The organism is Rhizobium sp. Leaf371, assembly GCF_001424045.1.
Lineage (GTDB): Bacteria > Pseudomonadota > Alphaproteobacteria > Rhizobiales > Rhizobiaceae > Ferranicluibacter.
Genome location: NZ_LMQB01000012.1, coordinates 340,307 through 397,977, shown reverse-complemented (window position 1 = coordinate 397,977; position 57,671 = coordinate 340,307). Strand labels below are relative to the sequence as shown.

General features: G+C 60.8%; 43 protein-coding genes and 1 pseudogene (1 of these 44 cut by a window edge). 20 read left to right on the top strand and 24 right to left on the bottom strand.

Annotated features, from left to right (window positions below):
• The 5 genes from ASG39_RS09805 to ASG39_RS09785 form a co-directional block, all read left to right on the top strand.
• Positions 1-907, top strand: partial view of a glycosyltransferase gene (locus tag ASG39_RS09805; protein WP_082477112.1) — the 3' portion only. 323 nt of this gene lie to the left of the window's left edge; the window shows 907 of its 1,230 coding nt (coding positions 324-1,230); the start codon falls outside the window, past its left edge; the stop codon is at positions 905-907.
• Positions 908-1,152: 245 nt separating this feature from the next.
• Complete coding sequence (locus ASG39_RS09800; RefSeq protein WP_062594788.1) at positions 1,153-2,433, top strand: hypothetical protein; 1,281 nt, start codon at positions 1,153-1,155, stop codon at positions 2,431-2,433.
• An 84-nt stretch (positions 2,434-2,517) separates the two neighbouring features.
• Positions 2,518-3,636 (top strand): glycosyltransferase family 4 protein, encoded by a 1,119-nt coding sequence (locus tag ASG39_RS09795; protein WP_162242423.1) that lies wholly within the window; start codon positions 2,518-2,520, stop codon positions 3,634-3,636.
• A gap of 7 nt (positions 3,637-3,643) precedes the next feature.
• Complete coding sequence (locus ASG39_RS09790; RefSeq protein WP_082477111.1) at positions 3,644-4,579, top strand: glycosyltransferase family 2 protein; 936 nt, start codon at positions 3,644-3,646, stop codon at positions 4,577-4,579.
• A gap of 97 nt (positions 4,580-4,676) precedes the next feature.
• Positions 4,677-5,774, top strand: a complete 1,098-nt coding sequence (locus ASG39_RS09785) for a glycosyltransferase family 4 protein (RefSeq protein ID WP_082477110.1) — start codon at positions 4,677-4,679, stop codon at positions 5,772-5,774.
• Between the two features lie 71 nt (positions 5,775-5,845).
• Here ASG39_RS09785 and ASG39_RS09780 read toward each other — a convergent pair whose 3' ends face one another.
• Entirely contained in the window at positions 5,846-7,273 is a 1,428-nt protein-coding gene (locus ASG39_RS09780; RefSeq protein ID WP_062594785.1) for an SGNH/GDSL hydrolase family protein, read from the bottom strand.
• 440 nt (positions 7,274-7,713) lie between these two features.
• Between ASG39_RS09780 and ASG39_RS09770 the strand changes: the two genes are divergently transcribed.
• A complete protein-coding gene (locus ASG39_RS09770; protein WP_062594783.1) occupies positions 7,714-8,778 on the top strand; it encodes an acyltransferase in 1,065 nt (354 codons plus the stop codon).
• 148 nt (positions 8,779-8,926) lie between these two features.
• Positions 8,927-10,084 (top strand): acyltransferase, encoded by a 1,158-nt coding sequence (locus ASG39_RS09765; RefSeq protein ID WP_062594782.1) that lies wholly within the window; start codon positions 8,927-8,929, stop codon positions 10,082-10,084.
• Here ASG39_RS09765 and ASG39_RS09760 read toward each other — a convergent pair.
• A complete protein-coding gene (locus ASG39_RS09760) occupies positions 10,077-11,315 on the bottom strand; it encodes a glycosyltransferase family 4 protein (RefSeq protein WP_062594781.1) in 1,239 nt (412 codons plus the stop codon). The genes ASG39_RS09765 and ASG39_RS09760 overlap by 8 nt on opposite strands.
• Before the next feature lie 299 nt (positions 11,316-11,614).
• On the opposite strand from ASG39_RS09760, the gene ASG39_RS09755 reads away from it, so the two are divergent.
• On the top strand, positions 11,615-12,721 hold the full coding sequence (locus tag ASG39_RS09755) for a glycosyltransferase family 1 protein (RefSeq protein WP_062594780.1): 1,107 nt from the start codon (positions 11,615-11,617) through the stop codon (positions 12,719-12,721).
• Positions 12,722-12,734: 13 nt separating this feature from the next.
• On the top strand, positions 12,735-13,994 hold the full coding sequence (locus ASG39_RS09750; protein WP_082477108.1) for an oligosaccharide flippase family protein: 1,260 nt from the start codon (positions 12,735-12,737) through the stop codon (positions 13,992-13,994).
• A 201-nt stretch (positions 13,995-14,195) separates the two neighbouring features.
• On the opposite strand, the gene ASG39_RS09745 is transcribed toward ASG39_RS09750, so the two are convergent.
• The 3 genes from ASG39_RS09745 to ASG39_RS09735 all read right to left on the bottom strand — a co-directional run bounded on the left by ASG39_RS09745 (position 14,196) and on the right by ASG39_RS09735 (position 17,300).
• Positions 14,196-14,741 (bottom strand): serine acetyltransferase, encoded by a 546-nt coding sequence (locus tag ASG39_RS09745; protein ID WP_062594778.1) that lies wholly within the window; start codon positions 14,739-14,741, stop codon positions 14,196-14,198.
• 88 nt (positions 14,742-14,829) lie between these two features.
• Positions 14,830-16,143, bottom strand: coding sequence for a hypothetical protein (locus ASG39_RS09740; RefSeq protein WP_062594777.1), 1,314 nt, complete (start codon positions 16,141-16,143; stop codon positions 14,830-14,832).
• A gap of 110 nt (positions 16,144-16,253) precedes the next feature.
• Entirely contained in the window at positions 16,254-17,300 is a 1,047-nt protein-coding gene (locus ASG39_RS09735; RefSeq protein WP_062594776.1) for an acyltransferase, read from the bottom strand.
• A gap of 397 nt (positions 17,301-17,697) precedes the next feature.
• On the opposite strand from ASG39_RS09735, the gene ASG39_RS09730 reads away from it, so the two are divergent.
• Together ASG39_RS09730 and ASG39_RS09725 are read left to right on the top strand one after the other, a co-directional pair.
• Positions 17,698-20,184 (top strand): hypothetical protein, encoded by a 2,487-nt coding sequence (locus ASG39_RS09730; protein WP_062594775.1) that lies wholly within the window; start codon positions 17,698-17,700, stop codon positions 20,182-20,184.
• Between the two features lie 249 nt (positions 20,185-20,433).
• Complete coding sequence (locus tag ASG39_RS09725) at positions 20,434-24,486, top strand: hypothetical protein (protein WP_062594774.1); 4,053 nt, start codon at positions 20,434-20,436, stop codon at positions 24,484-24,486.
• Positions 24,487-24,622: 136 nt separating this feature from the next.
• Here the strand turns inward: ASG39_RS09725 and ASG39_RS09720 are convergent, their stop codons facing one another.
• Positions 24,623-25,237, bottom strand: a complete 615-nt coding sequence (locus ASG39_RS09720) for a serine acetyltransferase (protein ID WP_062594773.1) — start codon at positions 25,235-25,237, stop codon at positions 24,623-24,625.
• A gap of 497 nt (positions 25,238-25,734) precedes the next feature.
• Between ASG39_RS09720 and ASG39_RS09715 the strand changes: the two genes are divergently transcribed.
• Positions 25,735-27,954, top strand: coding sequence for a polysaccharide biosynthesis tyrosine autokinase (locus tag ASG39_RS09715; protein WP_277995962.1), 2,220 nt, complete (start codon positions 25,735-25,737; stop codon positions 27,952-27,954).
• A gap of 231 nt (positions 27,955-28,185) precedes the next feature.
• On the opposite strand, the gene ASG39_RS09710 is transcribed toward ASG39_RS09715, so the two are convergent.
• Together ASG39_RS09710 and ASG39_RS23265 are read right to left on the bottom strand one after the other, a co-directional pair.
• The gene (locus ASG39_RS09710) at positions 28,186-29,694 is read right to left on the bottom strand and encodes an O-antigen ligase family protein (protein WP_062594772.1); all 1,509 of its coding nucleotides are present in this window, start codon (positions 29,692-29,694) and stop codon (positions 28,186-28,188) included.
• Positions 29,695-29,740: 46 nt separating this feature from the next.
• Positions 29,741-30,526, bottom strand: coding sequence for a metallophosphoesterase (locus ASG39_RS23265; RefSeq protein ID WP_082477105.1), 786 nt, complete (start codon positions 30,524-30,526; stop codon positions 29,741-29,743).
• Between the two features lie 329 nt (positions 30,527-30,855).
• Here ASG39_RS23265 and ASG39_RS09695 point away from each other — a divergent pair, with 329 nt between their 5' ends.
• The 3 genes from ASG39_RS09695 to ASG39_RS09685 all read left to right on the top strand — a co-directional run bounded on the left by ASG39_RS09695 (position 30,856) and on the right by ASG39_RS09685 (position 33,794).
• The gene (locus tag ASG39_RS09695; RefSeq protein ID WP_244481199.1) at positions 30,856-32,037 is read left to right on the top strand and encodes a polysaccharide biosynthesis/export family protein; all 1,182 of its coding nucleotides are present in this window, start codon (positions 30,856-30,858) and stop codon (positions 32,035-32,037) included.
• 362 nt (positions 32,038-32,399) lie between these two features.
• The gene (locus ASG39_RS09690; RefSeq protein WP_062594768.1) at positions 32,400-32,987 is read left to right on the top strand and encodes a hypothetical protein; all 588 of its coding nucleotides are present in this window, start codon (positions 32,400-32,402) and stop codon (positions 32,985-32,987) included.
• Between the two features lie 177 nt (positions 32,988-33,164).
• Positions 33,165-33,794 carry a hypothetical protein gene (locus ASG39_RS09685; RefSeq protein ID WP_156468093.1) on the top strand — a complete coding sequence of 210 codons (630 nt, stop codon included), beginning with the start codon at positions 33,165-33,167 and terminating at the stop codon, positions 33,792-33,794.
• A 237-nt stretch (positions 33,795-34,031) separates the two neighbouring features.
• Here ASG39_RS09685 and ASG39_RS09680 read toward each other — a convergent pair whose 3' ends face one another.
• Entirely contained in the window at positions 34,032-34,733 is a 702-nt protein-coding gene (locus ASG39_RS09680; RefSeq protein WP_082477104.1) for a sugar transferase, read from the bottom strand.
• Positions 34,734-35,100: 367 nt separating this feature from the next.
• Between ASG39_RS09680 and ASG39_RS23805 the strand changes: the two genes are divergently transcribed.
• Positions 35,101-35,283 (top strand): hypothetical protein, encoded by a 183-nt coding sequence (locus tag ASG39_RS23805; protein WP_156468092.1) that lies wholly within the window; start codon positions 35,101-35,103, stop codon positions 35,281-35,283.
• A gap of 101 nt (positions 35,284-35,384) precedes the next feature.
• Here the strand turns inward: ASG39_RS23805 and ASG39_RS09675 are convergent, their stop codons facing one another.
• The 12 genes from ASG39_RS09675 to rpoZ all read right to left on the bottom strand — a co-directional run bounded on the left by ASG39_RS09675 (position 35,385) and on the right by rpoZ (position 48,792).
• Positions 35,385-36,548 carry a nucleotide sugar dehydrogenase gene (locus ASG39_RS09675; protein WP_062594766.1) on the bottom strand — a complete coding sequence of 388 codons (1,164 nt, stop codon included), beginning with the start codon at positions 36,546-36,548 and terminating at the stop codon, positions 35,385-35,387.
• 125 nt (positions 36,549-36,673) lie between these two features.
• A complete protein-coding gene (gene galE / locus ASG39_RS09670; RefSeq protein ID WP_062594765.1) occupies positions 36,674-37,669 on the bottom strand; it encodes a UDP-glucose 4-epimerase GalE in 996 nt (331 codons plus the stop codon).
• Between the two features lie 106 nt (positions 37,670-37,775).
• On the bottom strand, positions 37,776-40,094 hold the full coding sequence (locus tag ASG39_RS09665) for a Tex family protein (protein ID WP_062594764.1): 2,319 nt from the start codon (positions 40,092-40,094) through the stop codon (positions 37,776-37,778).
• A 114-nt stretch (positions 40,095-40,208) separates the two neighbouring features.
• Positions 40,209-41,210 carry a glutathione S-transferase family protein gene (locus ASG39_RS09660; RefSeq protein ID WP_062594763.1) on the bottom strand — a complete coding sequence of 334 codons (1,002 nt, stop codon included), beginning with the start codon at positions 41,208-41,210 and terminating at the stop codon, positions 40,209-40,211.
• Positions 41,211-41,327: 117 nt separating this feature from the next.
• Positions 41,328-42,305 carry a GTPase Era gene (era, locus tag ASG39_RS09655; protein ID WP_062594953.1) on the bottom strand — a complete coding sequence of 326 codons (978 nt, stop codon included), beginning with the start codon at positions 42,303-42,305 and terminating at the stop codon, positions 41,328-41,330.
• A gap of 131 nt (positions 42,306-42,436) precedes the next feature.
• Positions 42,437-43,147, bottom strand: a complete 711-nt coding sequence (gene rnc / locus ASG39_RS09650; RefSeq protein ID WP_062594762.1) for a ribonuclease III — start codon at positions 43,145-43,147, stop codon at positions 42,437-42,439.
• Positions 43,147-43,890: a signal peptidase I gene (gene lepB, locus ASG39_RS09645; protein WP_062594761.1), complete on the bottom strand. Its 744-nt coding sequence runs from the start codon at positions 43,888-43,890 to the stop codon at positions 43,147-43,149. Before lepB ends, rnc begins: the two co-directional genes overlap by 1 nt.
• Positions 43,891-44,056: 166 nt before the next feature.
• The gene (gene acpS / locus ASG39_RS09640) at positions 44,057-44,476 is read right to left on the bottom strand and encodes a holo-ACP synthase (RefSeq protein ID WP_062594760.1); all 420 of its coding nucleotides are present in this window, start codon (positions 44,474-44,476) and stop codon (positions 44,057-44,059) included.
• Between the two features lie 30 nt (positions 44,477-44,506).
• The gene (locus tag ASG39_RS09635; protein ID WP_062594952.1) at positions 44,507-45,067 is read right to left on the bottom strand and encodes a DUF2062 domain-containing protein; all 561 of its coding nucleotides are present in this window, start codon (positions 45,065-45,067) and stop codon (positions 44,507-44,509) included.
• A 535-nt stretch (positions 45,068-45,602) separates the two neighbouring features.
• A complete protein-coding gene (locus ASG39_RS23260; protein WP_082477103.1) occupies positions 45,603-45,755 on the bottom strand; it encodes a DUF3563 domain-containing protein in 153 nt (50 codons plus the stop codon).
• Positions 45,756-45,895: 140 nt separating this feature from the next.
• Positions 45,896-48,121: a bifunctional (p)ppGpp synthetase/guanosine-3',5'-bis(diphosphate) 3'-pyrophosphohydrolase gene (locus tag ASG39_RS09630; RefSeq protein WP_062594759.1), complete on the bottom strand. Its 2,226-nt coding sequence runs from the start codon at positions 48,119-48,121 to the stop codon at positions 45,896-45,898.
• A gap of 266 nt (positions 48,122-48,387) precedes the next feature.
• Positions 48,388-48,792, bottom strand: a complete 405-nt coding sequence (gene rpoZ / locus ASG39_RS09625) for a DNA-directed RNA polymerase subunit omega (RefSeq protein WP_062594758.1) — start codon at positions 48,790-48,792, stop codon at positions 48,388-48,390.
• A 500-nt stretch (positions 48,793-49,292) separates the two neighbouring features.
• Here rpoZ and ASG39_RS09620 point away from each other — a divergent pair, with 500 nt between their 5' ends.
• Complete coding sequence (locus tag ASG39_RS09620; protein WP_062594757.1) at positions 49,293-49,871, top strand: NYN domain-containing protein; 579 nt, start codon at positions 49,293-49,295, stop codon at positions 49,869-49,871.
• Positions 49,872-49,973: 102 nt separating this feature from the next.
• On the opposite strand, the gene smpB is transcribed toward ASG39_RS09620, so the two are convergent.
• Together smpB and dapA are read right to left on the bottom strand one after the other, a co-directional pair.
• Entirely contained in the window at positions 49,974-50,450 is a 477-nt protein-coding gene (gene smpB / locus ASG39_RS09615) for an SsrA-binding protein SmpB (RefSeq protein ID WP_062469127.1), read from the bottom strand.
• Entirely contained in the window at positions 50,450-51,334 is an 885-nt protein-coding gene (gene dapA / locus ASG39_RS09610; protein ID WP_062594756.1) for a 4-hydroxy-tetrahydrodipicolinate synthase, read from the bottom strand. Before dapA ends, smpB begins: the two co-directional genes overlap by 1 nt.
• A gap of 311 nt (positions 51,335-51,645) precedes the next feature.
• Here dapA and ASG39_RS09605 point away from each other — a divergent pair, with 311 nt between their 5' ends.
• Together ASG39_RS09605 and ASG39_RS09600 are read left to right on the top strand one after the other, a co-directional pair.
• Positions 51,646-53,778, top strand: a complete 2,133-nt coding sequence (locus ASG39_RS09605) for a lytic transglycosylase domain-containing protein (RefSeq protein WP_062594755.1) — start codon at positions 51,646-51,648, stop codon at positions 53,776-53,778.
• A gap of 143 nt (positions 53,779-53,921) precedes the next feature.
• Positions 53,922-54,815 carry an alpha/beta hydrolase gene (locus tag ASG39_RS09600; RefSeq protein WP_062594754.1) on the top strand — a complete coding sequence of 298 codons (894 nt, stop codon included), beginning with the start codon at positions 53,922-53,924 and terminating at the stop codon, positions 54,813-54,815.
• Positions 54,816-54,948: 133 nt separating this feature from the next.
• Here the strand turns inward: ASG39_RS09600 and ASG39_RS23255 are convergent, their stop codons facing one another.
• Complete coding sequence (locus tag ASG39_RS23255; protein WP_347360160.1) at positions 54,949-55,794, bottom strand: porin; 846 nt, start codon at positions 55,792-55,794, stop codon at positions 54,949-54,951.
• 692 nt (positions 55,795-56,486) lie between these two features.
• Between ASG39_RS23255 and ASG39_RS09590 the strand changes: the two are divergent.
• Positions 56,487-57,482, top strand: a pseudogene (locus ASG39_RS09590) (porin); the annotation flags it as partial.
• Between the last annotated feature and the right edge of the window lie 189 nt (positions 57,483-57,671).

The window sequence follows — 57,671 nt, the reverse complement described above, 5'->3', positions numbered from 1 at the left end:
GGATTTCTGCAACGTCCACTACATGACGGGGATCGGGCACAATGCCCTTGCCGAAATCGGCAAGCGGGATATCCCGATGATGTATGTCATGCACGACATGGGCCTGTCGTGCGTCCGTATGACGATGTTCTCCAAGGGGAAAACCTGCGAAACCCAGTGCACCGTCTGCAAGGTCTCGGCCTGGTCGAAGCGCAAGGGCATCACGGCGGCGCGGCGTATCGGCTTTGCCTCTCCATCGCGCGCCAATCTGGAACTGAACGCACGGCACCAGCCGCTCAACGACTATCCGACGGCGGCCATTCCGAACGCCAATAAATATCCGCCCCCAACGATCGCACGTCAGCCATCCGATGTTGTCCGCTTCGTCTATGCCGGACGCCTGGAAGAGAGCAAAGGCGTCGATGTCCTTCTGACGGCAGCTGAAGCCGCAAGGAAGGACTGGAATTTCACGTTCAAGGTGGTCGGCAAGGGATCCGCCGAAGCGGACCTCAAGGCGCGCTATGGGCATCATGACTGGATCGAGTTTACCGGCCACGTCCCGATGCAAGAGGCCATCGACCATATCGCCGGCAGCGATGTCCTGTGCATCCCATCCCTATGGTTCGAGGTTCTGGGCGGTGTCGTGGTGCAGGCGCTGCAGAACAGCGTGCCTGTCATCGCGAGCAAGATCGGCGGCATCCCCGAGTTCGTGGAGCATGACTACAACGGATTGCTGGTACAACCGGGTGATGTTGACGCATGGCGTCGGGCGCTGGAGACCCTTCTGTCCCAGCCTGAAAAGCTGGCACATCTCCGCTCCAATGCCGCAGCACGCGCCAGCGAATACGATCCGGATTATCTGGGTTCGAGATTTCTGGCGTTCATGGAGAAAATTCGCGATTCCGGGCCTGTCGGAAAGCGGGCGTAATGTCTATACAGACCGCCAGAAGGATCGCGCCCCTCTGACGAAGCATGGGCGTAAGGCAAGTGTGGGAAGGTTCGTGCGTCGCCATCGTCGCACAAATGTCGCTCTGGGGGGCCATCATCTCGTCTGAAAAGACGGAAGGAGTTACAGCCCTGTTTTCAAGATTGTCGTCTCTGCTTCGATGGGCAGCGTCCATCACTGCCGCCACGATCGCTTTGAGCGCATCCGCACTGGCAGAAACACGCTCCGTGACGTTCGATCCGATCGCGTCACACGCGCCCAGTTTCGAGCCGCCCATCATCGGCGTCAACGTCTATTACGGTCCGTCTCGCGTGCTCGGCTATATCAATCCCGATACGGGATTGCGCCAGTTGCACGACCTCGGAGCCACATCCACCCGTGACTATCTGATCTGGCAGTCCTTCAAGTTTCCGCCGGCGGGCGGCGTCGTGCTTGCCGGTGCAGGGCGCATGATGCGCTTCCTGCCGAAGTCCGATCTCCAGCCGCTGATCAACCTTGGGCACACCAATACGCTGACCGTGCCCGGCGGCGTACCGCCGCTCACCGACGAGGGGCTGCGTTACTTCGGAGCCTATCTCAGGAAAGCCGTCGAGATCACCGCCCCGTTCAATCCAATCTATGAGATCTGGAACGAGTGGAACATGACGATCGGCTTTGGCGCACGGGAAAAGACGCTTGACGGCGCAGGACCGCCGGACGATCCGCGGGCCGCAGTCCACTATGTCCGCGTGGCCAAGTTCGCCGTCCAGACGATCAAGGCGAAAATGCCGAGCGCGCGCATTCTCGTCGGCACTGTCGGTGACGACGCGAATTGGGAGTGGGCTCAGGCGGTGGTTCGGGGCGGCGTGCTCGACAATGCCCTCGGCCTGTCCGTTCACCTCTACAACCAGTGCCGCGCGGAACCGTCGAAACGCACGGCAGCGGAAATGATCGAACGTGTCGAGGATCTTCAGACCAAGCTGAAGACCATTCGCGGCGGCGTCGAGACGCCGATCTACATCACGGAGTACGGCTGGCCGACATCGAACGGCAATTGCGGGATGCCTTATGACCTCACGGCCTATAATTTTGCACAGTTTATCCTGCAGAGTACAACGATCCCGTGGATCAAGGGCATCTGGATACACGCGCTGAAGAACATCAGCCCGGATCCGGTCGATCGCGAAAGCAATTACGGTCTTTTCACCTATGACGACAAGCCGAAGATGGCCGTTTGTTTCGTCCGCACGGCAACCGATCTCGTCAAGTCGGCTGACGCCATCGAGGTCCAGCAGCCCCTCAAGGATATCTTCGTTGCCCGCATAACATCCGGAACGAGCCAGAAAATCGTCCTCTGGACGTCCTACGAACAGAGAAAAGCGACCTTCACGCTGCCCTTCGGGACCCCGACCGGGACGATGATGTGCGGCGATAATAATGTTGCAACGCAAAATGTTGCTCTCGGTCCGGCGCCCATCATGTATGATGTGGATGCAGCCAAGCCGTTCTCGATCGATATCACCGACTGATTCGCTCCACACACCTGACCGTCGGCCGTCCTGAAACCGATTGTTCTGAAACGGGTACCCATGCTGAAGTTCCTGATATTGCTGATGAACAGGGCCCGCGCGGCGCGAGCCGAGACGCATCCGCGCCCGCGCATCTGGATGATCGGCCCGATGCCGCAGCCATTGAATGGCCAGTCCAACTACAATGCCACCATCACCCGATTCTTCGAATCACAGGCCCCCACGACCATTCTGCCGACGGGCGGCACCGGGGCGGAGAAGATCGCAGCGGGCCTTCTGCTGCCCTTCATCATCCTGTTCTTCCTTCGTCGGGACGATCACGTCTACACGTCTCCTCCCGGCCAGAACGGCGTCTGGCTGTTTCTTCCCACCATCGCCGCGCTGCGTCTGCGCAAACTCGACCACATCGTCCATCACCATTCCTTCCGACCGATCAATCTCGGTCCGACGCGCGCAAGTCGTGTCCTGTGCCGTTTGGGCGGTCCGTTCCAGCGTCACGTCTTCCTGTCCGCCAGGATGCGCGACGGGTACGCGGCGCTCTACCTCACCGATCAACAGAAGAGCCGGAGCTTCGTGCTGCCGAATGCCTTTTTCTTCTACGACGAGAAGGGGCGCACGGCGGAGCGTCATGGCCCGGTCACGATCGGCCATCTGAGCGTGATCACGCGGGAGAAGGGCGTCGATTACCTTCTGCAGATGATCGAGAAACTCGCCGCGATCCGGAGCGATTTCCGTTTCTGCCTTGCCGGCCCCGTGGCCGACGCCGCGCTCAAGCAGGAGATCGTTGCGTTCTGCGAGCGGCACCCGACGATTTCGACCTATCTCGGCTCCGTGCAAGGCGACGCAAAGGCGCGTTTCTACGAAGACGTCGACATTTTCATTCTTCCCACACGGCTGGTAGACGAAGCGGACCCGCTGGTGATACTGGAAGCTTACAGCTATGGAAGCGAGATTCTCGCTTCTTCAACCGGATGCATCCCCGAGCGGATGCGTCTTCCGAGCATGCTCATCACCTTTGACCTTGAACAGGACGTACGGCTTCTCGACCGCGTAATCACGGAGGTTGCCGAGCAGCGGACCGTTATTTCGCAAGCTTGCGTCCTGCACGTCAAATCCATGCATGAAACATCCCGGTCGGATGCAAGGACATTCTTTGCAGCTTTGGGACTTTCCGTTCCCGACCCAAGAGAAACATCGTTGTGAGGTTCTCATGTCACACCGCCCCAGTCTGAATGTCATCATCGTCAACTACAGGACGGTCGATCTGACGCTGCGATGCATCGCATCCATCGTCGAGCAGAAGATCTGCGACCCGGAAGACATCATCGTCGTCGACAATCTCTCTCCCGATGATTCCGCAGAGCGCCTGAAGCGCGAGCTTCCGCCGTCGATCAAGCTCGTCCTCTCGCCGACGAACGAGGGATTCGGATCCGGTGTGAATATCGGCGCCACCAATGCCACGGCCGACTTTCTGCTCGTGCTCAATCCGGACACCTACTTCGAATTCGACAGCGTATCGCGCGTGCTCGACTACATGGCGGAGAACCAGGATGTGGGGCTGGTCGGCCTCGATCTGATCAACCCCGATGGGAGCCGGCAGTTTTCCGCACGGCGCTTCTATTCCGCGCTCGACGTGGTCGCACGCCGGGTGGCGCAACTGAAGCCGCTTCTGCAAAAGCATCTCGACCGGCACCTGATGCTGGATGCCTGGCCGCGTGAGGAGCCCTTCGATGCGGAATGGGTCATGGGAACGGGCTTCCTGATCCCCCGGGCGCTTTACAAGAAGCTCAACGGAATGGACACGCGATACTTCCTCTACATGGAAGACGTGGATCTTTGCGCGCGTGTCTGGTGCTACGGATACAAGGTCAAGTGCTTCCCCGGGGCAGAACTCGTGCACGACCACCAGCGCTCCAGCGCCAGCGGCCCGATGACGTTTGCAGGACGCGCACATCTGAAAAGCATGATGCTGTTTCGAAAGCGCTTCGTCCTTCCGCTCCTCAAGCCACCCGGCGTCCCCAGGATCATCAAATCCTGCACCGGAGTCCCAGGGCTTCCCCGCGCCAACGCGCAGGCCTTGGCAGAGTCTCTGGCGAATAGCCGGCGGGAGGCCAGCTCTACTCCTATCGGACAACAAGGCAGTTAGCCAACCCAAACGTTAGCGATTGACGACAAGACGGCTTGATTATAACAGTAAAACCGAAAGAGCCGGTCCATTTTGGAGTTGAAAGAAACGTTTTTTTATGAAGATTTTGCACGTTTGTGAAACAATCATTGGAGGGACGGGATCATATCTTGCCGAACTCGTCCCTCATCAGGTCAAAAAATACGGCGTAGAGAATGTTTCTCTCCTAGTCCCTGAATCCCACTTAAAGTATATCGATCCAAAAATACTCTCGACCGGCATTGCGATTACGACATTCCGCCGGCCCAAGAGACTTTATGGCGCATTTTTGCTTGCGAGACGGTATCTTGAAGTATTGAAATCCGTGAAACCGGATATTGTTCATGCGCATTCATCGATCGCGGGTGCGGTGGTGCGCGTCGCACGGGCTTTTACCAAAGCCCGTCTTATTTTCTGTGCGCATGGCTGGTCTATGGACATGACCGGCAACCCGAGAACCCGTAAGCTTGCCGAACTTGTGGAGCGCGGCCTCGCCGTGTTTCCGGATCAGATCATCGTCATTTCCAGCCATGAACTCGGCCGGGCGCTCAAACTGGGCATCCCGTTCAATCGTCTCAGTCTCGTTCCGAACGGCATCGCCACGACCGCACCCGCCGTTGAACCGGCCGTCTGGAACGACGATCGGATCAAGGTTCTGTACGCGGGACGCTTCGATTATCAAAAAGGCGTAGATGTTCTGATCAAGGCCGTGAAGGGTCTCGAGGACAAGCTGAGCGTGCGCCTCGTGGGCGATGTCGCCGTCAGCCGGAATGTCCTGCCCGAGGCACTGCCCGACTGTATCGTCAAGCTGGGCTGGCTCAGCAGAGAAGACGTGACGGCCCAGATGAAGAGCTGCGACGTTCTCGTCGTCCCCTCGCGCTGGGAAGGCTTCGGCCTCGTGGCCATCGAAGCGATGCGGCTGTCGAAGCCGGTGATCGTTTCCGCCGTCGGCGGATTGCAGGAAATCGTCGATCACGGAAAATACGGCTATATCGTCGAAGCCGAGAATATCGAGCAGTTGCACGAGACGCTTCGGACCCTCGACAAGGCAAGTTTGAAAGAGATGGGCGCGATCGGATATCAGCGGTTCGCCTCGACCTACACGGCCGATCGCATGGTCCGGCAAATCGATGCCGTCTATGCCGGGAAGTCCTTGCCCGACACGGATGTCACGTAACGACGATCGGCGGTCGCCAAATGAGAAACAGGCCCCGATCCCATACGGTGGGATCGGGGCCTGTTCTATCGTCAGGCAACCAATGTCGAGATCACATTCAGCTGCGGCATATTGAGCCGCACCGTGCCGGTGCCCGGCGCGCCGCAGAGCAGGTTGAGCGCCCGGAAGCTGAGATAGGCGCGCGCGCTATAGGCGGGAACCTGGATCTGCTCCGTAGCATGCTCGAACGCGTAGCCTTCCGTCGAGGGCAGAAGTCCGCTGGCCAGATCGCCCAGCAGCGCGTGCGTGGTCAGGGTCGTATTGTTGCCGTTCAGCGTACCGTTCATGTCGAGGCTCGTCTGCACGGACGCAATGCCCGTCGATCCCGCTGCGACCGAGATCTTGGAAAACCCCTGCAGAACCGTGTCCGGCACCCAATAGTCGCCATTCGGACTGGTGCCCGCCAGATCCTGAGCGACCCGAACACCGCCGCCGGCCGTGGTCACATTGTAGGTGATGACGACGTCGTTGCCATTGCCGTCCGCATTCGGCTCGACACCCACCGTAAACGTCGTGGTCGTGTCGCCGCTCGCCCGGTTGAACAGCCATTCGCGCGGAACTGCCGACGTTCCCGCCGCGAGCGACCCGCCTGCCCCGAGGGTGCCGGCATTGCCGGTCGTCGCGTTGAAGAACGGGTTGTTCATCAGCTGCTGGCCGTTGACGCGCTGGTTCGAGCCATCGACGGAATTCCGGGGAAGAAGCCGCATGACCTCGCTCAGGATCCTCGCGAAGGCCTTGCCCACGAAGTAGGCGCCGGTCGTCGCCTCATGAACGATCGTCGCCTCGCCGAGCCGCATATAGCCCGTGCGGAAGACGAGGCTCGTCGGAGACGTGGCGGGATCGTGGAGAATGGCTGGAGCATCCAGGAGCCAGACGTTCTGACGCAGTTCCGCCAGGCGCCGCAGAGCCGCATTGTAAATGACGAGCTGCTTGATCTGCGCGGCCGTGCAGTTCGTCGCGCCGTGGCAAAGCACGACGATGACGCGCAAGCCCAGGGCCAGCGCCGCATCGACCTTCGTTTGCGTATCGGCAAAGGCCGATGCTCCGACGGTTGCCGCCGAAACGGTCAGGCCGCTGACGGCATGGGTGTAGGGTGCCTGGGCGATCGAGTTGACGCCTTCGCTGATGTAGAGGACCCCGGCATCGGTTGCGAGCGCCGCCGGGAGACGCGCCAGCGTCTGGTCGGTGCGCTCGCCCGAAACACCGAAATTGTAGGCGCGGGCGATGCGGTTGCCGGACAGTGCATTGCCGATGAAGAAGTGATTGTAGGTCGCACGGTTCCGGACCGTCGAGTCCAGGTGCATCTGCTGCACCGTGCTGTCGCCAAGGGCTGCGACGATATTGAAGGATCGCGGCGCAGCGATCTTGCCGATCGGCGCCCGGCCGAAAAGGCCTTGCGCGTCATGACCGAGGACATGCGTCAGGGTACGGATGTCGGAGAGTTCGATTTCACCAGCCATTATGATTTCTTTCCAATGAGAGCCATTCTGGACCCGCCAGGCAAAAGGCCCGACAGGTCCACGTCGCCACCCGACGTCACTTTCCCCTTCAGCTGGACGTATGCGGCGGCGGTGACAGCCAAGGCGGTCGAGGGCGCTGAGAGCGATATGCCGATACCTGTCCAGATCATGGGAACCTCGTTTCAGATGACGGGCCGACTATCCCACCGCAGAGGCATGCGGGGACAAAGCGGGAACGATTTTTCGACGAAGGACAATTATCCCCGGAAAAAAACGGCCATCGCCGCGCCCGTGACAAGCGCGTTCGTCAAGGGGAAACAACGATCTAAGCTGTGGGACGGATTGTAACCCGGTTCAGACCGCGTTAAAGTTGGCCAACCCGTATTCCCCGGCATGATGCTTCATGCCTGTGCCGCCTCCAAACCATGACAGGATTCGACATGGCTGCCCGATATGTCGTGAACGTGCAGATCCTGCGGTTCTGCGCGGCCATCCTGGTGGTTTTTGCGCATGTGGGTGTGGAGATCGAGAACAAGGCCCGCGCGACGGGTCAGGCGTTCACGATGTGGCATCCGCTCGATTGGGGGCTCGGTGTCGACATCTTCTTCGTGATCAGCGGTTTCATCATGTATTACCTGATGCATGATCGTTTCGGCGTGCCCGGCACCGCCAGACTGTTCCTGATGCGCCGCCTGATCCGGATCGTGCCGCTCTACTGGATCTGCACGACCTTGATGCTGGCCTCGATTCTCGCAGCGGGCAGCATGATCAACAATAACGGGATCGATCCCGTGCATATCGTTGCGTCCTACGCCTTCCTGCCATGGCCTCGAGCCGATGGCGAGCTGTTCCCCCTGCTGTCGCTCGGCTGGACTTTGAACTTCGAAATGTTCTTCTATTTCGTTTTCGCAGTCGCGCTTCTCCTGCCGAAACGTCTGGGCCTCGGCCTGCTCGTTGCTGCCTTCGCGCTGCTCATGATCGTCGCGCTCGCCGTTCCGCCGACCGTGTGGCCTCTCCGCTTCTGGGGCAATTCGATCATCGGGGAGTTCCTGCTCGGCATTCTTGTGGCCGCCCTGTTCCTGCGGAAGACACGGATCTCGCGGCCCGTCTCGGCCCTTCTCGTCGGCGTGGGCCTCATGCTTGCCGTCCTGTTTTTTCAGACCGGAAGCTACGAATACCTGCCACGATTGATCACCGGCGGCATTCCCGCGGTGCTGATCACGGCGGCCGTGGTGCTCGGCAATCCCGCGCCTGACGGTCGCGTCTCGCGCTTTCTGGCACTCGGCGGCGATGCGTCCTATGCGCTCTATCTCACGCATCCGTTCACGATCAAGATCTTTGCCGCCATCGGCGTCAAGGCCGGCCTGCCGCTGCATGCGCTTTACTGGTTGGGCATGTTGGCGACCATTGCCGGGTCGCTGGCCGTGCATCTCTGGGTCGAAAAGCCCATCGGGGCCGCGCTGAGCCGCCGTCTGAACGCCGGTCGGGCACGCGCTCCCGTATGACCCCGCGCTCCGGCACGGGCGTCCGGCATGCCAACACGCAATGGATGCGCGTCTTCTGACGACACTCTCTCGCTCTCGCTCGGCATTTTCATTGACGCTTATGTAGTTTCTTCTAAAACAGTGGCTCACGTTAAAACGGGGTGCCACGATGAGAGAAAAGCCGGTCAGGTTCGATGCGCTGGATTCCTGGCGTGGCATTGCCGCGTTGCTGGTTGCACTGTTTCATTTCCAGGCCGCAGGCTATTTCTACGCCGTCCCCTTCGTGCGGAACGGCAATCTGGCGGTTCCCTTTTTCTTCGTTCTCAGCGGCTTCGTCATCACGCATGCCTATCGCGCCAGCCTCGATGGCCCGCAGGAGGGCCTGCGGTTCATGATCCGACGGTTCGGCCGGCTCTATCCGCTGCACATCGTGACGCTGGGCATCCTCATCCTCTTGGAAACGGCGAAACTCTACCTGTCGTCGCGCGGGTATCACGGATCCGAAGCGCCCTTTGCCGGGACGAACGATGTCCCGTCGCTGGTCGCGAACATCTTTCTTCTGCAAGCCATCATTCCGTTTCCAGAACTGACCTGGAATGCTCCGAGTTGGTCGATCAGCACCGAGTTCTATACCTATCTGATCTTCGTCGCGGTCGTTCTCGGGTTTGGAACCTACCGCCAGTGGGGGGCCGTGATCATGTTCGCCGCGTCGGGCCTGCTGCTTTTCTGGCTCGATTATATCCAGACGACGCTGAATCTCGCATCGGGCCTCGGTCTGGTGCAGTGCGTTTTCGGCTTCTTCACCGGCAACCTGACCTACGACCTCTATCTTCGACTGCGGGACAAGCCCTACCTCAAGGGAACGGCACCGGAGCTCGTGGCAACGACGATCATGGTGCTGCTGTTCTGGTTCAAGCCCCGCTACGTCGCGGCCGACATCATTGCGTTCGGCGTGGCCATCCTGCTTTTTTCCTTCGAGCGGGGCCAGATTTCCCGGCTGCTGCGCGTGCGGCCGCTCCTGTTACTCGGTACGCTGTCCTACTCGATCTATCTGGTTCACTTCATCGTCTTCACGATCCTGTTCGCGGCGGCTCGGATCGCACAGGGGCGGCTCGGCATCGAACTCATCCGGTTCGACGGCCTTCATGACCGTCTGGATTTCGGCCCGGCCGGACTGATGGATCTTGTCGCCCTCGCCTATATCGGCGTGGTCCTCGTGTTCGCGACGATCACCTACCGCTTCGTGGAAGAGCCCGGCCGGCGATTCTTCAATCGGGTCTCCTCCGGTCTCACCACAGGAAGGGGCGCGTCCCCCTCGATCATTTGAGAGGCAAGACCGCTGCCGTGCCGGGCGAGTTCGATCGGCCCCGCAGGAGAGAGCTGTAGATCGACTGATAGTCGTCGACGACGTCGGAGAAAGCGCGTCGGGCATGACGCTTCTCAGCCAGGGCCTCGTGCGCCGCCACGACAAGCCGTGGCTCCGCGACGAGGCGGGATATGGCGGCGGACATGCCCTGCGGCGTCGCCTCCGCAATCCAGCCGGTCACCCCGTCTTCGATGATCTCGGGTATTCCGCCGAACGGCGTGCCGATGACGGGTCTGCCCGCCGCGAGAGCATCGACCAGGGCCAGCGACCCCGGCTCGTGCCAGATCGACGGCATGACGACCACCTGAACCTGCCGGTAGAAATCGGATGGCGATACGAAGCCCACGAAATCGACATCGGCTTCCGGCGCCAGAGCTTTCAGCGTTTCCTTCTCCGCGTCGGACACGCGGCCGGCCAGGAGCAGGCGCACGCTGCCCGGACGCAGACACGCAACGGCCTCCAGCAAAAGCCGGACACCCTTCTCCTCCGAGAAACGGCCGAGGTAGCCGATCGTCAGCGGCCCCGGGCCGTGCGTCAACTCGGAGAAGACGATGGCAGGGTTGGGCACGTTGCGGACGACATAGGTCGGCTTCGACCCGTCGAACACGCCATTCTCGCGGTGAATATCGAGGGTGCGCTGGCTGACGCTGACAACCGCATCGACGAGAGCCGTCCGGCGACGCCGGTTGTCCGACAGCACCCGACAGGATCCGCAGGTCGCCTGACAGGACGCGCCGGACTTGAAACGGGAGCATTTGGGACAGATGAGATAATAATCATGCATCGTGTGCAGGATCGGCAGCTCCAGCCGCTTGGCCATCCGCCAGACATCCGTGCTCAAGCCGTTCAATGTGTGCGAATGCAGCAGGTCTGGTGCAAAAGCGTCCAGAATGCGCTGGATCTCGCCGCTGGCATGGATCCTGTCATCGATCGCGTGCCAGGCAAGCCGGACGAGCGGATTCTTCCGCTCTTCGAAGGGTGGAAAGAGATTGCGCACCGGGATGAACTCCACGGTGACGCCGTTGACGTTTTCCGTCGAGCGCCTGCCCTTCAGCGATGCGCGCAACACGGTCACCGTGTCGCCACGCTGGACCAGCTCTTCCGCAAACTGGCGCACGAAGACTTCTGCACCGCCAAAGATCAGGGGATCGTCGGGTGTGGGATAAAGGGCATTGCAAATGGCGATCCGCACGATGTTCGATCAACCTTTTCATTGGCGCGAGGGCTTTTCCACACCTAGCTGGAAAACATTGTTTATCCAAGAGCGCCGCGCAGAGAGAGAAACGGGATCGATCGCGGTTTGCCCCGCGAGGCAAGCACGCAGACAGGAAAGAAGGTGTCCTTTTCGCCACGCCGGCCATTCAACGATTGCCGTGTCCAGCCGACATTGCGAGACTTGTTTGTGCGCCGCACAATTCCATGCCAACACAGGCGGACACTGTTTGCCTGCTTGCGGGCCTGCACCCGGTAGCCATAATGAATGATCGCGTGATGCCGTCTGGGACCCCACCCCACCAGATCCCGATTTATGTAAACGGTCGCTTCCTCGGACGTCCGCTTACGGGCGTCGAGCGTTTCGCGGGCGGGATCCTGCACGCGATCGACGACCTGCTGGACGACGAGCAGGCAAAGGCCTGGACGATCCTCGTGCCGAAAGGCGTTTCGCTCGATCAGGGTTTTCGGAAGATCGCGGTCAAAACCGCTGGGCGGTTGACGGGCCATGCCTGGGAACAGATCGACCTCCTCGCTGCCAGCCGCGACGGCATTCTCGTCAACCCCTGCAATTCGGCACCGGTTCTGCACGGACGGCAGTTGACCGTCATCCATGACGCGCTGGTCTACCGCTTCCCCCAGGGTTTTTCCCGCTCATATCGCCTTCTCCACCAGACGCTGGGCCGCCTGCTGGCGCGCCGCTCGCGTCTCGCGACGGTCTCGGATTTCTCCCGAAAAGAACTGTCCGACGTCCTGAAGGTGCCGGTCGAGACGATTTCGGTCATCTCGAATGCGGTGGATCACATGGTCGACGTGACGGCAGACGAGACCGTCCTCGATCGGCTGGGACTGAGGGATCGCCGGTATTTTCTCTTCATCGGTTCCCCTGCCCCGAACAAGAATCTGGCACGGGCGATCCAGGCTTTCGGCGCGCTTGACCGCAGCGACGTCTCCTTCGTTCTGGTCGGAAAAGCAGCAAAAGCGTTTTCCAAAGGCGAAGCGACCGTACGCCCGGCCCATCTCCTCGAAACCGGGAGATTGTCGGACGCCGAGATCCTCTCGCTCTACGCGCATGCGCAGGCTCTCGTGTTTCCAAGCCTCTACGAGGGCTTCGGCATTCCGCCGCTCGAGGCGATGCGCGAGAACTGTCCTGTCCTCGCCTCCGATATTCCCGTTCTGCGGGAGGTCTGCGGCGATGCCGCTGCCTATTTCGACCCGCTGGACACCGGCTCGATGTCCCGCGCGATGCTCGCCGTCCTGGACGGCCAGGCCGACCTCCAGGCTTTGCGACAAGCGGGACGATTGCGATCGGCAGAGTTTTCGTGGAAGAACAGCGCGACCGAGCTGCTGCGTGTGGTGACGACCATCGCGTCGTCGTCCAGATGAAAGATCACTGCTGATGCGCCACTTTCGTAAATTGTCGAGCTTGATCAACCTGACATTTCGGGGCTCGACGCTGGTCTTTCGGTTCCTGCTGTCCTTTTACATCATCAAGTACCTCGGCTTCGAGGCAACCGGCATTTACGGTCTGGCGCTCGGAGCGATCGGCATTCTGCCGGCGATGCTCGGATGGGGTCTGAACTATCGGACATCTCGCGAAGTCATCGGCCGGGATGCAGCCTTCGCTGCCGCCATCGTCAAAAACCGGTTGTTCGTCACGACGGTCACGCTGGTCCTCGCCACCATCATCGGTGTGATCGTGGCCTTTGCGATGGGGTACCAGATCACGTTCCTCTACGGACTGATCATCGCCCTTATCTGGCTTGAGACCTACGGGCTCGACATTCATATGCCGCTGATCGGACAGAGCATGGCGACGGAAGCCAATCTGCTGGTTTTCGTCCGCTCGGCCCTCTGGGTGCCGGTCGTTGTCGGTCTCGGCGTCGCATTTCCCGTCTTCCGGACGCTGGAGGCTGTCTTCATCGGCTGGATCGCCAGCTACGTGCTTGCGGCGGCACTGCTCGCCTATCTGCTGCGCAGCTGGCCGCTTCGCCAGACGGCGGCAACACCCGTCGATTTCGGCTGGATCAAGGAGCGGCTGCGCCACTCCTGGCACATTTACATCAGCGATCTCAGCATCGTCGGCTTGATCTATGCCGACCGCTACATCGTGAACTATATGCTGAACCTCACGCTCACCGGCATCTATACGTTCTTCTGGTCGCTGACCAATGCGCTGCAGACGCTGATGCAGACCGCCGTGGTCCAACTCGCCCTGCCGGTCCTGTTCCAGGCCCGGCAAAAGGGCTCGATTGCGGAGTGGAAGCAGGTTTTCCGCAAGCAGATCGTCAAGACCGCCATCATCGCGACCGTTCTTGCCGCCGGCGTTCTCGGCGGAAGCGAATTGCTGATCCGCTTCCTGTCGATGACGGAAATCAGCGAACATCGTGGACTGTTCATCCTGCTGCTGCTCGCAGCCATCGTGCGCTCGTGCTCCGACCTGCTCAATGTCGGCCTGACCAGCCTGAACAAGGACAGCCACTACGCAACGATCAACATGTTTGGCGTCTGCCTGTCGGTCACGATGACGGCCGCCATGATTTCCTGGCTGGGCTTCAATGGAACCGGCGTCGCCGCGCTGATCACGGCCTTGGTCGTGACGGGGATCCGAGGCGCCTATCTCCTGAGCTTTTCCCGTCAGGCCGATACCGCGCCCTGAGGGCCGCGCACGGCAATACGTGCCCGCCCCGCGCGGAGGACGGGACCGACCGATCTGAGAGGCGGACTTGAAAAGTCGCGACAGGACGCCCCGGGCTCTTACGGAGAGTTGGGCGTCGCGGAGCGTTGGGCGTCGCGTCGATGGGGCGCATCTCCACCCGAAGCGGAATCGCTTCGGCGTCGGTCACTGCGGTAAAACGCTCTAAACCGGCAGGGCGACCGCATTTTCCGGTTGGCCCACCCGCAGGACCTTTGCCGACGTACCGACCACCACGCCGTCCGCCGGCACGCTTTTCAACACGACGGATCCCGCACCGACGATGGCGCGGTCGCCGAGCGTGAGAGGGCCGATGACGAGGGAATTGGGGTAGAGGACACATCCGGCGCCAATGACCGGATACTGCGGAGACGCCGTCTTGCCGATCGTCACCGACTGGTAGATCGTGGTTCCCGGACCGATCCTGGCACCCGAACCGATGACGATACCCGTGGGATGCGGGAGGAAGAGCCCTGGAGCGATATCACTGTCGAGATTGATATGACACGCCGAACGGCCAACGTTCCAACGCCAGACGAGAAGCCCCAGCCGACGCCGGACCACGCCGCCCTGCCGCAATTTGCAGGCGACACGATGCAGGAATATGGCCGAGAATCCGGGATTGAAAATGAAGGTCGGGAGGAGCTTGAGCATGTTCGCATGACTGGCGTTTGCCCGCATATCAGCTTTGACGACATCCCAAAATTTCATCACGTCTCCTTTTCCAGAACTCTCATTTCGACGGGCGAATTCGGATCCGGATGACATGTATGTAAGGCAGAACGGAGGCTGGGCGAATTCAACCAGGTTGCGCGGCGATCGTCTGCAGGCCCGGATTGCCCTCAGGGGCTCGCTTCAGAGAGCGGATCGACGAGCGACGGACGGAGACCCGCCCGAAGACCTCGCTGATGGCGTAGCCATAGAGGAGCGTCGCATAGGACGGGCCGTACAGCTGCACGGTGACCGAATATACGTTCCAAAGCATGAGGATCGACAGCTTGATCGGGTCCCGCATCACGGGAACTTTGGCAACCAGAAGAGCGACGAACAGGAGAAACGGATACCCCATCATCAGGAACGTCGTCATGTAGAAGTTATCGAGCGGCAGGTTGTATTTCGCCAAGTCGGTGTAGGACATGGGGTAGCTGTAGCAGCCGATTCCGCATCCCGTGAACATGCCGCCGGGAAACAGTTCGGAAACCCAGATGAATGGTCCGTTCCACGTGTTGTTGATACGGTCTGCGAGGCTTTCCAGCTTCGGGTCGATGGCGCCGAGATCGACCCCCCCGAGCGTGATCATGAGGATTGGAGGAACGATCAGGCATATGAACGACAACTGCGTGAAGGTGCGGATGACGCGAACCCGGTAGTCTCGGGGAATGACGTTCATGTAAAGGTAGAGAACGGCGTAGATCGAAAAGAGACCGATCGCGGTCTTGCTGTTGGTGAGATAGAGCGCCGTGACGATCAAGGGCCAGCAGGCGACATTGAAGATGATCCCGCGATAAGGGGAGACCAGCAAGTACGTGAACAACGTCATGAAGCCGGCCATGGTGCTGTCGCCAGCAAAACCGCCATACCGTGGTACACCACCCGTCCACCAGAGCTTGGACGCTTCTCTGGCCCCGCCGAACGTCTCCAGAACTTGACCGACCCAAGGATATTCCACGTACGGATTGAGAATGATGCCGATAGAAGAGGTGAAAAAAACAATAACTAGTACAATTTGAAGCCAGCGGATATCGGTGACAGTTCTCTTGTAAAAACAAAAACCGACGAACATCGGTATGAACATCTTGATCGAAGAAAATAGAGTAAAAAGCGTATCGTTCATAAAAATTGTGCTGATATAGACGGACCAGCAGAACGATATGATGAAAAATATACCGACCGGATTTCTTTCTTTGAAAATCTGCAGATACGAGAAAATCAGGACGCAGCCGAATGCCATGATATCGGGGATGAACCACAATATGCTGAGATTGACCATTTGCAGATAGTAGCGAGCTGAACCTGTGTAACCATCCCGCAGGCAGAAAAGCAGAAAGGCTATAACACAATAATTGAAGATATATCTTTCAAGACGCTCGTGCTTCTGCTCGTCGTTTACCATGAAACTCTCATCCGAAATTTTTGTCTCGCGTCGTCATGGCGCACGAATGCGCATATCATAAGACACGTGACATGAACAGCGATCCGGCTGTCCAGCGATAAGACCCAATTTCACACGGCTTCCGCAACGGGCGGTCTTCTCCACATCGATGAAGCCATGGCAATCGCCGGTTTTTCCAGCCAGCGGTGAAAGGCCCATGCAGCACAGTAACAAGTAACAATGATGATCAGGAAGCACAGATAAGGATTCAACTCTATCTTTCCCGACAGTCGCTTATTCAGCTTCAACAGCATCGAGATGAGTGGGTAATGGATCAGGTAAAGAGCGTAGGAAGACGCGCCGGCTGCGTCCATCCACGCAACAGGCCTGTTGAGGCGCTTAAGCGCTGCCAAACCGTAGATGATACCGCTCGCCCCTGCTCCGAACATGAGGATGGATAGATCCGCATCGAGCGGCATCTTGAGACTGAGGGCGTAGCTCGCCGCGAACACCGTCAATCCAGCGGCAAGAACAGGCACGCCTGCAGGCAAATCCCCGCGCAAGTACACCCAAGCAATGCCCATTCCGGACAGGAACAGGAGGTGATTGGGGCTGAGCAGAAACTCGATCAGCCAATGCTGGTCCGAGAAGACTGCGACGGCAGATCCCACGACAGCCCACGCGAGCAGGATAGCAAGACCCAAGCGACGATCCCAAAGAAACAACGCAAAAAGAAGATAGAAAAGAATCTCATGGCGGAGCGTCCATTCGGTTCCGAGGATCACCTCGTTCTGCACGGGCAGTATCAAGAATGCACCGACGACATCGTAGGTCGTGGGAATAGTCGCACCGATACCGGCTACCAACATCACCGTCAGCGGCAGAAGCACGATCCACAAAGGCGGGTAAATCCTGCGGAAACGCTTGAACGCAAACATGGAGAGAACATTCCAGTCTCTTTCGCGGTCACGACTATGCGCGAGGAAAACGACAAAACCACTCAAGACAAAGAAAAGCTGAACGCCGGTGTGCCCCGACTTGAAAAATGGAAGCACACCAAAGCCGAAATATGTCGGGAGAGCCATGGTGATCTCGCAGTGATAGCCAACCACAAGAAACGCGGCGATGGCCCGAACCCAGTTGAGTTGCGATAGCTTTTCGTTGCTTGAAATCGTCATTTTTTATTCATCCCCGTGGGATCTACGAACGAAACTGCCGTTCTCTGAAAAGGCTGGGAACGTTGGAAATCTCGGCATTCGGTTCAGCGGCACGTGATCCATGCCCGTCCAGATCCGCAGTCGTTCGTCACGTTCCCGCAGGCGCCAAGCTGGCGGCGCGGCTGAGCATCACGTCGTGGCACAGCGTAATCGACCTCTTACCCGATCGCCCCTTGATTTAGAAGTGCCTAAATAATACAACGCTTATGCCTGCCTAAATTAATAGATTCTCAGGTATAAGTCCATCCGGAATTTTGGAGAATATTTTATGCCGTCATCTGTTTCTGTTTCAGCAAAGTCAGCCAATTCAAGTACATTTATTAACTCTATTGGTATAAATACTAACGGCGGCTACTATATGGACGCCTATAAGAACTCCAGCCAGACGATTTCGAGCCTCAAATACCTTGGCATCGATACGGTGCGGGATTCTCTGGCCGCCTATGGCGAAGCCAAGCCGGTGCTCGACGCCATGGCGGCTGCCGGCATCAAGTTCGACTTCCTGACCTCGGGCGGCCTGGTTGCCGGAGGCGCGAACAGCCTCTCAGCCTACGTCGAAGTCCTACAAGCGTTTCAGGCGGCGCATCCGGGCAGCATCATTTCCGTCGAGGGTTTGAACGAGGCCAATATCCCTGGCGCCTATATCGGCGCCTTTACGATGGAAGCGGCGGCCGCTTTCCAGAGGGCGCTCTACACGGCAGTCAAAGGCGCAACCGGCCTCAGCGACGTCGCCGTTCTCAACCTCAGCATCAGCCATGACAGCCTGGAAGCCTACACTGCGCTGGGCGATCTCGGGCAATATTCCGACTATGCCAACGCCCATGCCTATCCCAACACGGGCTCGGTCATCGACAGGAGCATGCAGAATTCGATGGATCTCGCAGGCGCGGCTTCCAGGGGTGATCCGATCATCATCACCGAAACGGGTTACACCACCTACACACCGGCCAGAGGCATCGGCGCGAGCGAAACGGCACAGGCCAAGCTGATCCTCAACAACCTGCTCAACGCCTACGACAACGGCTCGCAGCAGACTTACATCTATACTCTGTTCGATACGCCTTCGAGCGCTTTCCGGGGGCCCATGGAAGTGCAGTTCGGCGTCTTCCATGCCGATGGCAGCCCGAAACTCGCCGCCAGCGCGATCCACAATTTCACCACCATCCTGACAGCCGGCGACGACGGTTCGGCAGCGCCCGGAACCACCATCAATTACAGCCTGAGCAACGCGCCGTCCGAAACCCATGCGATAGCGATGCTGAAGTCCGGCGGCGTCTACGATCTCGTGGTCTGGACCGACAAGATCGTCTGGAACGCAACGACCGGGGAAGACATCGTCACGGCTGCCACCGAGGTGACCGTCGATCTGGGCAAGGTCGAGGCGCTGGTCTATGTCTATGATCCGCTGACAGGCCTCGAGCCGATCGCCGTCTACCGCAATGTTCAGTCGATCAAGATCCCGCTCAGCGACCACGCGCTGATCATCGAGGTCGGCGCCAGCGGTCCGGTGACGGAGCCGGTGACGACCGTTGCGCCCAACCTGACGATGACGGCGGCCGAGCTGGTCGCCAGGATCGATACACTTGCCGGCGCCACCGGCCTCCAGTCGATCGCGCTGTCGGACAGCGCCGTTCTCAAGGTCTCTTCCATCGAGACGATGAAGCACATGATCGCGACCTACGGCGCCCTTCTGTCGAAAGTGCAGGGCGACGTCACCTTCTCGGTCAGCTTCGAACAGCAGACCTGGCGAAAGGTCCAGACCTTCGACGAGGCGGGCAATCTTCTGACCCGGACCGAATACGGCCTGTCGAGCGGCACGGTGGTCAGCGAAAACAAGATCTTCGCCGATGGCGGCTTCGAATACACGGCCTTCGGCATCAAGGGCAAAAGCTACGTCACCGAAACGCAGGTCGTGAACGCCGGGGGCAAACTGATCGACCTCATCCGCAAGCATGCCGACGGAACGCTCGACTTCCGCCAGACCGTCAACGCCGACGGCAGCAAGGTGTATCTCTCCTACGATGCCAAGGGCGCGCTGGTGAGTGACGTGACGGTCGGGGTCAATGGATCGCGCTTGGCTCTGACCTACGACCCGGCGACGTCGAAACTTACGCAGAGCAAAATCGAGTACAGCGACGGAACGTTCGACGTCAAAAATTTCGTCAATGGTGTCCTCGCCAACGAGACGATCAAGCATGCGGACGGAACCATCGACTACACGAGTTTCAACAAGACCGGATTGTCCTATACGACCGAACACCAGATCATCGGCGCAGCCGGCAACATCCTGCTGATCGAGCGTCTGCATGCGGACGGAACCTTTGATTACAAGGAAGTCCGCCATCTCGATGGCTCAAAGGAAATCTCGTCCTACGATGCCGCGGGCAAGATCTCGACCCATGTCACGCTGGCGAGTGACGGCTCCCGCACGGTCGAGACGTTTCTGAAGGATGGCACCGGCAACGTCCGCACCGACGCCTATGACAGCGCCGTCAAGCTGTTGCTGGCGGATATCCGCCATCAGGACGGCTCGCACGCGATTACGGTCGCTGCAAACGAGCAGACCTTCCATGGCGGCACCGGCAACGACACGATTCAGTTCGGCAACACGATCAAGGGCGTCTTCGACTTTGACGGCGGCAACGACACACTCTCGAGCTTTAACGTCACGCCGGGCACGCAGGACCGGATCCTTCTCGACGCCAACTGGGCGACGGCGATGAGCGACCTGCACCTACAGCAAAGCGGCAACGACACCGTCATCTCCTTCGATAACGGCCACAGCATTACACTCCTCGGCATTTCCGTCGGCAGCGTGGGCGCCGGAAACTTCCTGTTCGTCTGAGGAACAGACATGTGAACGCGCCGGGCGATGGCCGGATACCGGTCGCAAAGGGTCAACGGTACGGGCTTTGGAGGAGCCCGACCGATATCGCCGCCGCGATCGAAGGCGATTTTTCGCAACATGCCGAAGGGGTTTCCCGATGGACCGATGGCGAATCGTCCGATCGATAAAAGTTGAACTATCCGCCTAAACCTTTCTTTCTGGCGGTCGGGTACCGTCTCCTCAAACGACGATGGAGACAGTCCCAACATGGCATCCACCCCGATCATCACCACGAAAACCGTCAGCGCCAACGCCTTTGTCGGCTCCATTGGCATCAATACCAGCGGCGGCTATTATATGGATGCCTACAAGAACTCCAGCCAGACCATATCGAGCCTCAAATATCTCGGCATCGATACGGTGCGGGATTCTCTGTCCGCCTATGGCCAGGCCAAGCCGGTTCTCGACGCCATGGCGGCTGCCGGCATCAAGTTCGACTTCATGACGCCGGGCGAGCTCGTCGCCCGCGGTTCGGCCGGGCTTGCAGCCTATGTCGATGTCCTCAAGGCGTTTCAGGCGGCGCATCCGGGCAGCATCATTTCCGTCGAGGGACTGAACGAAGCCAATATCGCCGGCGCGCATATCGGCGCCTTCACGATGGAAGCGGCAGCCGCCTTCCAGAAAGCGCTCTACACGGCGGTCAAGGGCGCATCCGGCCTCAGCGACGTCGCGGTTCTCAACCTCAGCATCAGCCATGACAGCCTGGAAGCCTACAAGGCGCTGGGCGATCTCGGCAAATATTCCGACTACGCCAATGCCCATGCCTATCCGCACACGGGCTCGGTCATCGACGATAGCATGCAGAATTCGATGGATCTGGCGGGCGGAGCCTCCAAGGGCGATCCGATCGTCGTCACCGAAACGGGTTACACCACCTACACAGGGGCCGGCGGCATCGGCGCGAGCGAAACGGCACAGGCCAAGCTGATCCTCAACAACCTGCTCAACGCCTACGAGAACGGGTCGCAGCAGACCTATATCTACATGCTGTTCGACGTGCCGTCGGCTGCCTTCCGGGGCCTGAAGGAAGTCGAGTTCGGCGTCTTCAATGCCGATGGCAGCCCGAAGCTCGCCGCCAACGCGATCCACAATTTCACCACCATTCTTCAGTCCGGCGACGACGGTTCGGCAGCGGCCGGGACCACCATCAACTACAGCCTGAGCAACGCGCCGTCCGAAACCCATGCGATGGCGATGCAGAAGTCCGGCGGCGTCTACGATATCGTGGTCTGGACGGACAAGATCGTCTGGAACGAAACCACGGGCAAGGACGTCGTCACGCCCACGACCGACGTCACGGTCAATCTGGGCAAGGTCGAGGCGCTGGTCTACGTCTATGATCCGCTGAAGGGCATCGAGCCGATCGCCGTCTACCGCAATGTCCAGTCGATCAAGATCCCGCTCAGCGACCACGCGCTGATCATCGAGGTCGGCGCCAAGGGTCCGGTGACGGAGCCGGTGACGACCGTTGCGCCCAACCTGACGATGACGGCGGCCGAGCTGGTTGCCAGCATCGATACGCTTGCCGTTTCCAACGGGCTCCAGTCGATCACGCTGTCGGACAGCGCCGTTCTCAAGGTGTCGTCGCTCGAGACGATGAAGCATATGGTCGCCACCTACGGCGCCGTCCTGTCGAAGGTGAAAGGCGACTTTACCTTCTCGGTCAGCTTCGAACAGCAGACCTGGCGAAAGGTCCAGACCTTCGACGAGGCGGGCAAGCTTCTGACCCGGACCGACTATGGCCTTTCGGGCGGCAAGGTGGTCAGCGAATGCAAGGTGGCCGCCGACGGCGGCTTTGAGTACACCGCTTTCGGCGTGAAAGGGAAAAGCTTCACCGTCGAAACGCAGGTGGTCAACGCAAAAGGCCAGATCGTCGATCTCATCCGGAAGCATGCCGACAACACGATGGACTCCCGCGAAACGCTGAACGCAGACGGCACGAAGAAGTACCTCTACTTCGACGCAAAGGGCGTGCTGCGCGACGATGTCACGACCGGGACCGATGGTTCCAAGGTCTCCCTCAGTTATGATACGGCCACGGGGAAACTTGCCCGAAACATCGTGCTCGACAAGGACGGCAGCCTGACCACGACCACCTACAAGGCCGGCATCAAATCCAAAGTCGAGTCCGTGACGAAAGCCGGCGTCAAGGAAGTCGTCACCTTCGACACGGCCACCGGCAAAATGCTGACGGACTCGATCAAGAACGTCGATGGAAGCTCGGTGATCAAGGTTTACGTCAACGGTGCCCTCTCCGCCCAGTATGATCTGAACCGCGACGGTAGCCAGAAGAACTGGCTCTACGACATCAAGGGCCGGAACTGGACGAGCGAAATCCAGGTGACCGACACGAAGGGTAAAGTGATCGATCTCATCCGCAAGCATGCCGACGGGACGCTCGACTCCCGCGAAACGCTGAACGCTGACGGCACCAAGAAGTATCTGTACTATGATGCCAAGGGTGTTCTCCGCGACGACGTCACCGTCGGCGCCAATGGTTCGAACGTCACGCTCAGCTACGATACCGCGACAGGCAAGATCGCCCGCAACATCACGTTGGACAAGGATGGCAACCTCGTCACGACCAAGTACATTGCCGGCATCAAGTCCACTGTCGAGACCACGCTTAAATCCGGCTTGCGGGAAACGGTCACCTTCGACACGGCCACCGGCAAGATGGTGACGGACGCGATCAAGAACGTCGATGGAAGCTCCGTGCTCAAGGTCTTCGTCAATGGCATCCAGTCGGCCATGTACGAACGGGGTCCCGACGGAAGCCAGACCAACACGCTTTCCAACATCGCCGGCAAGTCCTGGACGACGGAAATCCAGGTCGTCAATCCGAAGGGCCAGATCGTCGATCTCATCCGCAAGCATGCGGACGGGACGTTCGACTCCCGCGAAACGCTCGGCGCGGACGGTACCAAGAAATATCTGTACTACGACGCCAAGGGCGTGCTGCGCGACGATGTGACGGTTGCAACCGACGGTTCGCGGGTTACCCTGAACTACGATACGGCGACGAAGATGATCGCCTATAACTTCACGCTCGACAAGGACGGCAACCTGACCACGACAGGCTACAAGGCCGGTATCAAGGCCACGGTCGATACCGTCCTGAAGTCGGGATGGAAGGAAACCGTCACGTTCGACACCAAGACCGGAAAGATGCTCACGGACTCGGTCCGGAATGTCGATGGCAGCTCCGTCGTCAAGGTCTATGTCAACGGCGCCCTGTCCGCCCAGTACGAGGTGAACCGCGACGGAAGTCAGACCAACACGCTGTCCAACATCACAGGCAAGTCCTGGACGACGGAAATCCAGGTCGTCAATGCGAAGGGCCAGATCGTCGATCTTATCCGCAAGCATGCCGATGGAACGTTCGATTCCCGCGAGACAGTCAATTCCGACGGCACCAAGGACTATCTCTACTACAATGCGAAGGGCGTGTTGCTGAACGACGTGACGGTTGGCACCAACGGCTCGCGCACCACCCTGACCTATGATGCAGCGACATCGAAACTCGCACAGAGCATGATCGAGAACGGTGACGGCACCCTGGAGGTCAAGAAATTCGTCAATGGCGTCCTGACCAACCAGACCGTCAAGAATGCAGACGGAACCATCGATTATACGAGTTTCAACAAGACCGGACTGTCCTACACGACCGAGCATCAGACCATCGACAAGGGCGGGAACATCCTGCTGATCGAGCGCCTGCATGCGGATGGGTCCTATGACTACAAGGAGGTTCGCCACCTCGACGGCTCCAAGGAGATCTCGTCCTACGATGCCGCAGGCCAGATCTCGACCCGCGTCTCACTGGCCGCCGACGCGTCCCGCACGGTCGAAACCTTCCTGAAGGACGGGACGGGCAATGTGCGCACCGACGCCTACGACAGTGCCATCAAATTGCTGCTGGCGGATATCCGCCACCAGGACGGCTCGCACGCCCTCACCGTCTACGCGAACGGGCAGTCGTTCCATGGTGGCGCCGGCAACGATACCATCCAGTTCCGTGACACGATCAAGGGCAACTTTGCGTTCGACGGCGGCCGCGACACGCTGACCAGCTTCAACGTGACGGCGGGCTCGCAGGACCAGATCGTCCTGGACGATCACTGGGCGGCGTCCATGGCAGACCTGCACATGAGCCAGAGCGGCAAGGATACCGTCATTTCCTTCGACAACGGCCACAGCATCACGCTCGAAGGCATCGCCGTCGGGAGTGTGACCTCCGGCAACTTCCTGTTCGTCTGAGCGGCGGCGACACGAGGACGCGGCGGGTAATCCCTGGCACGGGGCCCTGCCCGCACCACTTCGGCGTCACGGTATCGTGGCGCCGGGGCGGCGTCTCCTGCCGGTCTTCCGTCCGTCGGCTCAACTATCCGTCGGCTCAACTATCCAGGGGCTGCTGTGGCAAGGTTGCGGGCAGTGCCTGCGCCGCGACCTCATCCACGGCCTGCTCGGCCTTCTTGATCAGGATTCTGGCGGGAACCCCGATGGCCGTCGCACCGTCCGGCACATCCTTCAGGACGACGGAGTTGGCGCCGACCAGGGAATTTCTGCCAAGCGTAATAGCGCCCAGAACAGCGGCGCCGGCGAAGATCTTCGCCCGGTCTCCCACGACCGCATCCCGCAGGCTCGCAGGCGACGTCCGGCCGATCGTCACGTTCTGCAGGATCGTGACATTCCGCCCGATCTCCGCTGCGCCGATGACGATGCCGAACGGATGCGGCGTGTAGAGACCGCCGCCGACCTTGGCCGCCATGGCCAGTTCGGAACTGAAGCACAGGCATGTCGCCCACCACAGAATACGGCGAAGCAAGCGGCCGATCAGCGGGATCCGCACGACGATTTCCTGAAGGCGTCTCGAAAAGACGAACTGAAATCCGGGGGTCAGGAGGAACATGCGCAAGGCGAAGCCTGCCGTGACCCCGCGCTTTTCGCCCTCCGCGAAGATGCGCAAGTCGGCCTTTATCTTCTGGAATGGCGTTTCATGAGCATCCATCAAGGGTCTCCACACGGCTCGCGTTCGGTTTTGACGTCGCGGTACGACGTGTCGGACAATACAACGGTCATTCGGGAATGTGATGTGACCACCGACCCGATGATATTATGCAGTTTGCAGTGCAACATAAACCTGATATCAAATCCGCAGGACGTTTCAAGCGGGGATGGACTTATTCTGGACACGCCAGACGTTCAGCGATAGGCCGCGGCCCTCGCACAGAGACACTGAATTTAGAGAATGCTAGCACCTGATGGAATGAGCTGCTTTTTGTAGGCCTCCAGGGCTTGGAAAAGCCATAAACTGTCTTATTCCCGGGTTAGTGTGATTTGTTACGGCCAGCAATCTGGCTTCGGTTTCCCCCGGCTTGGCGCGGTAGCTCCGTTTCCGATGCCCGGATCGGGAAACGACAGCAACGAGGTACGACATTGCAAGTCCACAATAGTGATTTCGTCGGGCATTTCCAGAACGAGAAGACCGGCGGCAATCAGTTCGATGTGCTCGATATCGAATGGATGCTGGGCATTGCCCGGCGCCAATGGCGCGTGGTCGCCGCTGCCGCGTTTTTGGCTGCGCTTGCAGGCTTGCTCTATGTCATGACGGCTGTGCCGCTTTACACGGCCGACATCAGCGTTCTTCTCGACGCCGAGAAGAACCAGTTGGTCGAAGAGCTTTCGATGTCGGGCGCCGGCCTCGAGGATGAAACGGCGCTCCTCAGCCAGATCGAAGTCCTGACGTCGGAGACGATCGGCCTTGCTGTCGTCGACAAGCTGAAACTGGGCGAAGATCCGATCTTCATGGCCGAGCCACGCTCGATCCTCGGCACGGTTCTGGCCCCCGTCCGCGCCTTGATGAATATCCCGAAGTGGTTCGCCTCCAATCAGGTCGAAGACGACGCCCAGGCGCGACGCGCTCAGGCACAGCTGATTCTCTCCCGCAACATGTCGGTCGACCGGGTGGGCAAAACCTATGTGCTGCGTATCGGCTATACCTCTCCCTCGCCGCAGATGGCCGCGAGGATCGCCAACGCGATCGGCGACGCCTATGTCGTCGACAAGCTGAACTCCAAATACGAGTCGACCCGCCGCGCCAGCGCCTGGCTTCAGGAGCGTATCGTCGAACTTCGCCAGAAGGCGCTGGAGACCGACCTTGCCGTTCAGAAGTTCCGCACCGCGAACGGACTGGTCTCCACGGGCTCCCAGCTGGTTTCCGATCAGCAGCTCTCCGAGCTCAACACCGCGCTGATCACCGCCCAGGCCGAAACGGCCAAGGCCAGGGCACGTCTCGACCGTATCCAGAGCATCGTCTCCTCCGGCCAGTCCGACGCCATCGTGACGGACGTGCTCGACAGCTCGGTCTCGACGGAACTGCGCAAGAAATATCTGGACTCGGCCAAGCTCGAAGGCGAGATTTCCAAGAAGCTCGGTCCCAACCACGTCCAGGCCGTCCGTCTTCGTGCCGAGATGGCGGAATACAAGCGTTTGATGTTTGAAGAAGTGAACCGCATCGCCGAGAGCTATCGAAGCGAGGTCGACGTGGCAGCCGCGCGCGAGAAGAGCCTGCAGGACAGCGTGTCCAAGGCGACCAATATCAGCGCGACGGCCAATGAGACCCAGGTGCAGCTGCGCGAACTTGAACGGGAATCCGACACGTATCGCACCTTGTACCAGACTTTCCTGCAGCGCTATCAGGAAGCCGTCCAGCAGCAGTCCTTCCCCGTGACGGAAGCGCGCATCATTTCCAGCGCCTCTGCGCCGGAGAAGGCAAGCTTTCCTCGCAAGCCATTGGTTCTCGCGCTCTTCGTCGTCATGGGTGCGGCAGCAGGCACGGGTGTCGGCGCCTTCCGCGAATTCCGCGATCGGTTCTTCCGCACGGGGGATCAGGTGCGCGATATTCTGAAACAGGAATATCTCGGCGCAGCGCCGCTCGTGATCGAGTCGAAGCAGCCGCGCAACGCACTGCAGGTCGGCGAGGTCAATCCCAGGCTGATCAACAAGCAGAGTTCAATTTCGGACTATGTCCTCGACAATCCCCTCTCCGCTTTCGCCGAAACGTTGCGGAGCGCGAAAATCGCTGCGGATCTGTCGATCCTGAGCAACAAATGCAAGGTCATCGGGATCGTGTCGACCCTGCCGGGAGAAGGCAAGTCCACCGTATCGACGAATTTTGCCGAGCTTCTGGCGAGCCAGGGCAACCGGACGGTGCTGATCGACGCCGACCTTCGAAACCCGGGAACGACCCGCATGCTGGCCCGTCATGCCCAGGCTGGCATTCTGGAGATCCTTCTGGACGACAAGGCCCCTCAGGACGTCCTGCTGTCGAACCCGCGGACCAAGCTTGCGTTCCTTCCGGCCGTCATTAAGCATCGCGTGCCCCATTCCTCGGAGTTGCTGATCTCGCCGGCGATGCGCGGCCTCATCGCGAAACTGTCCCAGCATTTCGACTACATCATCGTCGATCTTCCGCCGATCGGACCGGTCGTCGATGCCCGCGCCATGGCCAGCACGATCATCGACGGCTTCATCTATGTGGTGGAATGGGGCCAGACCGCGCGTCGGGTCGTTCGTCATACGTTGAACACCGAGCCGCAAATCGCCTCGAAATGCCTCGGCGTGATCCTCAACAAGGTCGATAACGAAAAGATGAAGCTCTACCGCTCCTACGGATCGAGCGAGTATTATCATTCGCGCTATTCGCAGTACTATCAGGAAGGCTGACCGAGCGTCCGCACCCACACCGGAGGCGCTCGAAGCCCCTCCGGTGGTGCTTGGTCGGTATCGACCTTATGTCCCTCCGTCCTTGCAGGTTTCCGAAGCTCGAACGTTCGTGAGCCCATCGTTTATCGTCGATCGGGCAGACCTGCGGACACCGGCTCCCACGTCTCCCGGACCGGCGCTGAAACGTCCTCCGCGTCACGGGTTGACGGAAACGTTCAGCCGCCGGCGCGCTCAGGCGCCTCTCAGCCCTTCATTTTCCAGGATGCCATTGTCTGATGGCAAGCGCAGTGGGTTCTCGCTCGCGCTCGTTTGCACCGGCCCGTTCTTCTTCAGGCAAATCGTCGTGACGGGACCCAAGACGGCAGCAAAGAACGTTGCGAAGCCAGGGATCTGGAGCGAAAAATCGAAGGCGGCATGAGTTGCAACGAGCAGGGTTGCACAGAACCCGGCCGCGACGAGATAGGAGCGGCTTTTCCTCCCCGCAAAGCCTTTCCAGAATATTCGCCCGATCACCCCTGCCGACGCGATCAGCGCGATCGGAAAGAAGATCCCGAGCGCAAGCAGACCTTCAAGATAGAAGTTATGGGCCTTGTCCCAGATCCCGTGAACGCCGCAGGCAGGTTCACGGTAGGCGGGGTAGACTTCCTGAAAACTCGTCAAGCCGGCGCCTTTCGGCCAATGATCCGCCGTCGCCGACCAGATGGCATGGATGGCACAAAAGCGTGGATCGACGGCGCCGCTTTCCTCAAAACGCTGCTGCACCCGGCTGCTGAGCACCGAGAACACCAGAAGCGGGATCCAGACGAGAACGGCAGCAATGCCAATTCTCCGGGCGGTCCTCTTCCACCCGGCCCGGCGTCGGCGCCTCGGGGGGCGATAGCGAGGGCCGAAGGTGAGCAGCAGGATCAAGCAGACGAGCGAGACGAAGGTTATGACGGTCGCTGCGCGGGAATTCGTCAGGAACTCGGCGGCCAGCGCAACGAGAAAGAGACCACCAAACGCGCCCGCCGCGGCAACTTCCTTCGGCTGTTCCAGCCGACCGCCGACATTGAGGAGACTCAACAGCCTGTATCGGTCAATCTTGGTTGCCGCATGCACGGCCAGCGCGAGCAGCATGATCGAGGCGACACCGAAGAACGTCCCCGCCGTGTTGCGGTTGACGAAGGGGCCCGTCAGACTGTCGCGATAGAAGAGCTTCGGCTGCAAGAGAAGGACGTCGGGCGTCATCGCAAACTGGAGCACGCCGATGATCGCCACGACGCCGCCGAGGGTCGCGACGACCTTGAAGGCGCGCACGGCCCTTTCCTCCCGATCGAACAGAACGAGAGAGGCCATGAACACGGAAATCGGCAAGGCCGCCTTGAGCAGGCCGAGCATGGTGTCTCCCGACGAGACGGAACCCGAGGCTTGCGTCTCCGGCGCCAGGGTTCGGACAGGCTGCCAAAGCCCTTGCTCCACCGGGCTTGCTGGCCAGGGCAAGGTCTGCACCCAGGACCAGACCGACAGCGCAAGCAGCAGGCCGAGCGCGAACCAGAAGGGTTTGCGCCCGGTCGATGGTTCGCCCTGTGTCAGAAAGGCGAGAATGAGGACCACGCAGGCCAGAGCACTGGCAAGGCTGAGGGAAAGCGCGGCATTCGCACCGTAGGACATCACCGCAAACACGAGGACGCACCAATAGCCGAGCGTAACCGCCTGTCGTGAAAAGCGCAGCAGGCCGTTATCCGCCCGAGCCGGCTCCAAGCCATTCCGTCTCGCCGACGGCCGTCGATCCATTCTTCGCTGCACGTCAGAGCACCTCGCAGACATCGTTGAAAATCCGCACCGCACTCAACCTTCCCGTCATGTAGGCGCCGGTGTCGATTCCGATGCGCTTGTTACCAAACACCGGTTCCATCGTCATCGTGTGGCCATGCACCACGGTCAGCGGGCTTCCCGACCCTTCCGACAGAAAGGGTTCGCGTATCCACATCAGATCGTGATCCGTCTGCTGCTGGATCGGCAATCCCGGCTTGATCCCGGCATGGACGAACAGGAATTTGCCGACTTTGAGGGAAATGTAGAGTTTATCGAGAAACGCCAGATGTTGTTCAGGAATGCGCTCCTTCATGATTGCGCGCAGTCCGGCCATGTCCTTCCTTCGGCCGAGGTAGCGCCCGATATCGATGGAGTAGGATTTCAGCGTTTCCTCTCCCCCCATCTCTAGCCAATTAAGATGTCTTGCGGGATTGCGAAAAAATCTCAAGAACATGTCGTCATGATTTCCACAGAGCGGCAGCCGTCGGAATTCGTTCGGCGGCGCTTGGCAAAGATGATCGAGTACCGCCGCAGACTGCGGGCCGCGATCAACGTAATCTCCAAGGTAGATAATAATCCCAAACCGTTGCCGAACCCGAACATCCTCGCGAATTTGAGCTTCGATCGCGTGCAACTCTCTGAGACAACCATGCACGTCGCCCACTGCATAAAGAGAATATCGCTTTTCGATCCCATCCAGGTTCAGACGTCCCCTTTTCTGCCGTGAAAGCGCCGGGTTCGATTTGCGAAAACCGAATGTATGTAATAAAGACTTCATCGAAAGTGTATTCTCTCTGCGGACTCGTGAGACCTAAGGTAAGTTTATTCTAAAGGGCTCTGGCGATGTGGATTCTTAAAGCCCACAAATCAAACGTAATCGGGGCAATGTTTTGAGATATGTCATCATCTGGTAATAGGAATCCCGTGAAGGCCGTCCTTATCCCTATACTTGTTGCAGCTCGGCAACACTTGCGACGGTATTTCACTTCTCCACATCCATCCTTGCTGTGTGTAATAGCTTATTAATGCACAATTCGTAATGGTCTGTTATGGTCCGTCTATCTACGGAGAATGAAATTGCCCTATCGAAACACGTATATTTTATCAATGATGGCATCTGTAGCGTTGACGGGGTGCACGTCCACGCCCAGCTCCGGACCTTCCGAACGGGATATCACCTCGCAGGCCGCCATTCGGGTCAGTGCGGCGCCCAAGCAGGGGCACAAGCGCGTCGCCAATGTCGACTACGCGCTGGTCGACATCACAACCGCGGTCATCGCCAATGTTGCGACGGCGGTCAATTCGTCGCTTCAGGGAAGCTTCGGCGGAGGCAGGGGCGGTGCACCGTCGCTGCCGCTCGGTGTGGGCGACGTCGTGCGCGTTTCGATTTTTGAATCCCAGGCCGGCGGATTGTTCATTCCGGCGGATGCCGGTGCGCGTTCCGGGAACTTCGTGAACCTGCCGGACCAGACGATCGACCGGAACGGCACGATCAGCGTTCCCTATGCGGGACGCGTCCAGGCTGCCGGTCGCTCGGTCGATGCCGTGCAGGCCGATCTGGAGAATGCGCTCGCCAACCGCGCGATCGAGCCTCAGGTCGTCATCACGAAGGTCACCAGCATTTCGGCACAGGCCGCCGTCCTCGGCGACGTCAAGGATCCTGCGAAGATCGAGCTGACGGAAGCCGGCGACCGCATCCTCGACGTCCTCTCCCGCGCAGGCGGCTTGAGCACGCCGGGTGAAGAAACCTATGTGACGCTGCAGCGCCGCGGTCGTACCGCCACCATTCTTTACAACCACCTGATCAACACGCCGAGCGAGAACATTTTCATCGCGCCCGGCGATACCGTCATCGTCGACCGCGAGCGGCGGACCTTCCTGGCATTCGGCGCGTCCGGCGAAAACGGTCGCTTCGACTTCGAGGAATCGAACCTCACCATGGGTGAAGCCCTCGGCAAGGCCGGCGGTCTCCTGGACGGCCGCGCGAACCCGGGCCAGGTTCTCCTCTACCGCGTCGTCGGCAAGGAGTTCCTGAGAAGTCTCGGCGCCGATGTCTCGCGCTATCCGAGCGATAAGGTTCCCGTCATCTTCCGGGCCAATCTGCGTGATCCCTCGTCCTTCTTCCTCATCCAGAAGTTCCCGATGCAGGACAAGGATATCCTGTACGTCACGAACGCGGACTCGGTCGAGGTCATCAAGTTCCTCGACATCCTGAATTCTGTGACGTCGACGGCTTCAGGTGTTAGCTCCGATGTCGTCAATACGCGCGATGCAGGAAAGGCGCTCTAATCGGTTAAAACGGGAGCCGGCTTAACGATGTTGAATGCTTTCTAAAAAGTTAACAACAAACAGTTGCATCAGCTGGCGTTCCGTGAGATCAAAAAGACAACGTTTCTTGTGAGGAGCTTGCTATGGCCGCTTATATTTCGACTTACAAAAGCAGGTACTTTCTTTCGGTCGCTGTGATCGCAAGCCTCTCAGCCGGCAGCGCTTTTGCGCAGGATGCTGCAGCAGGCGCGACAGCGCCGCCGGTACCTGCACCGGCCGTCACGTCTTCGCAACCGAGTGTTGCACCAACGGGTTCAGACGCAGCTCCGGTCGTGCCTGTGGCACAGCCGGCTGCACCTGCGGCACCGACGGCGACACCTCCCGTGACCGTGGCGGCGACGACACCGGAAGCACCGGAGACCGTTTCCTGCCTCCTGCCTCCGGCCAAGTTGACGGACGAGAAGGTTTCGGAGTTCACCGACGACCCGTCAGCGCTTCTGCAGGGCACCGAATCCGGCGGCATGGTCCTGTCCAGTCGCGTCAACGGTCTTGTGGGATCCAGCTCGACAACGCTCGACAAAGTCGTGGCTCTGTCGGCAGCGGCAAATAAGGCACAGGTTCTGGCCATCGGCCAGGGACTGGCCCGCGCTGCGACCATCTGCGCCAAAGCAAGCCCGCCTTATGCAGCCATGATCCAGGCGAAGGTTGCCGAGATGAACAGCGAAGCGCTCAGCCTTGCCTTCGTCGCGGGTCTCTCCGAAGTTCAGACGGCTTCGGTGAGCAATGGTGCCGGCGGCGCTTCGAGCGGCGCTTCGGGTATCGGCGGCAATGGCGCGGCTGGCGGTGGCGCCGGCGCATCCGGTGACGACTCCATCCCGACGACCTCGGGATCATTCGACGGCAACGGTCAGGGCTCGCCCTTCAGCTCTTCCTCGAGCAGGACGACCCGGCTTCTGACAAGCCCGAACTGATTTCTCAAGAGTCTTGAAATATGAGAACGCCGGACGTTTTTTCAAACGTGCGGCGTTTTTTATTTTGAACAAGCATTTTTAAGCAGGGCGTTTTCAATAGCCCTTTTGCAAAACGGGTATTCAGGCATGACGACGAGGACGCCGAGGGCAAGAATGGGCTTTCCGCTCAGGATGCTCTTGTTTGTCCCCGTGCCATTGCTGTTTCTGGCTGGCTCCATTGCGCAATTGCAGACCACGGTTCGCTCCTACGACCTGCTCTACGCCGCGCAACTCATCGAGGACGGCAAGCCGGTGAGCGCCGACTATATCGAGACCTTGCTGGACAAGATGGACGCTGTGGACATCCCCTGTCGCTATGACGTCGTCACGGCCGTGATGACGACGCGGTTCTACACGCTGGACCGGCTGAACACCGCATCGACAGACCCCGCCAAATGGCAGAAGGCGCTTGTCCAGGCCGGCGCGTTTGCGACGCGTGGGTTGACCTGTTTTCCCACAGACGGCGGCCTGTGGCTTCGTCTGGCGATCGTCCGTTGGGCCAGTGATGCCTCCACGGCCGATATTGCCACGGCGATGATGCGGTCGCAGCAGCTCTCGCCGGTGGAAACCACGACGCTGATCGGCCGCATCGATATGTGGAACAGGATGTCGCGCGTTGCGATCAAGGCGGCCGAGCCGGCGGCAAGAGCCGACATCGTCGCCTACGACGCCTATTTCAAAGCCATGAAGCCCAAGGTCCTGCTCTCGCCCAGTCCCGCCCTGCAGGAGCTGATCGCCTCGACCGGGATCGACCTTCCGAAGAACTGAGACGCGGAACGCTCCCCGCCACGCCAAGCGGGGCGTGCGCTTGCGGTTTCACGCGAGGTCCGCGGAGAGGGTGCACCACGACCGTCGCCTCCCCTTCCTGCGCCTCCCCTTCCTGCGCCAGTGACGCAGACGTCTCGGCCCCTCGACTCCGAAAACAGAAAAACCGCAGCCGATCCTTCGATCGCTGCGGTTCGTCAAATTCGGATCGACCGGATGAGGTCGATGAGTGGGGGTCGATCAGAAGCCCGTGCCGCCGCGCAGTTCGGACCATGCCGTCTTCACAATGATGTTCACATCCATCCAGAAGGTGAAGTTGTGAACATAATAGATGTCGCAGGCGATGCGCGCACGGGCCTTGACCGGGTCCGTTGTCGGGCCGCGGAGGCCGCGAACCTGTGCGAGGCCGGTCAGGCCGGGCTTGACCATGTGGCGGTTATGGTAGTGCGGCACCAGATCCTCATAGAGACGATCCGCAGCCAGCATGCCGATGGCGTGGCAACGCGGGCCAACCAGAGACATCTGGCCGAGAAGAACGTTCAGGAGCTGCGGCAGCTCATCGATGCTCGTCTTGCGCAGAATGGCGCCGAGGCGCGTGATCCGGGGGTCGTTCTTGGTGGTCTGTGCGACGCCGGTGGTGTCGCAGAGGTCCGTCCGCATGCTCCGGAACTTGTAGATCCGGATCCGCTTGCCGTTCACGCCCCAGCGAACCTGGGAGAAGATCGGCGAACCCGGGCTTTCCAGCCGGATCGCAATGCACACAAGCAGGAAGAGCGGGAGCAGGAGCGTCAGCGCCGTCAAGGATACCGCGATGTCCAGCGCCCGCTTGGCAGCGAAGTGCGCTGCCTTACCGCTCTGCACGTCCGCGACCGAGCCCTTGTTCAGGGCAGCGCGGGAAATCGTTGCTGCATCGGCATAGGTCATCGTACCATAGTCCTTCATGCAGGCCTCCAAAATGTTGCCATCTCATGTTGCATCGCAATATGCCTCATAATCAACCATCTGTCATCGCCAATTAGACATTCTATTAACTACGGGCAGCTGCCATGCGTCTGGCGCATAGCTCGGTCCTGGCTTTCCAGGTTTTCCGGCGATGTGCGCCCACTCAATCGATCAAAAACATGGTGACCGTGAGGACGATATGCGGCGAATGCATGGAAAGACGCGTTTGAGGCGTGAGATGCGTAAAATCTTCTCGTTTTGCTTCAGGCAGATTTCACCAAGCCCTTGAGAAGATTGACGGACAGTTGGCGGATTAACGGCTCCGTAGGGTCGAAACCGTAGCCTCGGCTCAACACAGGAGGCACATATGTCCTTGCGATTTAAGAGCTTGTCCGCCGCATTCGGTATTTCGATCGCCCTCTGGGCCGTCCTCATTCAGGGTGGACTCGCCCTCTACCAGACCGCAACAGCGGGAAGCCTGAGCGAAACGGCCATGATGGATTCGACGGCGAAATGGCCGGACGGACCGTCGGATGCGGCCCGATTCTGACCGCATTCGAAGGCCTGCCGAGAGGGCCGGCGCCTGGTCGGCCCCGCTCGGCTTGAGATCGACGCCGACGGTCGAAACCGTCGGCCATCGGCCATCAGTCGTTAGTCCGCCCCGAAGAGATCGCGCGTGTAGACCTTCTCCGCGACATCGGCGAGATCGGCCGTGTTGCGGTTGGCGACGATCACGTCGCAGGTCGACTTGAAGACCGAGAGGTCCGAGATCAGAGGCGACTTGAAGAACTCCGTGCCCGGCAGGGAGGGCTCATAGACGACGACCTCGATGCCCTTGGCCTTCAGGCGCTTCATGATGCCCTGAATGGACGAATCGCGAAAATTGTCGGATCCCGTCTTCATCACGAGGCGATAGATGCCGACCCGCTTGGGATCGCGCCGCAGGATGCTGTCGGCAATGAAGTCCTTGCGGACCGTGTTGGCCGTGACGATGGCACCGATCAGCGATTGCGGAACGGCATCGTAGTTCGCCAGAAGCTGCTTGGTGTCCTTGGGCAGGCAGTAGCCGCCATAGCCGAAGGACGGATTATTGTAGTGCGTTCCGATGCGCGGATCGAGCCCGACGCCGTCGATGATCTGGCGGGCATCCAGGCCGTGCATCTCGGAATAGGTGTCCAGCTCGTTGAAATAGGCAACGCGCATGGCGAGGTAGGTGTTGGAAAACAGCTTGATCGCCTCTGCCTCGCTGGAATCGGTCAGAAGGATCTTCACATCCTTCTTGATCGCGCCCTGCAGGAGCAGCTCGGCAAAGATCCGGGCGCGTTCCGACCGCTCGCCGACCACGATGCGCGACGGGTGGAGATTGTCGTAGAGCGCCTTGCCTTCGCGCAGGAACTCCGGCGAGAAGATGACGCTCTCGCGTCCGAGCGATTCCTGCAGCCGCTTCGTGTATCCGACCGGGATCGTCGACTTGATGACGATGACGGCATCCGGATTGACCGACAGCACATCCGCAATCGCAGCTTCGACCGAGCGCGTGTCGAAGTGATTGGTCGACGTGTCGTAGTTGGTCGGGGTTGCGACCACGACGTAATCGGCGCCGGCATAGGCGTCCGTCTTGTCGCCCGTCGCCCGGAAATTCAGTCCGCGACCCAGATAGTCCGAGACTTCCGCATCAACGATCGGAGACTTCCCGGCATTCAAAAGATTGACCTTGTCGATATTGGTATCGTAGGCAACGACCTCATTGTGCTGCGCCAGCAGCATGGCGTTGGAAATCCCGACGTAGCCGAGACCGGCGACCGCTATTTTCATTGTGAAACCTTCTCTACACAGGAGGAACGAGAGCTCGCCCGACACATTCGCCGTGTCGTAAAGTATCCGGCAGCCAAAATGCTGCAGCGCAGCAAGCCCTAACGCGAAGACGGCCGTTCAACAAGTCACTCGGTCGCGTTTCTGCGCGAGAGACGATCCTCCCAGTTGAGCGCATCCCGAACGATCACGTCGAGATCGTCATATTGCGGCGTCCAGCCGAGTTCCTGCATTGCGAGCGCCGGATTGGCGACGATCATGGCGGGGTCCCCTGCCCGCCGGCCGGCAAATTCGACCGAAAAGTCGGAGCCGTGAACACGTTTGACCGTGTCGAGCACCTCCAGAACGGAGAATCCGTGCCCATAGCCGCAATTGGCAACAAGCGATCCGCCGCCTGCGCGCATCCGCTGCAGCGCTTTCAAATGCGCCTGGACGAGATCCCACACATGGATGTAATCACGCACGCAGGTGCCGTCGGGCGTCGGATAGTCCGTTCCGAAGACGTTCATGGAGGCGCGCTTGCCGAGCGCCACGGCGCAGGCGATCTTGATCAGATGCGTCGATGTCTTGGAGGATTGACCCGACCGGCCTTTCGGATCGGCACCGGCGACGTTGAAATAGCGCAGCACGGTATAGGTGAGATCATGGGCCGCGGCGGCATCGCGCAGCATGATCTCCGTCATCAGCTTGGACGAGCCATAGGGCGATTCCGGGCGCAGCGGCATCGTTTCGGTCACGGGCTCCAGCACATCCGGCGTGCCGTAGACGGCCGCGGTCGAGGAAAAGACGAAGTGCGGAATGCCGGCCTTCACGACGCTCTCGATCAGGGCACGCGACTTGACGGTGTTGTTCTCGTAATAGCCGAGCGGGTCGCTGACGCTGTCGGGCACGACGATCGAGCCGGCGAAGTGGATCACGGCATCGACGGCGTTTTCAGAGAAAATTCGCGCCAGCAGCGCAGCGTCGGCGATGTCGCCTTCATAAAAGCGCGCTTCGGGCGAGATCGCCCAGCGAAACCCCGTCGAAAGCCGGTCGATGACGACCACCTCCTCGCCCGCTTCCTGCAGAGCCCAGACCATATGGCTGCCGATGTAGCCGCCACCACCCGTTACAAGTACCGCCATGCCATGCCTCTCCGTTGATCTTTGCCGCAGGTATGCAGCGCGCGCCGCCTGCTGACAAGACATCCCGCGAAGGATGACCCGTCCGGCGAACGGCGGATCGCCTTGCCTATTTGCGTTTCGTGGCGCGCAGCAGCGCCTCGCCCAGTGCGCCGGTGGCCGGAGCCTGCAGCTTCTCCTGCTTCATCGGGCGGTGGTCCGCCCGCGGCGCCGGAGAGGACGCCGGCCGGCCGCTCGCCTCGCCGCCATCCTTGCGCATGGTGAGCCCGATGCGCTTGCGCAGCACGTCCACCTCCGTCACGCGGACCTTCACCACGTCGCCCGCCTTCACCACCTCATGCGGATCCTTGACGAAGCGGTCGGCGAGTTGCGACACGTGGACCAGCCCGTCCTGATGGACGCCGATATCCACGAAAGCGCCGAAGGCCGCGACATTGGTCACCGTGCCCTCCAGCAGCATTCCGGGTTTCAGGTCCTTGATGTCGTCGATGCCGTCGGCAAACGTCGCCGTCTTGAAGCTCGGGCGAGGGTCGCGGCCGGGCTTCTCCAGTTCCGACAGGATGTCGCGGATGGTCGGCAGGCCGAAGCGGTCGTCCACGAAGACCTTGGGGTCGAGCGACTTCAGGAGCTGCGAGTCGCCCATCACCGTGCGGACATCGCGGCCGCAGGCGGAGATGATCTTTTTCGCGATTCCATAGGCTTCCGGATGGACCGAGGACGCGTCGAGCGGCTCCTTGCCACCGGGGATGCGCAGGAAGCCGGCGCATTGCTCGAAGGTGCGCGCGCCGAGGCGCGGCACGGTCTTCAGTTCCGTGCGGGTCTTGAAGGGGCCGATCGCATCGCGGTGCGCGACGATCGCCTCGGCCGTCGAACGGCTGAGGCCGGAGACGCGCGACAGGAGCGGCGCGGATGCCGTGTTCAGATCGACACCGACGGCGTTCACCGCATCTTCCACCACGGCATCCAGCGACCGGCTCAGGCGACCCTGATCGACATCGTGCTGGTACTGCCCGACGCCGATCGACTTCGGCTCGATCTTGACGAGTTCGGCCAGCGGGTCCTGCAGCCGGCGGGCGATGGAGACGGCACCGCGCAGGGAAACGTCGAGCGAGGGAAACTCGTCGGCTGCCGCCTGCGAGGCCGAGTAGATCGAGGCGCCGGCCTCGGACACGATGACCTTGGTGGGCTTTGGCCCGCTCAGCGTCGCCAGCATGTCGGCCACCAGCCGCTCGGTCTCCCGACTGCCGGTGCCGTTGCCGATGGAGATCAGCTCCACCTTGTGGCGGGCGACAAGCCTTGCCATCTCGACTTGCGCGCCGCGCACGTCGTTCTTCGGCGGAAACGGATAGACCGTCGTGGTTTCCAGCAGCTTGCCGGTGCCATCGACCACGGCAACCTTGACGCCCGTGCGGATGCCGGGGTCGAGACCCATCGTCGCGCGGGAGCCGGCGGGGGCCGCCAGCAGCAGGTCTTTCAGGTTGCGCGCGAAGACGTGGATCGCTTCCTCCTCCGCCCGCTCGCGCAGTTCGCGCATCAGGTCGAGCGACAGCGACGTCGAAAGCTTGACGCGCCAGGTCCAGCGGATGACCTCCATCAGCCATTGGTCACCGGGCAGGCTGCCGAGCTGGAGGGCGGCGGCCATGATGCTTTCGACCGGCTTGACGGGAGACGGATCGGCCTCGTCCACGACGATCTCGACCGAGAGAATCTCCTCGTTCCAGCCGCGCAGCATGGCGAGCGCCCGGTGACCGGGGGCCGTTGCCCAGCGTTCGGAATGGTCGAAATAGTCGGAGAATTTCGCGCCCGCCGCTTCCTTGCCGGCCACGACCTTCGCCCGGAGAAAAGCGCCGCTGCGCATATGGCCGCGCAGCCGGCCGAGCAGGTCGGCATTCTCCACGATGCCTTCGGCAACGATGTCGCGCGCGCCTTCGAGCGCCGCCTTCACATCCGGCACATCCGCAGAGAGAAACGAAGCGGCACGGTCTGCGGGCGGGATGCGACGATCGAGCAGAATGGCGTCGGCCAGCGGTCCGAGCCCCTTCTCGCGGGCGATCTCGGCCTTGGTCCGGCGCTTCGGCTTGTAGGGAAGGTAGATATCCTCAAGCTCCGCCTTGGTCGTGACCGCGGCAATCTTGCGTTCGAGCTCGTCGGTCAACTTGTCCTGGCCGCGGATCGATTCGACGATGGAATTTCGGCGGGCCTCCAGCTCGCGCAGATAGACCAGCCGTTCGGCGAGCGTGCGCAGCTGCGTGTCGTCGAGGCCGCCGGTGACTTCCTTGCGGTAGCGGGCGATGAACGGCACGGTCGCGCCGCCATCCAGCAGCTCCACGGCGGAGACGACCTGGGCCTGCGTCGCCTTGATCTCCTGCGCGATCAGCAGTGCAATCGGCGGAGCCGTCCGCGGGGTCGTCTGTGCGGGCTGGGACATGAGGCGCGATCTCCTGTTTGCGAGTCGCGCGGACCATAGAGAGATCGGACGGGAACGCCAAGACGCCGAGAGCCAAGACGCCAAGCCAAGACGGGGGGAGGACGCGCTGAGACTTCAGCCGTGCCCGGCGATCCCTGCGCTCGGCAATCCGTCCCGCCCGTGGGGGCTTGCGAAATCGAGATCGGGCCCGAGAGGGACGACGCCCGTGGGGTTGATGTGGGCGATGGAATAATAGCCGCGCTTGATGTGATCGACCCGCACCGTCTCCGCCACGCCCGGCCACTGGTAGATGTCGCGGAGATAGGCCTGGAGATGCGCATAGTCCGCGATGCGGCGCAGATTGCATTTGAACGCGCCGTGATAGGCGGCGTCGAAGCGCACCAGCGTCACGAAGAGACGAATATCGGCCTCTGTCAGGTGTTGCCCGGCAATGTAGCGATTACGGGCGAGATGCGCGTCGAGCCGATCCAGGGTCGCGAAGACGGAGGTGACGGCGTCCTCATAGGCGGATTGCGTCCGGGCGAAGCCGGCGCGGTAGACGCCGTTGTTGAGCGTGTCGTAGATGGCAGCGTTCCAGCGATCGATCTCGGGCCTGAGATGCGCCGGATAGAGATCGCGTCGGTCGCCGGTGATGCCGTCGAAGGCGCCGTTGAGAATGCGCAGGATATCGGCGGATTCATTGTTGACGATCCGCCCCTCTTTCCGGTCCCAGAGAACGGGTACCGAAACCTTGCCGGTAAAGCGCGCGTCGGACGCGGTATAGAGTTCGTGCTGATGGCGGACCGGGCCGACGCGCGGACCGGCGTCTGCGGGTGGGTCATAGGTCCAGCCGTTTTCGCCGAGTTCCGGCTCGGAAATGGCGACGGGGATGATGTCGGTCAGCCCCTTGATGCTGCGCATCATCAGGGTGCGCGACGCCCAGGGACAGATATAGGCGACGAAGAGCTGGAAGCGGCCGGGCTCGGCCGCGAGCGCCGGCTGGCCGTCCGGTCCGGGGCTGCCGTCGGGCGTGATCCAGGTGCGGAAGCTGGTCGGCTCGCGGTGAAAGGCGCCGCCCTTCATCTCGCTGGCGGCGACGTCGCCCTTTTCCCAAACACCGTTCACAAGCTGCGGCATCGCCGTCTCCCTGTCCCTGATTGCTCACAGCAGGTGGCATGGGCGTTCCGGCGGGGCAAGCGGCGCGGGACTGGACGGAGCGTTCACCGATCGGTGCCGGCGCTCCGCCTTTGCCGATCAGCGGGGGAATTCGAGGCCCATCTCGCGGAAGCGCTCGGGGTCGTCGCCCCAGTTTTCCCGCACCTTCACGAAGAGGAAGAGGTGGACGGGCTGTTCGAGAATCTGGGAGATTTCCTTGCGGGCGGCCATGGATATCGCCTTGATCGCGTCGCCATTCTTGCCGAGGGCGATCTTCTTCTGGCTCTCGCGCTCGACATAGATGACCTGCTCGATCCGCACCGAACCGTCCTTCTTTTCCTCCCAGCCCTCCGTTTCCACATGCGAGGAATAGGGGAGCTCCTGATGCAGGCGCAGAAACAGCTTTTCGCGGGTGATCTCGGCGGCGAGCTGGCGCATCGGCAGGTCGGAAATCTGGTCTTCCGGATAGTACCAGGGACCTTCCGGCAGGGTTGTCGCCAGATAGTCCATGACATCCTCGCAGCCGGATCCGGTCAGCGCCGAGATCATGAAGGTCCGCTCGAAGGACACGACCTCGTTAGCGGCGGCGGCCAGCTGCAGCAACACGTCGCGGGACACCTGGTCGATCTTGTTCAAGACCAGGATCTTCGGCTGGTGGACCTCCTTCAATCCCTCCAGAATCATCTGCGCATCGCCCTTCAGGCCGCGTTCGCTATCGACCAGCAGCATGATGAAATCCGCGTCCTTGGCACCGCCCCATGCCGTGGTGACCATAGCGCGATCGAGGCGGCGGCGCGGCTTGAAGATGCCGGGCGTATCCATGAACACGATCTGCGCGCGATCGTGGATGGCGATGCCGCGCACGATGGCGCGCGTCGTCTGCACCTTGTGGCTGACGATCGACACCTTGGCCCCGACGAGCCGGTTGACCAGCGTCGACTTTCCGGCATTCGTGGCGCCGATCATGGCGACGAAACCGGAATGCGTCGGTCCGCTGTCCTGAGCATCCGTTGCGCCATCGGTGTCGACTGTTGCGTCCTGCGCCGTTTCGGCAGGATCCGTGTGATCTTCGGTCATCATATCCGTCAATTCGTTGAGGGCCGGCATGTCTGTCGGCGTGAGTATGAACCGCAATCGCTTCCGCGACCAGAGGTTTGGAAAAGGTTCGTTCTGCGCGGGATCAGGCGCCTATCGTCGGGTGCCCATGATCACGTGTTGGGAGCGGCCCAGACCCGTTCCCGCTCCAGAATGCGGGTCGCGGCCGTCTGTTCGGCAGCGCGCTTCGAGCGGTCGATGCCGGTTTCGGGCGCAACGCCGGGGATGATCACCGTCACCGTGAAGCGCGGATCGTGATCGGGACCGGAACGATCGTCCACGCGATATTGCGGCGCGACGCCGAATTTCGCATGCGACCATTCCTGCAACTCGGTCTTGGCGTCCCTGCGGGCGCCATCGGCGCGCGTCGCGCGTGCCTTCCAGTGCTTGAGCACGAAGCCCCGCGCGGCTTCCAGCCCGCCATCGAGATAGATCGCGGCGATCAGGGCCTCGACCACATCGGCGCGGATGTTCAGCACATGCTTGCCGGACAGTTTCTGGACGTCGGCCCCGGCGCGGATGAAGCGATGAAGCTCGATCTCGTCGGAGATGGCGGCACAGCTTTCGGCACTGACGAGCTGATTCAGCCGTACCGACAATTCGCCTTCGTTCGCGGTCTTGAAGGTCTGGAACAGAAGCTCCGCGACGCAGAGACCGAGGACCCGATCGCCGAGGAATTCCAGCCGCTCATAATCCGAGCCGCCGGAATTGCGCGCGCTCGAATGCGTCAGCGCGCGGTCGAGCCTGACCTTGTCAATAAAGACGTAGCCGAGCGTTTCCTCCAGGCGTTCGCGCTCCTGCGGCCCGAGATCGCGCGGCTTCATTACTTCAGGACCTTGAACAGTCGGTCGTAGCGCAGGTTTGCCGGCCACTTCCAGATTTCCAGGAAGGACGTGTCGTGACCGAGCGAGAAGAAGATGAGGCTGGCGCGGCCCACGAGATTTTCCGCGGGCACGTAGCCGACGTCGAAGCGGCTGTCGGCGGAATTGTCGCGGTTGTCGCCCATCATGAAGTAGTGACCCTCGGGCACCACGAACTCGCGCGTGTTGTCGCCTCGCGTATCGGGGAACTGGTCCAGCGTGTTGAAGCTGACACCGTTGTCGAGCGTTTCCCGGTAGACCGGCACGTCGGCGCCGGTGTCGTACTGGTCATCGGCCCGGAAGACGCCGGCGGGCGAGCGGGCGACTTCCGTGTCGTTGACGTAGAGAATGGAGTTGCGCACCTGCACCCGGTCGCCGGGCAGGCCGATGACGCGCTTGATGTAGTCGATCTCGGGATTAGGCGGGAAACGGAAGACGGCGATGTCGCCGCGCTTCGGGTCACTGCCGAAAATGCGACCGCTGAACAGGTCGGGCGAGCGCGGCAGCGAGTATTTCGAATAGCCGTAGGCGAACTTGTTGACGAAGATGTAGTCGCCCACGAGCAGCGTCGGCATCATCGAGCCGGAGGGGATGGTGAAGGGCTGGAAGAGCACGGTGCGGATCACCAGGGCCAGAAGCAGGGCCTGGATGATGACCTTCACATTCTCCCAGAGGCCGCTGTCCTTCTTTGCGATTTTTTCTTCCACGCCCGTCCATCCTTGTTTGCCGCTGACCGGCGCCTGTTGTCGTCCGAATGCCGTTGGTCTGCAGGGGTCCGTCAAGCGCGTGCCGCCAAGCTTGCGCCATCTGGCTCAGGCGCCCACGCGAAAGCGCGCAGCGTCATGCGCAGCCGGACCTCGACTGCGCATTCCTCTAGCTGCTAACGTCTTCCGGAGCAACGGGCAGCGCTTCTATTATGACGAAGGCCTGCGCCAGCGGGTCATCATCGGTGATCGTCAGATGGATCACGGCGCGGTGGCCCTGCGGCAGCATGCTGGCCAGGCGCAGCGCGGCCCCGCCGGTCAGCACCATGGTCGGCTTGCCGCCCGGCAGGTTGACGACGCCCATGTCCTTCCAAAGAACCCCCTGCCCGATCCCGGTTCCCAAGGCCTTGGAACAGGCCTCCTTGGCCGCGAAGCGCTTGGCATAAGAGGCCGACCGGTTCTTGCGCCCCTCGGACTTGGCGATCTCCACATCGGTGAAGCAGCGCTGAATGAAACGCTCGCCGAAACGGGTCAGCGAATTGTCGATACGCCGGATGTCGATGAGGTCGCTGCCGAGGCCGATGATCATGGAAACCTGATGAGTTCGATAGGTTGAGGTTTACGCCTGCGACTCTTTCAGTCTGTCGGCGAGACGCGACACGCGCCGAGACTGGAACAGCCGCGCGGCGGCATAGGCGCCGATGTAGAACACCACGGCGCTGCCGACGACCAGCGGCAGGCTGCCGACCAGAAGCGGCTTCAGCACGGGACCCCAGAGTTCCGAAAGCTGCAGATGCGTCAGCTTGTGCAGCATGTCCTCGCCGCCCAGCGGCGCCTGGCCGCCGGCTCCGAGAATGGATGTGCCGATCTCGTAGCTGGTCGCGAGAATGACGGGAATGGTCAGCGGATTGGCGAGCGCGGTCGCGATGCCGGCCGCAATCATATTGCCGGAAAAGAGATAGGCGGCGGCAACCGCGATGAGAATGTGGAGACCGACGAAAGGCGTCGCGGAGGACGCTGCACCCGCGGCAACGCCGACGGCGATGGAGTGCGGCGAGGATGACAGGCGAAGAACGCGCAATGCAAGATACCGCAGCCCGCGCGTAAACCCCTTGCGCGGCCATACGAGCTCGCGGAGCCGGGCCGAAAGAGATGCGGGCTGACGACGTCTGAAAATCATGGTGCCGTGATAGACGACGGCCATGTGGCCGTACAATGGCAATCTGATGCAATCCGGCGCAAAGACCGCGCCACGGCATCATTTCGCGGGTAGGACCGCCCTACCCTCAGACAGGGTTCGGATTTCGATTGCCGGTTCCCACCAACACGTCGTCTCGGCAGTCTCGCTTGACGGTCGCGCGGGAGGTAGGATGCGACGGTCGATCCGGTTCTGCCATGCCCCTCTCAAGGGCCGTGTCTGTCAAAGGCGCATTTCGCGCGGGGTCGAGGACCGAAAGACGGCCCGGGTGGTGCACGGAGAGCACGGAGAGCGCGGCGGCCGTGGGGCGCAGGCCGCGACGACCCCGCCTGCCCGCCGATATCGGCCCGTCATGGGCAGATATGCGACGAACACTTCCGGCCGTGGGCCATCATGGCCCGCTCCGACAGGAGGGTCAAAGTCACTGTTAACGGTTGCGCAGGCCAAAGTCGTTGCGCACACCAGCCCTGCATCAAACGCAGGGCTTTGATTTTCAATCCGCTCGAACGTGGCTCGCTCAGAAGCCGCTGCGGAAGAGGCCGCGGTCGATCTGACGCTGGCGATATTCGAGGTCGATGCGATCGGACGAGCCATTGAGGTAGCTCAGTTCGCGTTCGGCTGCCGACAGAGGGCGCAGGGCGCCGGAGAGCTTCTTGATCTGCTTGAACATTTGGTAAACCTTTCTTCGTTTACCTCCCGAGGCAGAACATAAGGGTCTGAAGACCGTTTCACCAGCGTTGGGTTCGGCGGGCAGCCATGCGGAGCGCGCATATCGCTGCCGCCCGCAGCCTATCCCGCAGGCAGGACAGTCTAGAGGAAAACCCGCTTCACCGTGGAGACGACCGGCAGTTCCTTCAGCTGCGTCAGCATATGGTTCAGCTGACGCAGATCCCAGACCTCGATATCGATCAGCAGTTCGCTGAAATCGGCCGCGATCGGACCCATGGTGATCGCACGGATATTGATGTCGCCGGTTGCCAGGGATTGCGCGATATCGGCGAGCGTTCCTGGCTCGTTCAGCGCGTTGACCTGCACGCGCACCATGAAGCGGGTGTTGTTGGCCTGGTCGAGATCCCAGCGCACATCGATCCAGCGTTCCGACTCGTCATCGAACTGCTGCAGGCTTGGCGACTGGATCGGGTAGATGGTGATCCCCTTGTCCTTCTCCATGATGCCGACGATGCGGTCGCCCGGCACGGCGCCGGATGCGCTGAAATGAACGAAGGCGTTGCCCGACAGACCGCGGATCGGCAGGTCTTCCGGCCCGCCGGCGTCGATGGCCGTCGCACTGTCCTTGGAATGACCCGGGATCTTGAAGGCCATGCCGGCCGCCGAGCGCATGGCGAACCAACCGTCGTCGGTCGAGGGCTTCGGCGTCACCCGCTCGTCCTGATGGTCGGGATGCATGGCGCGCAACACGTCGAGCGAGGACAGCTCGCCGCGTCCGACGGCGGCGATGGCATCCTCGACCTCCTTCTGGCCGAGGCGATGCAGGATCGGCTTCATCGCCTCGCGCGAGAAGGGCTTGCCGGCGCGCTCGAAGGTGCGCTCCAGAATGCGGAAGCCGAGCCCGGAATACTGCTTGCGGATGGCGGCCTTGGTCGCGCGGCGGATGGCGGCGCGGGCCTTGCCGGTGACGACGATTTCCTCCCAGGCGGCCGGCGGAACCTGGATGCCCGACCGGACGATCTCGACCTCGTCGCCATTGGCCAGTCGTGTGACCAGCGGCATGATGCGGCCGTTGATCTTCGCCCCCACACAGGTGTCGCCGATATTGGTGTGGACCGCATAGGCGAAATCGATGGGGGTGGCACCCCGCGGCAGGGCGATCAGCTGCCCTTTGGGCGTGAAACAGAAGACCTGATCCTGGAACAGCTCGAGCTTGGTATGCTCCAGGAACTCCTCCGGATTGTCGCCTTCCGCCAGCGCCTCGATCGTGCGGCGGAGCCAGGAATAGGCATTGGAGGTCGGGGACAGCTTGACGTCGCCCTGGGCCTCGGCCCCGTCCTTGTAGAGCGTATGCGCGGCAATGCCGTATTCCGCGATCTCGTGCATGCGCCGCGTGCGGATCTGCAGTTCGATGCGCTGGCGCGACGGGCCGACGATGGTGGTGTGGATCGACTGGTAGTCGTTCTGCTTCGGCGTCGAAATGTAATCCTTGAACCGGCCGGGAACGACGCGCCAACGGGTGTGGACGATGCCGAGCGCGCGGTAGCAGGCCGGGATGTCCTCGACGATCACCCGGAAGCCCCAGACATCCGAGAGCTGTTCGAAGGAGAGCGACTTCGACTGCATCTTGCGAAAGACGGAATAGGGCTTCTTCTGACGACCCTTGACGCTGATGCCCGTCAGCCCTTTGGCCGCGAGCAGGTCGCCCAGCTCATCCTCGATCTTCTTGATCAGGCCTTCATTGCGCGCGGACAGCTCGTCGAGCCGCTGCGTGACGGTCTCGAAGGCATCGGGATTGATGTGGCGGAAAGACAGGTTCTCCAGCTCTTCGCGCATGTCGTGCATGCCCATGCGTCCGGCGAGCGGCGCGTAGATCTCCATCGTCTCCTCGGAGATCCGGGCGCGCTTTTCCGCCGACATGTGGTCGAGCGTGCGCATATTGTGCAGCCGGTCCGCCAGCTTGACGAGGAGAACGCGCACATCGTCGGAAATGGCGAGCAGGAGCTTGCGCAGGTTTTCCGCCTGCTTGGCCTTGCGGCTGACGAGATCGAGCTTCTTGATCTTGGTCAGGCCCTCGACCAGCGCGCCGATATCCTCGCCGAAGAGATCGTCGATCTCCGCCCGCGTCGCCGTCGTGTCCTCGATGGTGTCGTGCAGCAACGCGACCGCGATCGTCGCCTCGTCGAGGTGCATTTCCGTGAGGATGGCCGCGACTTCCAGCGGATGCGAAATATAGGGATCGCCGCTGGCACGCTTCTGCTGGCCATGTTTCTGCATGGCGTAGACATACGCCTTGTTGAGCAGTGCCTCGTTGACGTCGGGCTTGTATTTCTGAACCCGTTCCACGAGTTCATATTGGCGCATCATGCGTGTGCGGCTCCGCGGGGGCTGTGTATCTGCAGCGTCACTCCTTCAATGGAATTCCATTTAAATCATGACGTGGCGACAACGAAAAGCGCGTCCGGTGGAAACCCGGACGATTCTGACGATATGACACAGTGCTACGGCAGATTTGCCACCATGGAAATCGATGCTCCTGCAAATCATCGCGCTTTCTTGCGGCGACTGCCCGAAAACAAAAAAAGCGCCGGACAACGCCGGCGCTTCTCAAAGATACGATCGAAAGGGGACGATCAGTAGTCGTCGCTCTTTTCCGGGGGAACCAGGCCCTCGATGCCGGCGAGAAGCTCTTCTTCCGTCATGCGGTCGAAGGTCACGGCTTCCGGCTGGTCGTCGTCTTCCGAGGCGTCGGCAAAGTTCGACGCGCTGCCGCCGGTGATGGATGCAGGATCCGCTTCAGGCTCGTCGACCTCGACATGCTTCTGCAGCGAATGGATCAGGTCTTCCTTGAGGTCGCCCGGAGACAGCGTCTCGTCGGCGATCTCGCGCAAGGCGACGACGGGGTTCTTGTCGTTGTCGCGATCGATCGTGATCGCCGCGCCCTGGGAGATCAGGCGTGCACGGTGACTGGCAAGCAGCACGAGTTCAAAACGGTTATCGACCTTGTCGATGCAATCTTCGACCGTAACGCGGGCCATTGCGTATCCTTCGATGGTTTCAAGCGCCGGACGCGGCCAAAAGCGGCCCTGCCTGCGCAGTCATTGACGATGAGAGCGACCAAGCGCTGGCGCAGCTTTCCGGCTCTCGGGAACGGATTGGTTGCCGGATACATCCATTGGCCCGAAAATTCAAGTTTTTCATGATGCGTGACGCGAGAAAGCGACGGTTCGCGCGGTAGTATTGTTTCCCCGGCGTATCATCGAAATTGCAGATACAGACCAACAACTTTAGGTTTGTATGAAAGAAAGACAATTGCCGACATGTTTAAGAGTTCGTTTAACATGTTGATGTGCGCCTGAGAATGGAGACTAGAGAGCCTCGAAAAACTGTGCTCGAACGACATTTGTTCTCTACCGAACTTTTCTCTCGATCGGTCGTGAGATAAGGACAATGATCATGATGCTCCGGCATGCACTTGCTTCGTGTTCGAAAACGGACACGGAGGAAATGCAAATCTCGCCGGTTTGAAGGAATGCCAATGTTCGATCCGCGTGAAAAAATTGCTCTCTTTATCGACGGCGCGAACCTCTACGCGGCGTCGAAAAGTCTCGGCTTCGACATCGATTATCGTAAGCTTTTGAAAGCATTCCAGAAGCGCGGCTATCTTCTGCGGGCCTATTATTACACGGCGCTGATCGAGGACCAGGAGTACTCCTCCATCCGGCCGCTGATCGACTGGCTGGACTACAACGGTTACAAGGTCGTGACCAAGCCTGCCAAGGAATTTACCGATTCGCTCGGCCGGCGAAAAATCAAGGGCAACATGGACATCGAGCTGGCCATCGATGCCATGGAGCAGTCGGAAACGGTCGATCATCTCGTGATCTTTTCGGGCGACGGCGATTTTACGACGCTGGTCGAGGCTCTGCAGCGCAAGGGCCGCAAGGTCTCGGTGGTTTCCACCATGTCGACCCAGCCGCCGATGATCGCCGACGACCTGCGTCGCCAATCCGATCATTTCATCGATCTTCTCAGTCTCAAGGCCGAAATCGGACGCGATCCCTCCGAGCGGTCGTCGCGCAACGTCGAACCCGTCCATCAGGACGATCTTACCTGATTCTGACAGGCGGATCGGCCTGGCCCGCGCGCCGAACGTTGGCTTTCACGTCAGGGCACGGCGCGAGCGGGGCGAAACGGATGATCCCATGCGCGCGGCAGGTCAGCCGTCCTTCAGCAGACGGCTCTTCTGCCGGTTCCAGTCGCGCTCTTTTTCGCTTTCCCGCTTGTCGTGCAGCTTCTTGCCCTTGCCGAGCGCCAGTTCCAGCTTGGCCCGGCCCTGGTCGTTGAAATAGATCTTCAACGGGATCAGGGACATGCCTTCGCGGTTGACCGCGCCCTGCAGCCGGTTGACCTCGCGCTTCGACAGAAGAAGCTTGCGGCGCCGGCGCGGCTCGTGGTTGAAGCGGTTGGCCTGTAGATATTCCGGCAGATAGGAATTGATCAGCCACATCTCGCCGCCCTCGTCCGTCGCGTAGGATTCGGCGATATTGGCCTTCCCCTCGCGCAGCGACTTGACCTCGGTGCCGGTCAGCACGAGGCCCGCCTCATAGGTGTCGAGGATCTCGTAATTGTAGCGCGCCTTGCGGTTTTCGGCGACGATCTTGCGAACGGTGCGCTCGCTGCCTTTCGGGGCCATCAGTTCAACAGCCCTGCATGAACGAGCGCCGATTCGATCGCGCTTTCGGTTGCCGGCTCGAGCGACGACATCAGCGGCGAACGAACGTGACGGCTCATGCCGCGCAGCCGGTTCAGCGCGAACTTCGAGCCGCACACGCCAGGCTCCATGAAGATCGCCTTGTGCAGCGGCATCAACTGGTCCTGATAGTCGAGCGCCTTCGCAAAATCGCCGGCGAGCGTCGCCTCCTGGAACGCAGCACTCAGGCGCGGCGCGACATTGGCGGTGACGGAGATGCAGCCGACGCCGCCATGGGCGTTGAAGCCCAGCGCCGTCGCGTCCTCGCCCGAAAGCTGGACGAAATCCGCACCGCAGGTGATGCGCTGCTCGGACACGCGCTCGATCTTGCCCGTTGCATCCTTGACGCCGACGATCGACGGATAGGCCTTGCGGAGCGCACCCATGGTCTCCGGCGACATATCGATGACCGAGCGGCCGGGAATATTGTAGATCACGATCGGCAGTTTGACCGCTTCGGCGATCGCCGAGAAATGAGCAAAGAGGCCCTTCTGCGTCGGCTTGTTATAATAAGGTGTCACGACGAGGATGCCGTCGGCCCCGGCCTTCTCCGCATGCTGGGCAAGCTCGATGGCCTCGCGCGTGTTGTTCGACCCGGCTCCGGCAATGACGGGCACACGGCGGCCGGCGGCCTCGATGCAGAGTTCGACCACCCGCTTGTGCTCGGCATGCGACAGCGTCGGGGATTCGCCGGTCGTCCCGACGGGAACGACCCCATGGCTGCCCTCGGAAATAACCCACTGGACGTGATTGACGAATGCGTCCTCATCCACGGCTCCCGCCGGCGTGAACGGGGTGACGAGAGCGGGAATGGATCCCTTGAACATGCACGACTCCTGACGGCGCACGGGCATTGGAGACCCATGCTTCGGCCGCATTTCACGGTTAGAAAATCGCCGGCACCTTAATCGTCCCGATCTCCGGCGGCAAGCATTGACTGGCGGCACGGCAGAGACGGAAACGGATGAGACCGCCGGGGGTTCAAGCGCTTTGCGCTGATTTTTCGGGATGCTCGGCGATCACCTTTCGTCGCATGCGCGGCATCGCGGGCAAGCTTAACCTTTCGTTAGCGTCTCGATTGCCAAATGAGGTAGGATTGAAAAGCGGCGTACGGTTGATCAGGGGCGGGAAAGTTTTCATGCGGGGTGCCATTCATCGAACACTGGTCGCCGCGGTCAGCGTGTCCGCGTTCGGCCTCGGAACGTTGAGCGCTCCGGTCGCCTCGAAGGCGGAAGACGCCAGCGTGCCCCTCCCCCTTTCGCGGCCGGCCACGGTCGCGTCGGCGGCAGAAGCGTTTGCGCCCGTCCCCCGCGCGCCTGCCGCCTTCACCGGCATGACCGACGGCGGCATCACCGGCGCCATTCCCCGCAGCACCGTTCCGGCGTCCGTCGAAGCTTTGAAAAGCGGCCTCGACGCATTGACGAACCGTGACCCGGTCCGCGCCATTTCCGTGCGGGACGCCATGGGTGAAGATACGCTCGACCGGCACATCCTCACCTGGGCCATCGCGCAATCGACGCAGAAGGGTATTCCGTCCTACGAGATCGCGCGGGCGCAACAGGAACTGAAGGGCTGGCCGGGCCTCGGCGGTCTGCGCGCCAGCTCGGAACGAGCGCTTTACCGCGAAAACCCGCCCTCCCGCGACGTGCTTGCCGCGTTCGGCACGAGCACGCCGGAGACATCGGAAGGCACGCTGATTCTTGCGCGGGCGCTGGTTGCCAAGGGCGACACGCGACAGGCTGCCGGCCTGATCCACACGCTCTGGGCGACGAAAGCGCTGGAAGCCGCCACCGAAACGAAGATCCTTGCAGAATTTCCAAGCCTGCTGACGACCGCCGACCATAAGCGGCGCATGGAAATGCTGCTCTATCGCGGGCGCTTCGAGCAGGCGACCCGCTTCAGCGATCTGGGCAAGGCGCAGTCGCTCTATCGCGCCTGGATCGCGACATCGAAGAAGGCTGCGAATGCCGACGCCCTGATCGCGGCCGTCGATCCCTCCTGGCGCGGCGATCCGGCCTATCTGTTCGTGCGGATCGAGCAGTTGCGCAAACAGGAAAAATACGACGCGGCGGCAAAGCTTCTGCAGCAGCTGCCCAAGGACCCCGACCGCCTTGTCGATACCGGCGAATGGTGGGTCGAGCAGCGCATCATCAGCCGCGGACTTGCGGATGACGGCGATTTTCGCGGCGCCTACCGGGTTGCGGCCGCGCATGTGGCCACGGATGCCGCAGATGTCGTGGATGCGGAGTTCCATGCCGGCTGGTACGCGCTGCGCGGTCTTCAGGACGGCCAGACGGCTTCCACGCATTTCCAGCGCATTCTGAAAGCCTCCAACCGGCCGATTTCGGTTTCGCGCGCCTATTACTGGCTTGGCCGTGCCGCCGAAAAGGGCGGCCCCGGTCAGGCGAAGACCTATTATGCCAAGGCCGCAGCGCTTTCGGGCACGTTCTACGGGCAGCTTGCCGGCGCGAGGCTCGGCCGCAAGACGCTGAACGTCACCTATCCCAGCCCGACGGCCGATGACCGGACGCAGTTCGAAAGCCGGGAAGCGGTGCGTGCCATCGCCCGGCTGGAGGCTGCAGGCCATGGCTGGCGGGCGGACGGGCTCTATCTGGCGCTTGCCGACAACCTGAACAGTCCCGGCGAACTCGCCATCCTGTCCGCCCGGGCGGAAAAGACGCGCACGCATAGCCTCGCGCTGCAGGTGGGCAAGCTCGCCTTCGGCCGCGGCGTCGATGTCGCGGCGCTGGCCTTCCCGCTGGGCGTCATTCCGGGCACGGCCAATATTTCGGGCTCCGGCAAGGCGCTGGCCTATGCCATCGCGCGTCAGGAAAGTGCGTTCAACCCCGCCGCCGTGTCTCCGGCCAATGCCCGCGGTCTGCTGCAGATCCTGCCGACGACGGCCAAGCTCGTCGCGGGTCGGCATGGCATTCCCTATTCCAAGGAACGGCTGACGACCGATGCGGGATATAATGCGACCCTCGGCGCGCATTATCTCGGCGAACAGATCAATGATTTCGGCGGCTCCTATATCCTCACCTTCATCGCCTACAATGCCGGCCCGCGCCGCGTGCCGGAATGGATCGGGCGCTATGGCGATCCCCGCGGCAAATCGATCGACGAGGTGGTGGACTGGATCGAGCGCATTCCTTTCGCCGAGACGCGCAACTATGTGCAGCGGGTGATGGAAAACTACCAGGTCTATAAGTCGCGGCTCGGCCAGAACGCCGATATCGTCGAGGATCTGAGAATGGGCCGCCAGTCTTCCTGACGCTTGGTCCTCCTGACGCCTTGTCCTGCTGATCCGGCGTCTCCCTCTCGCCTTCCGGCCTCCCCTCGCTATAAACTCCCTTCTTTATAAAGAAGAGCAGAGCGGACAGCGGAGCAACGCCTGCGTTCGCATCAGGAGGGATTATGGACAGAAACGGGATCGTCGAACATTTCATCCGCGTTCGGGACGGACTGACGGTGTTTGCTGCGGAGTATCCGGCCGTGGGACCGCAGACGGGGGGCGACCCACTCCTGCCCGTCATCTGCCTGCCCGGGCTCAGCCGCAATTCACGCGATTTTCACCGCTTCGCGCAGGCAATCTCCACTGACCAGGCAAAGCCGCGGCGGGTCATCGCCATCGATTATCGTGGGCGGGGTCGATCCGATTGGGACTCGGACCCCAGCCGTTACCAGCTGTCCGTCGAGGCCGGCGATGTCCTGGAAATCTGCAACGCACTCGATATCGACGCCGCCATTTTCGTCGGAACCTCGCGCGGCGGATTGATCCTCCATCTCCTGCCGGGCATGGCGCCGGATCTCTCCCGCGGCAATATCCTGAACGACATCGGCCCCGTGATCGAGATCGACGGCCTTTTGGCCATCGCCCGCTATCTGAACAATGAAGGCCGCTATCCTTCATGGCGGGCCGCGGCGACGGCGCTGAAGATGCTGCATGGACCGGCCTTCCCCGCATTGGAGGCCGCGGACTGGGACGAGATGGCGCTGAGCCTTTACCGCCAAGCCGACAGCGTCATCCTGCCGGACTTCGATCCGGCGCTGGTAGCACCGCTGCTCGAACTCTCGGCTGCAACGCCGCTGGCCGATCTCTGGCCGCTCTTCGAGCGCCTGCGGGATCGTCCGCTCATGGTCATCCGTGGCGAGACGTCGACATTGCTGTCCCAAGAGACGGTCGATGCCATGGCCGGGAGACATCCCGCCCTGCAGTCCCTGACCGTTGCCGGTCAGGGCCACGCCCCCCTCCTCCATCTCCCCGGCGTCATCGCGCCGATCAAGGCATTTCTCGCGACGCTCGATTGAACGGCGGCTGGGGCCGAGCGATCGAAGGCGGCACGCACAGTCCCCGGCGCTTTCGGATACGTCTCATCTCAACAACGAAAAAACCCGGCATCGCTGCCGGGTTTTCCATCAATGACCGTGAGGTCAAGTGATATTAGAAGTCGCGCTGCAGACGGAGGAAGCCCGTCCAGTCCTTCTGGTCGCCCGGAAGGCCATCGTCGCTGTCCGTGTAGTTGACAGTTGCGAGCGTACGCAGGCCAGTCGTGATCTGGTAGCCGGCGGTTACACCGACGCGCCATGCATCTTCGCTGGAGAATTCGCTGCCTACGCGAACATTACCGAAGTACTGTGCGGCCGGGGTGATCGTGAACTTCTCAGTTGCCTTGATTGCGTATTCAGCAGCAACCGTCCATTCCGAACGATCGTAGTAGTAGTTCGGGTCGGTGGCGTACGAGCCAGCGATGCCGAGCGTGCCCGGGCCGAGTTCAGCCGTTGCGAGGATGCGGAAAGCAGCTTCTTCGGCGTCGAAGTCGTATGCAGCGAGGCCGTAGATGTTGAAGCCAGCGATCGTTGCGCCGAGCTTGCCGGAAACGCCGAGGCTGTCGTTCGGGTCGTTGTTGGTCGGGTAGGAGCCGCCTTCGATTTCGTCAACCGAAACGCCAGCGAGGAAAGAGCCGCCGTCGTAGGTGTAACGAGCCGAGTTCTGCAGAGCGCCGAACGAAGAGTCGAGCGAGTCCGTTTCGCCAGACAGGCCGTCGTCCCACCAGCTGTAGAAGTAACCGACGTCGAAGCCAGCGATGTTGATCCATGCGCCGTCGAGGAAGGTGTCGCCGTCAGCGTCGGCCTGGATGTTGATGTAGGAAGACAGAGCGCCGAATTCGGTGTCGTTCTTCGCTTCGATCGTCAGGTAACCACGGCTGTAGGCGTTAACGTCGCCGTTGTCGCGGATGCCGTACGAGTCATCGTTGTACTCGAGCTGGGTACGAACGTAGCCGCCGATCTTGAGGCAGGTTTCCGTGCCGGGGATGTAGAACGATAGCGTCGGCAGCGTGTGCGCCGGATACTGCTGCGAGAGCGGCAGCGGAGCCGAGAAGAAGGCTCTTAATGTTCATTTCTGACCTCCAGTCAAAAGTTTAAAACGGGTCTGGGTATTTTGCTGAAGGACAGCGTTCCCTGCCCCATCCCCAACACTTCAGAAGTTGGCGATCAACCGCCCTTGCTTCTGGATTTGAAAATACCTGACCCGGCCGATGGCGCAATCACCAACTTGCTATCGCGCACCCTTTCGTCCGCCCTTCCGCATGTCCTGTTGCTGAAACGACACAAAATGGCCATCCGGGCGCTCAACTCTTAACAAGGCCTTAAGAAAATTGTTTGTTGAGAATGGCTTAGGTCGGCCGAAGCTTGCCTGAAACTGGTGAAAACCGTGGCAAAACGGGGGCTGGGCGCCGGTACTGCGGCATTCTCCCCTGCGGTCCTGGTCGCAGCTGTCAGCCGATGACGTGTTCGCAGCGGCTGCGAGGCGGAGGCGAGAATCGTTTGCGGCGGATGATTCCTGCCGAGAATCGGTGTCACGACTCTTCGAGGCGGTAAATGAGCCGCAGGGCGCGTGGCGCTCAGCGGTGGGCAGGGCGCGCTCCAGGAGCTTCATTTCGACAGAGATGCCCTCCGAGCCCTGTCAGCCGGGAGTTTCGTAGCCTTCTTCTCGGCTCCGCTGCCGCTCTCGCAGCAGTATCCGGCGCACACGCTGCCGACGCTATCGTCGCTGCTGAACCGGAAGCAATGGAATACGTCCGCGTCTGCGACGCTTTCGGCACGGGCTACTTCTACATCCCCGGCACGGAAACCTGCCTCAAGATCGGCGGCTACGTTCGTACGCAGATCGAGTACAATAAGAACTACACGCGTGCCGGCGCTGACTGGGATCCGTTGACGCGTGGTTACCTCACGTTCGAAGCCAAGAGCGATACCGAATTCGGCGCGCTGACGGGCTTCATCAACCTTGAAACCAACGATGACGGCAGAACCCATCTCGATGGTGCCTGGATCAACATCGCAGGCTTCGACGTCGGTTACCTGTACAACTGGTGGGACGATGGCCTCTCCGGCGAAACGGATAGCATTGGCTCGGATACGACGCTCGCAAACGAAGCTCGCTACACCTACGACGCTGGTTCTTTCCGGGTTGGCGCTGCCGTTACCGAATTGAATAGCACGGATGACGGCTACCAGCTGGTTGATGTCGGCACGAATGACGATGTCGGTGTTTCGGGCCTCGTCGGCTTTACGCTGGGCGGCGTCACGGGCCAGTTCATCGGCTCGTATGATGCAGACGCTGAAGAAGGTGCGGTCCGCGCTATCCTGACGGCCGACGTTGGTCCCGGTACGCTCGGCTTTGCGGCCGTCTACTCGACCGATCCGAACTACTTCTACGACAATGCTGAATGGGCTGTTGCTGCCGAGTACAAGATCCAGGCAACTGAAAAGTTCTTCATCACGCCGGCTGCCCAGTTCTACGGCGATTACAACTTCGAAAGTGGCCGGAACGATTGGAAGGTTGGCGTGACTGCTGGCTACCAGATCACCGAAGGTCTGCGCACGGTCGCCACGGTCAACTATCGCGATCGTGACGTAAGAAATGCAGACGATGTCTGGACCGGCTTCCTTCGCCTGCAGCGCGACTTCTAAGTCACGCTACCGCAACGTCGTCAGACCTTCGATCTGAAGGTCTGACATCAAATTCATAAAGCCTGCAGTTCTCTCGAACTGCGGGCCTTGTGGTTTTGGAATTTTGAAAATAAGTATGGCCTGTATAAGGCATATTCCATACGCTGGATCCGGTGCATCGCGCATCGGTCCGGCTTTCGAAACACCTGA

What these genes read in the sequence shown, in the direction of transcription:
- ASG39_RS09795 (WP_162242423.1), top strand. Translation starts at nt 2,518, where the DNA reads ATGAACAGGGCCCGCGCGGCGCGAGCCGAGACGCATCCGCGCCCGCGC.
- ASG39_RS09790 (WP_082477111.1), top strand. Translation starts at nt 3,644, where the DNA reads ATGTCACACCGCCCCAGTCTGAATGTCATCATCGTCAACTACAGGACG.
- ASG39_RS09785 (WP_082477110.1), top strand. Translation starts at nt 4,677, where the DNA reads ATGAAGATTTTGCACGTTTGTGAAACAATCATTGGAGGGACGGGATCA.
- ASG39_RS09780 (WP_062594785.1), bottom strand. Translation starts at nt 7,273, where the DNA reads ATGGCTGGTGAAATCGAACTCTCCGACATCCGTACCCTGACGCATGTC.
- ASG39_RS09770 (WP_062594783.1), top strand. Translation starts at nt 7,714, where the DNA reads ATGGCTGCCCGATATGTCGTGAACGTGCAGATCCTGCGGTTCTGCGCG.
- ASG39_RS09765 (WP_062594782.1), top strand. Translation starts at nt 8,927, where the DNA reads ATGAGAGAAAAGCCGGTCAGGTTCGATGCGCTGGATTCCTGGCGTGGC.
- ASG39_RS09755 (WP_062594780.1), top strand. Translation starts at nt 11,615, where the DNA reads ATGCCGTCTGGGACCCCACCCCACCAGATCCCGATTTATGTAAACGGT.
- ASG39_RS09750 (WP_082477108.1), top strand. Translation starts at nt 12,735, where the DNA reads ATGCGCCACTTTCGTAAATTGTCGAGCTTGATCAACCTGACATTTCGG.
- ASG39_RS09745 (WP_062594778.1), bottom strand. Translation starts at nt 14,741, where the DNA reads ATGAAATTTTGGGATGTCGTCAAAGCTGATATGCGGGCAAACGCCAGT.
- ASG39_RS09740 (WP_062594777.1), bottom strand. Translation starts at nt 16,143, where the DNA reads ATGGTAAACGACGAGCAGAAGCACGAGCGTCTTGAAAGATATATCTTC.
- ASG39_RS09735 (WP_062594776.1), bottom strand. Translation starts at nt 17,300, where the DNA reads ATGACGATTTCAAGCAACGAAAAGCTATCGCAACTCAACTGGGTTCGG.
- ASG39_RS09730 (WP_062594775.1), top strand. Translation starts at nt 17,698, where the DNA reads ATGGACGCCTATAAGAACTCCAGCCAGACGATTTCGAGCCTCAAATAC.
- ASG39_RS09725 (WP_062594774.1), top strand. Translation starts at nt 20,434, where the DNA reads ATGGCATCCACCCCGATCATCACCACGAAAACCGTCAGCGCCAACGCC.
- ASG39_RS09720 (WP_062594773.1), bottom strand. Translation starts at nt 25,237, where the DNA reads ATGGATGCTCATGAAACGCCATTCCAGAAGATAAAGGCCGACTTGCGC.
- ASG39_RS23265 (WP_082477105.1), bottom strand. Translation starts at nt 30,526, where the DNA reads ATGAAGTCTTTATTACATACATTCGGTTTTCGCAAATCGAACCCGGCG.
- ASG39_RS09695 (WP_244481199.1), top strand. Translation starts at nt 30,856, where the DNA reads ATGATGGCATCTGTAGCGTTGACGGGGTGCACGTCCACGCCCAGCTCC.
- ASG39_RS09680 (WP_082477104.1), bottom strand. Translation starts at nt 34,733, where the DNA reads ATGAAGGACTATGGTACGATGACCTATGCCGATGCAGCAACGATTTCC.
- ASG39_RS23805 (WP_156468092.1), top strand. Translation starts at nt 35,101, where the DNA reads ATGTCCTTGCGATTTAAGAGCTTGTCCGCCGCATTCGGTATTTCGATC.
- ASG39_RS09675 (WP_062594766.1), bottom strand. Translation starts at nt 36,548, where the DNA reads ATGAAAATAGCGGTCGCCGGTCTCGGCTACGTCGGGATTTCCAACGCC.
- galE (WP_062594765.1), bottom strand. Translation starts at nt 37,669, where the DNA reads ATGGCGGTACTTGTAACGGGTGGTGGCGGCTACATCGGCAGCCATATG.
- ASG39_RS09665 (WP_062594764.1), bottom strand. Translation starts at nt 40,094, where the DNA reads ATGTCCCAGCCCGCACAGACGACCCCGCGGACGGCTCCGCCGATTGCA.
- ASG39_RS09660 (WP_062594763.1), bottom strand. Translation starts at nt 41,210, where the DNA reads ATGCCGCAGCTTGTGAACGGTGTTTGGGAAAAGGGCGACGTCGCCGCC.
- era (WP_062594953.1), bottom strand. Translation starts at nt 42,305, where the DNA reads ATGACCGAAGATCACACGGATCCTGCCGAAACGGCGCAGGACGCAACA.
- rnc (WP_062594762.1), bottom strand. Translation starts at nt 43,147, where the DNA reads ATGAAGCCGCGCGATCTCGGGCCGCAGGAGCGCGAACGCCTGGAGGAA.
- acpS (WP_062594760.1), bottom strand. Translation starts at nt 44,476, where the DNA reads ATGATCATCGGCCTCGGCAGCGACCTCATCGACATCCGGCGTATCGAC.
- ASG39_RS09635 (WP_062594952.1), bottom strand. Translation starts at nt 45,067, where the DNA reads ATGATTTTCAGACGTCGTCAGCCCGCATCTCTTTCGGCCCGGCTCCGC.
- ASG39_RS23260 (WP_082477103.1), bottom strand. Translation starts at nt 45,755, where the DNA reads ATGTTCAAGCAGATCAAGAAGCTCTCCGGCGCCCTGCGCCCTCTGTCG.
- ASG39_RS09630 (WP_062594759.1), bottom strand. Translation starts at nt 48,121, where the DNA reads ATGATGCGCCAATATGAACTCGTGGAACGGGTTCAGAAATACAAGCCC.
- rpoZ (WP_062594758.1), bottom strand. Translation starts at nt 48,792, where the DNA reads ATGGCCCGCGTTACGGTCGAAGATTGCATCGACAAGGTCGATAACCGT.
- ASG39_RS09620 (WP_062594757.1), top strand. Translation starts at nt 49,293, where the DNA reads ATGTTCGATCCGCGTGAAAAAATTGCTCTCTTTATCGACGGCGCGAAC.
- smpB (WP_062469127.1), bottom strand. Translation starts at nt 50,450, where the DNA reads ATGGCCCCGAAAGGCAGCGAGCGCACCGTTCGCAAGATCGTCGCCGAA.
- dapA (WP_062594756.1), bottom strand. Translation starts at nt 51,334, where the DNA reads ATGTTCAAGGGATCCATTCCCGCTCTCGTCACCCCGTTCACGCCGGCG.
- ASG39_RS09605 (WP_062594755.1), top strand. Translation starts at nt 51,646, where the DNA reads ATGCGGGGTGCCATTCATCGAACACTGGTCGCCGCGGTCAGCGTGTCC.
- ASG39_RS09600 (WP_062594754.1), top strand. Translation starts at nt 53,922, where the DNA reads ATGGACAGAAACGGGATCGTCGAACATTTCATCCGCGTTCGGGACGGA.